Genomic DNA, 57,314 nt, shown 5'->3' on the forward strand with positions numbered 1-57,314 from the left:
ACTTGTACGCACGGATCATCCGGCCCACCCCCTTTTGCGGTCAGCCTCGGCGATCATACTGCGCTTGGTGTATGTCACCACGCTGGATCCCAAACCCCCATATACGCATGGGACGGCACGTCGCGGCGAGGCGTCTTCGATGACGCCACGCTGAAGCGGTGCGAAGAGATCATGCGGGAGGTGTGCGGCAAGTTCGAGGCGGAGCTACGGGAGTTCAACGGCGAAGCCGATCACCTACACCTGCTCGTGCACTACCCGCCGAAAGTCGCCCTGTCGAAGCCGATCAACAGCCTCAAGGGCGTCAGCTCCCGGTCCCTCCGGGCCGAGTACACCGGCCGGATCAACCGCATCGGGATGGGGCCGGTGTTCTGGTCCCGCTCCTACTTCGCGGGTTCCTGCGGTGGTGCACCGCTGACCGTCATCCGGCAGTACATCGAGAGCCAGAAGCGGCCCGTCTGACCCTCACCACCAAGGCGGAGCGCACTCCGGCGCTGCGCGCCTCCGGGCCGAGGATGCGTTTCCCTCCCCGGCTGAAGCCGAGGATACCCACGCAAGATCAACGGATGGGAAGACAGGGAACACCGGGCGCGTCATGGCCACCGGCGGGGGACGGCGGACCGCCGCACCGAGCCCGCCGCGGAGCCCGGACCGGACCCGGAGGTGGAGCGCAGGGCCCCGGACGCGCCGACCGAGTTGCCCCGGCGCTCGTGGTGGGCGGTGTTCAGGGGGACTCTGCGCGAGTTCGGGAACGACGAACTGACCGACCGGGCCGCGGCCCTGACCTACTACGGGGTGCTGTCCCTCTTCCCGGCCCTGCTGGTGCTGGTGTCCCTGCTGGACATCGCCGGGCGGTCGGCGACCGACAAGGTGCTGGCCAATCTCAAACAGTTCGCCCCGGGCGCGGCCCGGGACATCGTCACCCGGGCCGTGGCGCAGTTGCAGGGGCACAGCGGCGCAGGGTCCGTGATGGCGTTCGTGGGCCTGGCAGTGGCGCTGTGGTCGGCGTCGGGTTACATCGGCGCGTTCATCCGCACCGCGAACGCCGTCTACGACATCCCCGAGGGCCGGCCCCTGTGGAAGGTCCTGCCCCCGCGGCTGGCGATCACCGTCCTGCTCATGGTGCTGGCCCTGGCGAGCGCGCTGATCGTGGTCTTCACCGGTGGGCTGGCGCACCAGGTGGGCATGGCACTGGGGATCGGGCACACGGCGCTGATGGTGTGGTCGATCGCCAAGTGGCCCGTGCTCGTCGCCCTGGTGACGATCATGCTGGCGATCCTGTACTGGGCCACGCCGAACGCCAAGGTCCACGGCTTCAGGTGGATCACACCGGGCAGCGTGCTGGCGCTGGTGCTCTGGATGGGCGCGTCCGGTGGGTTCGCGGTCTACGTCGCCGCTTTCTCCTCGTACAACAAGACCTACGGCACCATGGCGGGCGTCATCGTCTTCCTGGTGTGGCTGTGGATCGGCAATCTGGCGATCCTGCTGGGCATGGAGTTCGACGCGGAGACCGCGCGGCAGCGGGCGATCGCCGGCGGTCTTCCCCCCGACCAGGAGCCGTACACAGAGCCACGTGACACCCGCGCGTGGGACGACGAGGACCGGCGCCGCGTGGACTGACGGACGGCTCGGCCCGCCGGGAAAGACCGGTCGCCCGACCGCCGTTTCGTATGTCCGCGAACGGATCTCGGAAGGGAGCGAACCCCCGGACCGGTTCGATCATCTTCCTTGGGGGACCATGGCGTTCCCGGTCGGTCGCAGGAGACAGGAGCCGAAAGGAAGGCCCGTGCCGGTCATCAGTCAGCGGGTGCACCTGGTGCTGCTCGCCGCCTGGACAATCGTCTGGTTCGCCGTGGTGGAGCGGCACGGCGGGTTCTCCTGGCACTATCTGCAGCAGGGCGGGAAACTGCTGTATCAGGGCGCCGGCCACGACGGCGGTCTCAACCTGTACGCGCACCACCCCGAACTCCAGATGGGCCCGCTCAGCTTCCTGGTGGCGGGTCTGTTCAACCCCTTCCCCGAGGACGTCGGACAGTTCCTGGCCGCGGCCCTGATGTCCTTGCTCGGCCTGGTGATCCTGGTACTCGCCGGACGCAGCGCCGCCTCGTACTTCCTGGGCACCGGGACCAACCACCAGCGGCTGCGGCAGCGCGTGCTGATCGCGGGCCTGGCCTTCATCCCCATGTGGATCGAGGTGTCGGTCCGCTTCGGGCACCTCGACGACGTCCTGGCGCTGTTCTTCACCGCCCTGGCCGTACGCTCGGTCACCCTCGGCAACGCGGCCGGGACCGGCGTCTTCATGGCTCTGGCGATGGACTCCAAACCGACGGCGCTGGCCTTCCTGCCGCTGCTGCTCGCGCTGCCGAGACACCAGTGGCTGCGGGCCGGTCTGTGGTGCGTGGGCCTGGTCGCGGTCGTCTGGCTGCCGTTCTTCATCGGCTCCCCGCACACAATGGCGGCGGCGCACTTCACCATCCCGAACCAGCCGGCGTCCGCGCTGCGCTGGCTCGGCGTCGGCGATCCCCAGACCCCACCCTGGGACCGCCCCGCGCAGGCCGTGGTGGGTCTGACGCTCGGCTGTATCGCCGTCTGGCGCGGTCGCTGGGCCGCGGTGGTCCTGCTCGGCGCCAACGCGCGGATCGTGCTGGACCCCAGCGTCTACACGTACTACACCGCGTCCGTCCTGCTGGGCACGCTGCTGTGGGACGTGATCGGCCAGCGGCGCCTCGTGCCCTGGTGGAGCTGGATCGCGCTGCTCACGCTGTACGGCAGTGTGTTCGTCGTGCCCGACGACTCGGCCCGCGGTCTGATCCGTCTGGGCTTCGTGGCCGTCTCCACCGCGTACGTCCTGTTCTGGCCGGTACGCGACCGCGGCGACCGGCGCTCCCGCGGCCGGGGCCGGCCGCGGCGGCCGACCACGCCCCCGGCGCAGCGGAGCCGGGACACGACCCGCGGCGAGCCGGAGGCGACATTCGGCTGACCGGCACGCAAAGCGCCTCGGCCGCCTCCCGGGCGGCCGAGGCGCTTTGGGGTCGGACGGTGTCAGCTGGACGGGCCACCGACGTCACCGGGCTGGATGCGCCCGCGCCAGGCACCGGACTCGCCGCCACGCTGCTCGATGAACTCCTTGAAGCGGCGCATGTCTCCCTTGACGCGCCGGTCGATCACTCCCAGCATGTCCGCGGTCTTCTCCGCGGCTCCGCCGGGTTCGACGTCCATCACGAGCTCCACGCGGGTGTGGGTGTCGTCCAGGCGCTGGAAGCGGACCGAACCCTTTTGCTGGGTGTCGCCGCTGGTGGTACGCCAGGTGATTCGCTCGTCGGGGAGCTGGTCGACGATCTCGGTGTCGAACTCCCGCCGCACTCCGCCGATCTTGGTGGTCCAGTGGTTGTGGCGTTCGTCGAGCTGCGTGACCTCCTCGACGCCTTCCATGAAGTTCGGGAACTCCTCGAACTGCGTCCACTGGTTGTAGGCCGTGCGAACCGGAACTTCGACTTCCACCGTTTCCTTGACCTTGCTCATCTGCGCCTCCTTCTCACTGATCGACCGCAGCGGGGTGTCGGCCCGCCGCATGGATCTCGGCACATTGCGGCGGGTACCCAGGGTCCGTCCGTTTACAGCTGCGGGATGACATCGGTGCGCGGGGCGAGGTGAGCGGCACGCGGTGGCCGCCCCACCGGCGGCGAGGCAGGGTGGAAGGCATGGGTCCCCGCCTGGGCCTCGCCCGCCTGCGGCAGCAGTGGCACTCGAGTCATGCGCTGCTGTTGCTCCCGATCGCGCTCATCGTGGTGATCACGGTGGCGGACATCCACTCCCCCACAGACATCCACCTGGGACCGGCACTGGTGATCGCCCCGGCGCTCACCCTGTCGTTCGCCGGCCCCCGGCTGACCGGCCTCGTCGGGGCGCTGGCGGTGGCGGCACAGTTCCTCATCGCCGTTCTGCACGGCGGGCTGACCACCACCAACCACATCGTGCAGCTGGTCACCCTGGCGGTGCTGTCCACGCTGACCGTGATGTACGGCGCGATCCGCGAGCGGCGACACGCGCAACTGGCCCAGGTCAGATCCGTGGCCGAGGCGGCACAGCACGTCCTGCTGTGGCCGCTGCCGGAGCAGATCGGCCCCCTGAGGGTCGCCTGCCTGTACCTGGCCGCCGAGGACGAGGCACAGATCGGCGGCGACCTGTACGCGGCGACCCGCACCGACGCCGCGGTGCGCGTCCTGATCGGCGATGTGCGCGGCAAGGGCCTGTCCGCGATCGGCGAGGCCGCCCTGTTGCTCGGCGCGTTCCGGGAGGCCGCCCACCGGCAGGCCTCCCTGCTGGAGCTGGCCGCCTCCCTGGAACAGAGCGTGACCCGGTACCTCGCCGACTTCGAACCCCCCGAGGAGGTCGGGGAACGGTTCGCCACCGCCCTACTGATGGAGATCTCCGACACGGACCCGATGACGCGGATGACCAGCTGCGGGCACCCACCGCCGCTGCTGCTCAGTGCCGGGCACGTCGTCACCGTGCCGAGCGTGCACCCCGCTCCCCCGATGGGCATCGGCGGGCGGCCGACGGACTACACGCTGGACGTGTTCTCCTTCGAACCCGGTGACACCCTCCTGCTGTACACCGACGGCGTGATCGAGGCGCGGGACGCCCACAACCGCTTCTATCCGCTGGCGGAACGCGTCGCCCAGTGGACGCAGACCGGCCCCGAGACCCTGCTGCACCACGTCCGGCGCGACCTCCTCGCCCATGCCGGCGGACGCCTCGACGACGACGCCGCTCTCATCGCCCTGCAGCGCGCCCCGGTCGCCCACCGGGGCAGCCGGCAGGGGCGGATCGTCCATGCCGACGGCTTCCGTCACCGCCCGGGACCGCGGACGGAGGGGTGAAGGGGCCGCGCGTGGGCAGGGCCCGCCCGGCAGTCGCCCTTCGCCACTTTGCGCGCACCGTTGCGTTTCTTGGGCTGGGCACGGTGCGGAAGTCCCCTTCTGTACACGTTCTCCCCCTCCGATATCGGTGCACGGTCCGCGGACTTCCCGTGCTCCGAACAGCTCGAGGAGAACCCTTGTTCAGACGTCCTGCCCGTCCCGTCACGGCGGTCGCCGCCGCACTCGCCGCCGTCGGCGCGCTCACCGCCGCGGCCACCGCATCCGCCTCGGCTCACGCCCCCGTCGCCCGCGCGGGCGCCGCGGCCCGGCATGTCCTGCTGCTGTCGGTCGACGGCCTGCACCAGTCCGACCTGGCTTGGTACGTCGCCCATCACCCCGACTCGCCCCTCGCACGGCTCACCACGGGCGGCGTGGAGTACACCCACGCGAGGACCACCGTCCCCTCCGACTCGTTCCCCGGCATGATCGGCCAGTTCACGGGCGGGAATCCGGGCACCACGGGCGTCTACTACGACGACACCTACAGCAACGCCCTCCTTCCGGCCGGGACCACCGGCTGCACGGGTGCCAAGCCCGGCGCCGAGGTGGACCTCACCGAGGACCTCGACCGGAACAAGGACTCCCTGGACGCCGGACAGGGGCTCGCGGGACTGCCCGGCGGCATCCTGAACATGACCGGTGACGCCCGCTCGCTGATCGACCCCTCGAAGCTGCCGGTCGACCCGAAGACGTGCAAGCCCCTCTACCCGCACAGCTACCTGAAGGTGAACACGGTCTTCGACGTGGCCCGCAGGGCGGGGCTGCGCACCGCCTGGTCCGACAAGCACGTGGCGTACGAGATTCTGGACGGGCCCGCCGGCACCGGTGTCCAGGACCTGTTCGCTCCCGAGATCAACAGCGCGGCGACCGGCTATCCGGCGGGCGACGACTGGACGAAGGACAACGCGGCGACCGAGCAGTACGACGACTACAAGGTGCGGGCCGTCCTCAACGAGATCGACGGCTACGACCACAGCCGCACGCACAAGGTGGGCACCCCGGCGGTCTTCGGCATGAACTTCCAGTCCGTGTCGACCGCCCAGAAGCTGCCCGGCTCCGACGGCCTGACGGGTGGTTACCTGGCGAAGGGGGTGCCCGGCCCGCTCCTGGTGAAGAACCTCGCGTTCGTCGACAACGAGGTCGGGGCGTTCCTCGCGGAACTGCACAAGCGGCACCTGGACGGCAGTACGGCGGTCATCCTGTCGGCCAAGCACGGGCAGTCGCCGACCGACCCGAAGGCGCTGACCCGGATCGACGACGGCCCGCTCCTCGACGGCCTGAACACCGCATGGAAGGCCGCGCATCCGGGCGCCGGCGACCTGGTCGCGCACGCCGTGGACGACGATGCGATGCTCCTGTGGCTCACCGACCGGTCCACGGCCGCGACCGACTTCGCCAAGGCGTACCTGCTCGCCCGGTCCGGCACCGGCAACGGGATCGACGGCACGGCCAAGCCCTTCACCGCGAGCGGGCTGAAGACGCTGTACGCCGGCAGGGCGGCCGCCCGCTACTTCCACGTCCGGCCGGGCGACGCGCGTGTGCCGGACCTGTTCGGCATCACGCAGTACGGCGTCGTGTACACCGGCGGCAAGGGCAAGATCGCCGAGCACGGGGGCGCCCACGCCGACGACCTGGACGTCCCGCTCGTCGTCTCAGGCGCCGGCGCCCCACGGGGTCTGCGGGTCGGCGGCTCGGTGGAGACCACGCAGATCGCGCCGACGATCCTGCGGCTGCTCGGGCTGGACCCCGAGGCCCTGGACGCGGTGCGGGTCGAACACACCCGCGTGCTGCCGACGCGCTGACCGGGACCGGGCGGGGTCGCGGTGCCCGCGGCCCCACCCGGGGGCGTTTTCCGTTTGTTCACCCAAGCGACACCAGAAGTGCGCCTCTATGGCACCCGTTGCCACGGAAAGGCCTGCATTGTCGGATATCGGACACCCGCATTCGAGCACAGAAAGTCGACCGACATGGGCCAGATTCTTGTAGCCGTGGCGACGAAGATCGGCGCCGCGCTGGCCGAGGCGCTCATCCTGCGCCTCGCATGGCAGCTGTGGGCCGCGTACACACGGCACCAGCACGCGGCCACCGCGCCGGCCGCCGCCTGACACACAACGACCGCCACGGCCCGCCGCCGACCCACGCCGGCGCCCGGCAGCGGTGTCGCCGCCGGGCGCCGTGGGCCGGGCCGTCTCAGACCGTCCTCCTCACCGAGGCACGACTCCCGCCGTTGTGCCCGGCCGCCGTCTCGGCGCCCCGTTCGCGCGCCCTGCCGCCGCCGCGCAGCAGCCAGGTGGCTCCGCCGACGGCCAGCGCCACCGGCCATTCCAGAGCCCCCGCGACCGCCATCGCGGTCAGCCCCCCGTAGAACACGAGGTCCTTGCCGGACGCTGCGCCGGGCATCCGCGACGTCGCCTCCCTGGCGGTGCTGGTCAGGTCGTCCCTCGTGATGTACGGAATCCTCAGCGAGGGGTGCACCGTACGTGTGTGCAGGTGCAGGCCACCACCCTCGTGCGTATGGGTTTCCGCCGGCTGCTTCCGGGTCTCTTCATGCGGTGTCGTCGCCGCTGTTCTGGCCATCCCCCTGCCCTCCTCTCACGGAGTCGGTGTGGTGTGCCACTTCAATTCTCGCGCGCTCCGCCCGGCGTGCGCTCTGCGATCCGGTGGAAATAGGAGGTTTGTCAGTAATCCGGTTGAAGTTGGCGGTTTGCGGCTACTCGCGTATTCGGAGCGGGTGTCGGGCCGCAGGGAGCGGGTGATGCGCTGTGCCACTGCCGGGACGGCGACTGCTGCGGTCCGTCGCGTCCTCCGCCACCGCCTCGCTGTGGGACGGCACACGCAAACGGGTGCGCCGCTTCGAGGGGCGTCTTCACATCGCCGTACGCGGCCTGAGCCACGGTGAGCTGCCCCACGCCTCGGCGGCGAAACTGGCCGAGGAGGTGGAGCGGCGGCTCACCGGGCTGCCGGGTGTGACGTGGGCCGTGGCGAACACCGTGCTGGGGCATTGCGTGGTCGGCACGGACGACTCCTTCGACCCCGAGGAGCTGGTGCCGGCCCTGATCGACGCGGTCGAGGAGGTGGAGGAGGCCCACGGACTCGAGCACCCGCTGCCCGACCATCCGGCCTCCGGCCGCACGACCCGGCGAGCGGCCCTGGCCGTGGCGGCGCAGCTGGCGGCCGCCCCCGTGGCCGCCGCGACAGGCCTGGCCCGCCGGGCGCCGCTCCCGTCGTCGGTCACGGCTCTCATCCCGCTCGTCGACGTCCACCCGAGGCTTCGGAGGGTGGTGGACCGGGCGATCGGCACCGACAACGCCAATCTGCTGCTGCCCCTGCTCGCGGCGGTGGGTCATGCGGGCTCCGGAGGTGTGGTCGGGGTCGTCGTGGACACCGTCCGGCACACCCTGCGGGTACTGGAGGCGAACGCGGAAGCCGCGTCCTGGGCCGCGGCCGAGCCGCGCCTGGTCGGCACCCCCGCGACCGGGTCCCATGGCCCCATGCCCGACCCACCGCCCCGCGAGACGCCGCTGCGGCCGGGGCCGGTCGAGCGCTACGCCGACCAGGCCGCCCTGGTGGCGGCGGCGTCGTTCGCCGGATCGCTGCTGGTCACCCGGCACCCGGCCAGGGCCGCCGGCGGTGCGCTCGCGGCGATCCCCAAGGCACCGCTGCTGGCCCGCGAAGGCTTCGCCTGTGCCCTCGGCCGGGGCCTGGCCCGCAAGGGCGTTCTCGTGGCGGACTCCGGCGCGCTGCGCCGACTGGACCGTATCGACACCGTGCTCCTCGACACCGGCGTTCTGGCCACCGGGTCCCATGTGCTGGCCGATCTGGTGCCCCTCGACGACGACGCGCCCGTGGGCGACCTCGCCGCGCGGGCCCACCGTCTCTTCGACGGCTCCGCGCCCGAGAAGCCGGCCCGTGACGGCGAATGGGCCCTGGGCCCGGTCGAGCAGCTGTCCCTGCAGGGGCGCACCGGAGCGCGCGAGCGGGAGCGGATGCACCGCGACGGGGCACGGCTCGTGCTGGGGCTGGCACACGGGCGGCGGCTGCTCGCCGTGATCAGTGCGGTGCCGCAGATGCACGACGTCGCCGGCGCCTTCGTCCCCGCGGCGCATGCCGCCAGGCTGCGGGTCGTGGTCGCCGGGGCGCACACCGCCGACCCGGCCGCACGCGAGGCCGACGCGGCGCGCGCGGCGGACGAACGACTGGTGGACTGCGTACGGGACCTCCAGCGTGACGGAGACGGGGTGCTGCTGATCTCCCGGGACCGGGTGGCCCTGAGCGCGGCCGATGTCGGGGTCGGTGTCGCCGGCCCGGAGGGGTCGCCGCCCTGGGGCGCGCATCTGTACGTGGAAGCCGATCCGGCAGCGGCCGTCGTCATCGTGCGGGCCTGCCGCGGTGCCCGCGACAGTGCGCGGCGCGGCGTCCGGATCGCCGAGGCGGCCGCCGCCGTCGGCGCGACCGCGGCGCTGGCCGGGCGGTCGGGGCGGCCCGCGGCGCGCGGCGTGACGGCGTTCAACGTGGGGGGCGCCCTCGCCACCTGCACCGGAGTCTGGTCGGCCGTACGACTGCTGCGGCGTCCTTTCCCGGTGACCGCCGCCTCCCGTGGCCCCTGGCACGCGATGGACCCGGGGACCGTGCTCGAGCGGACCAGGAGCGCCGAGGCCGGGCTGACGGACGAGGAGGCGCAGGCGCGGGGCACCGCACCCGGCGAGCGGGCCCCCACGTCGTCGCCCGTGCGGGCGTACCTCACCGAGATGGCCAACCCGCTCACACCCGTCCTCGGGGCCGGGGCGGCCATGTCGGCGTCGGTGGGCGCCGTCCTCGACGCCGTCGTCATCGTGGCGGTCACCGCCGTGTCCGGCCTCGTCGGCGGGTTCCAGCGCTACCGGACCGACCGGGCGGTGGCCCGGCTGCGCCGCGAGTCGGGCGTGATGGCCCGGGTACTGCGGGACGAGCGGGAGACCACCGTGCCCGCCCAGCAGCTTGTCGTGGGCGATGTCGTCGTGCTGAGCGCCGGCGAGGTCGTACCCGCGGACGCGCGCCTGTTGGAGGCGCACCACCTGGAGACCGACGAGTCGGCGCTCACCGGCGAGTCGTTGCCGGTGGCCAAGGCCGTCGCGCCCGTGCTGGCCTCGGACGTGGCGGAGCGCACGTCCATGGTGTACGAGGGCACCACCGTCGCGGCCGGCCGCTGCCGCGCGGTCGTCGTCGCGACCGGTACGGCGACGGAGGCGAGCCGGGCCGCGGTGATGGGCCGGGGTGCGGCCACGCCCGCCGTCGGGGTGGAGCGCAGGCTGGCACGGATCACCCGCAGCACACTGCCCGTGGCCCTCGGCTCGGCCGCCGCGGTGATGGTGGCCGGAACGCTGCGCGGGCGCTCGACGCGGGAGACGGTGGGCGCGGGTGTGGGGCTGGCCGTGGCCAGTGTCCCGGAGGGACTGCCGTTCCTGGTGTCGGCGGCCCAACTCGCCTCCGCCCGCAGGCTTTCCGCACGGGGCGCCCTGGTCAGGGATCCGCGTACGATCGAGGCGGCCGGCCGTACCGACGTCCTGTGCTTCGACAAGACCGGAACCCTCACTCACGGGCGGATCTCCCTCGTCGCCGTCTCGGCCGACGGCGAGAGCCGGCCCCTGGAATCGCTCGGCGACGAGCAACGCGCCGTCCTCGCCGCCGCGTTGCGGGCCACCCCTCACCCGCACGGCGGCGCCGGGTTCGAGCACGCCACCGACGGGGCCGTCACCGCCGGCGCGGACGAGGCGCGCGTGCGACGGACGACGGACGTGCCCGGCTGGCGGCGTGTCTCCGGCCTGCCGTTCGAGCCGAGCCGCGGCTTCCACGCCACGATGGGCCGGTTCGGGGAACGCCGCATCCTGTCGGTGAAGGGCGCGCCCGAGGAGGTCGTCGAGCGCTGCGCCACCCGTGGCGGCCGTCCGCTGGACCAGCGGGAGCGCGCGGACGTGCTCGCCGCCGGCGAGAAGCTGGCGGCCGAGGGCCATCGCATCCTCGCGGTCGCGGAGCTGCGGGACGCGGCCGGCGAGGAGCTCACGGACGAGACGGTGCGGGGGCTGGACTTCGTCGGGTTCCTCGCCTTCGCCGACCGCGTGCGCGGCACCGCCGCCGAGGCGGTGCGTCACCTGGCGGACGCCGGGGTGCACATCGTGATGATCACCGGCGACCACCCGGGCACGGCCGGCGCCATGGCCGCCGAACTGGGCGTCCTGGACGGCAGGCGGGTGGTGACCGGCACCGAACTCGACGACCTGGACGACCGGGCGCTCGACGCCCTGCTGCCCGATGTCGGGGTCGTCGCGCGCGGTACCCCCGTGCACAAGGTGCGTGTGGTGCAGGCGTTCCAGCGACTGGGACGCACCGTCGCGATGACCGGGGACGGCGCCAACGACGCGCCCGCGATCCGGCTCGCGGACGTCGGCATCGCGTTCGGGACGCGCGCCACGCCCGCGGCGCGCGCGGCGGCCGACCTCGTGGTCACGGACGACCGGCTGGAGACGGTGCTCGCCGCGCTGGTGGAGGGCCGCGCCATGTGGGCGTCCGTGCGGCAGGCGCTGGCGATCCTGGTCGGCGGCAACCTGGGCGAGATCGCCTTCACCCTCCTCGGCGCGGCCGCCACCGGGACGTCACCTTTGACAGCCCGTCAACTCCTGCTGGTGAACCTGTTCACGGACCTGGCTCCGGCCATGGCGGTCGCCCTGCGCCCGCCGCGCCCCGAGGCCGCCGAGCGGATGCTGCACGAGGGACCGGAGGTCTCCCTGGGCACGGCCCTGACCGAGGAGACCGTGTGCCGGGCCGTCGCCACCGCCCTCGGCGCCACCGCCGCCTGGCTCGTCGCCCGGTTCACCGGCCGTGCCGCGCGCGCCCGTACGGTCGCCCTCGTCGCGCTGGTGGGCACACAGCTCGGGCAGACGCTGCTGGCCGGCGGCCGGAGCGGGGCGATCGTCGGTTCCTCCCTCGGCTCGCTGGCGGCGCTGGCGGCCGTGGTGCAGACACCGGGGCTCAGCCAGTTCTTCGGCTGCACTCCGCTCGGCCCGCTCGCCTGGGGCATCGCGCTGTCCACCGCGGCGGCGGCGACGGTGAGTTCGCTGTTCCTGCCGCCGCTGATCGGCCGGATCCGGACCGCGCTCCCGCTGCCGCTGCCGGCCGTCGCCAGGGCGTAGACGGTAGCCGACAGGACACCTTCCGGTACGTCAAAGCACTTTCCTGAACGACAAGATGAAAATCACACCGACGTCTCGGACATTTCGCGGCCCAATCTTCACGCGAGGCACACAAGTTGGCTAGGTTGTCCGGCAGGCCGCACGACTCCCTCCGGCGAACGTCGCCGGGTCGCACGGCCTCCGCCGAGGGCACGGGCCACAGAGCACGCCTTCCGGAGCCTCCAGCCCGAACCCTCCCCCAGCGCCCCGAACGGCCTGGGGGCGCTGCACGGCCGACCCGGCAGGCGGAGCACGGAAGGAGTACGTCCCCATGGCGCAGCGCGACTCCGAGGGGCCGAGCCGCGAGGAGGTCCAGCGGCGGATCCAGAGCCTCTACGACCGGGCCGAGACCGCCACCGGGAACTTCAACGCGACCCGGGCGATGTCGACGGGGACCCGCAGGCGCACCGACCCCGTCCGCGGCAGGCAGCGCAGGCGCAGCGATCCGGCGCTCGACGACGTCGCCCGGGAGTGGTTCGACGCGGCGCGCGCGAAGCTGGGTCCGACCGTTCCGGCGGTGCTGCCGACGGACAGGATGCCGGACGGGGCGGCCGGGGACCGGCCCGTGATCCCGGCGAGGCGGCCGGGGAACGAACTGCCCGCCCTCGAGCGGGCGAACGCGGACCGGCCGGTCCGGGAACTGACCGCCGGACCGGCGTCCGGGTCGGACCGGACGGTCCGGGAGTTGACCGCCGGGCCGGTTGCGGAGCTGACGGCCGGTCCCAGCGCCATGGTGCCTGCCGCGCCGGCGTCGCGGCAGGAGACGCCGCGGCCCCTGCCGGGGGCTCCCGGCGAACCGGGACGGTCCACGCCGACCACCGCGAAGGAGCGGAGCCGGCGCAAGCTCGCCGCGGCCCGGGAGATGCTGGAACGGCATGCGGCGCAGCAGGGCCCGGCGGGCGGCACCTGGGGCACGCCGGAAGCGCTCGGTGCCAGCGGGCAGGCGTGGCAGCCGGGGCAGACGGCCGGTGCCGCCGCGGTCCTGCCGGACATGTCCCCGGCGGCGGACCTTGCCCTCACCGCCGCTCCTTCCGCCATGGGCCCCTCGCCCATCGCGCCGTCCCTTGACACGTCGACCGCGCTCGCCGTGCCGGCGCCGCCGGCCACCGCGCCCGGCCCGACCGCCCCGACCGCCTTCGCCATGTCAGCACCGCCGGCCACCGCGCCCCTCCCGGCCGCCTCGGTGCCGCTCACCGGTCCGGCCGCCCTCGCCGCCACGGCCTCTCTCACCGCCACGGCCCCCGCCGCAGTCCCGGCGCCCGTCGCCCCCGCGCTGGACTCCTCGACCGCCTTCGCCACGTCAGCGCTCCCCGTCACCGCGCCCGTCGCCCCCGCGCTTCCGGTCGCCGACGCCTTCGTCGGCGTGCCCGACACGGGGTACGGCACCAAGGCCGCGAAGGCGCTCGCCTTCGCCCGGGCGCAGATCGGCAAACCGTGTGTGTGGGGCGCCACCGGGCCCGACTCCTACGACGCCTCGGGCCTGACCCAGGCCGCCTGGAAGGCCGCCGGGGTGGTGCTCCCCCGCTCCGCACCCGATCAGGCGGCCATGGGCACGCCCGTCTCCCTCGCCGCGCTCCAGCCGGGGGACCTGGTCTTCTTCCATGACGGCGCCGGCCATGTCGGCATCTGCACCGGCAACGGCATGATGATCCACGCACCGGGCCCGGGAGCCTACATCCGCGAGGAGTCCCTCCACCACGCCGGACAGTCGGCGATCCACGGGGCGGTGCGGCCCGCCTGAGGTCGGGGCGTACTGACCCAGCGTGCCCGGAGTTGCCGTCGCCAGGTCTCGTAGTGGTCCAGCAGCGTCTCCTCGATCGGGCGGTGGGTGAGGCCCGGTTCGCGCACGCTCCTGCTGTTGTCCACGTGGACGCGGATGCCGAGGTGCCGACGTGCGGCGGGCCGCTCGGCGTAGGAGCGTTAAGGGTGTGCGAAGCGTGCGTGCCGTGCCGGGACGCCGGGAGGCGGACGGCCGGAGCTGGCTGCGTGGGGCGCCGCCCCCGCGGTGGGTGCGGGTGCTGCCGCCGGTGCTGTTGGTCTTCGTGTGTGTCGCCACGCTCGTCGCCCCCGTGCCCCTGGACATCGGCTTCATGCTGGGCGCCATTCCGCCGCTCGCCGTGCTGTCCTACGGGCCGTTGACGACCGCCGTGCTCGGCGTGCTGGTCATCGCCCTGCAGCACGTCCGGGTCTTCCATCTGGACCACCCCGGCAACACCGACCTGCTCACCATCAGCTTCGTGGCGCTGCTGAGCGTGTTCGTGTCGTTCGTGCGCAGCCGCCGTGACGCCCAACTCGACCTCGAACGCACCGTCGCGGAGGCCGCCCAACGCGCCGTCGCGCCCCCACTGCCGCCGCGGGTCGGACCGGTGCGGTGCACCGGGCTGTACCGGGCCGCGCAGCGCGGGACGCTCGTCGGCGGCGACTTCTACGACGTGCGCGCGGGGCGCGCCGGGACACGGGCGGTGATGGGCGATGTGCAGGGCCACGGACTGTCGGCCGTGGCGACGGTCGCGTCACTGCTCGGCGCGTTCCGGGAGGCCGTCCTCGACCAGCCCGACCTGCCGTCGGTCGCTGCGCGCCTCGACCGCAGGCTGCTGGTGGACTCGGGGGACGCCCGGCTCGGGGAGTTGTTCGCGACCGTGGTGCTGCTCGAGTTCGCCCCCGACGCCCGTACGGTACGGATCATCGTCTGCGGCAGCCCGGCGCCGGTTCTGCTCCAGGACGGCAAGGCCACGGAGGTGCAGGTCACACCGGGAACACCGCTCGGGCTCGGCCTGCCCCAGGGGGGCGGGTACGACGAGATCACCTGTTCGCTCCAGCGGGGGGACCGGCTGTTCCTGGCCTCGGACGGTATCTGGGAGGCCAGGGATTCCACCGGCGCGTTCTATCCGCTGATCGACCGGCTTCCCCGCCTCGTCGACGACGACCCCGTGGTCACGACCGAGCGCGTGTGGACCGATCTCGTGGAACACTGCGGCAGCGTCCGTGACGATGTGACGATGCTCCTGCTGACCCCGGAGCCGAGGACATAAGCCCGCCTTATGAGGTCATAGAGCAGACCCGCGTACCAAGTTAGGATTGCCTTAGTTTAGGGTTCCCGACGAGCCGTCCATCCCCGCTCGAAGGGAACCTGATCATGCCCCGCCCCCTGCGGGTAGCCATCGTCGGAGCCGGTCCCGCCGGCATCTACGCCGCCGACGCCCTGCTGAAGTCCGAGGTGGCCGCCGAACCCGGTGTGTCCATCGACCTCTTCGAGCGGATGCCCGCCCCGTTCGGCCTCATCCGGTACGGCGTCGCCCCCGACCACCCGCGCATCAAGGGCATCGTCACGGCCCTGCACCAGGTGCTCGACAAGCCGCAGATCCGACTGTTCGGCAACGTCGCGTACCCGTCCGACATCAGCCTGGACGACTTGCGCGCCTTCTACGACGCCGTGATCTTCTCCACCGGCGCGATGGCCGACCGGCCCCTCGACATACCCGGCATCGACCTTGACGGCTCCTACGGAGCGGCGGACTTCGTCTCCTGGTACGACGGGCACCCGGACGTGCCACGGACCTGGCCGCTGACGGCGCAGAAGGTCGCCGTGCTCGGCGTCGGCAACGTCGCACTGGACGTGGCCCGCGTCCTGGCCAAGACGGCGGACGAGCTGCTGCCCACGGAGATCCCACCGAACGTCTACGACGGGCTGAAGGCCAACCCGGCCCGGGAGATCCACGTCTTCGGCCGCCGCGGCCCGGCCCAGGCCAAGTTCAGCCCGATGGAGCTGCGGGAGCTGGACCACTCCCCCTCCATCGAGGTCGTCGTCGACCCCGAGGACATCGACTACGACGAGGGCTCGATCGCGACCCGGCGCGGCAACAAGCAGGCCGACATGGTCGCCAAGACGCTGGAGAACTGGGCCATCCGCGACGTCGGCGACCGGCCGCACAAGCTGTTCCTGCACTTCTTCGAGTCTCCGGCCGAGATCCTCGGCGAGGACGGCCGGGTGGTCGGCCTGCGCACCGAGCGCACCGCACTGGACGGCACGGGGAACGTCAAGGGCACGGGCACGTTCCGGGACTGGGACGTCACCGCCGTCTACCGCGCCGTGGGGTACCTGTCCGAGCCCCTGCCCAAGCTGCCGTGGGACGTCGAGTCGGGCACGGTGCCGGACGAGGGCGGGCGGGTCGTAGAGGACAGCGGGGCACACCTGCAGTCGACGTACGTGACCGGCTGGATCCGCCGCGGTCCCGTGGGCCTCATCGGCCACACCAAGGGCGACGCGAACGAGACGGTGGCGAATCTGCTGGACGACCACGCGAACGGGCGTCTCCACACACCGGCTTCGCCCGCCCCCGAGGCCGTGGACGCGTTCCTCGCCGAGCGGAACGTCCGTTTCACCACCTGGGAGGGCTGGCACCGCCTGGACTCCGCGGAGAAGGCGCTCGGTGAACCCCAGGGCCGGGAACGCGTGAAGATCGTCGAGCGGGAGGACATGCTCCGCGAGAGCGGCGCGTAGACGCACCGGCGGTGGAAGCGGCCCGGCATCCGGCCGGAGCAGCCCCGCGCGACAGCCGGGCGCGCTCGTACGAGGGTGGAGGGCATGATCGAAGCCCATTCCCTCACCAAGCGCTTCGGCGAGCGCACCGCCGTCGACGACCTGAGCTTCACCGTGCGGCCCGGCATCGTGACCGGGTTCCTCGGGCCGAACGGCGCCGGCAAGTCCACGACCATGCGGATGCTGCTGGGGCTGGACGCGCCCACCTCCGGCCGGGCCGTGGTCAACGGCAGGAACTACGCCGAGCACCGGGCACCCCTGCACGAGGTGGGGGCCATGCTGGAGGCGCGCTCGGTGCACACCGGGCGCAGCGCCTACCACCACTTGCTGGCGCTCGCCGCGACCCACGGGATCGCCCGGCGCCGGGTCGAGGAAGTCATCGACCTGGTCGGGCTGCGCGCGGTGGCACGGAAAAGGGTCGGCAGCTTCTCCCTGGGCATGGGGCAGCGGCTGGGCATCGCAGGGGCGCTGCTCGGCGACCCGGCGACGGTGCTCCTCGACGAGCCGGTCAACGGCCTCGATCCGGAGGGAATCCGGTGGATCCGCGATCTGCTCAAGCGGCTGGCCGCCGAGGGGCGTACGGTCCTCGTCTCCTCGCATCTGATGTCGGAGATGGCGCTCACGGCCGAGCATCTGATCGTGATCGGGCGGGGACGGCTGATCGCGGACACGTCGGCCACGGAGTTCGTCGCGCGGGCCGCCGGCGAGGTGGTGCGGGTCCGCACCGAGGAGGCGGAGCGGCTGCACGGCCTGCTGGCCGGCCCGGACGTCTCCGTCACGGCCGGGGAACCGGGCGTGCTGACGGTGACCGGGCTCGGCAGTGAGCGGATCGGGCGGATCGCGGCCGAGCACGCTATCGCGCTGTCCGAACTCACGCCGCAGCAGGCCTCGTTGGAGGAGGCGTTCATGCAACTGACCCGGGACGCCGCGGAGTACCGGACACCGGCGGCGCACCTGGTGGGCGCGGAAGGACGTGCGGCATGACGACGGCATCGGTGATTCCCGCGGCGGAGCGGGGGAAGGTCACCCAGCTGCGGGTGATCCGCTCGGAGTGGATCAAGTTGCGGTCGCTGCGCTCCACCCTGTTCACGCTCCTCGCGGCGGTCGTCGCGATGGTCGGACTCGGCTGTGTGTTCAGCTACTTCGCCGCTCACCGCTGGGACGAGCTGCCGCCGCAGGAGCGGCTCGCCTTCGATCCGACGCTGGTCAGTCTGCGCGGCTTCTTCCTGGCCCAGCTGGCTGTCGGCGTGCTGGGGGTCGTGGTGATGAGCGGGGAGTACGCGACGGGCATGATCCGCGCCTCGCTGGCCGCGGTGCCGCGCCGCCTTCCGGTGCTGTGGGCGAAGGCCCTGGTGTACGCGGTGGTGGCGTGGGTGCTGATGACGGGCGCCGCGCTGGCCGCGTTCCTGCTGGGTCAGGCCGCGCTCTCCGGACGTCACCTGGGAATCTCGCTGAGCGCCCCGGGAGTGCTGCGCGCGGTCCTCGGCACCGGGCTGTATCTGACGGTCGTGGGTCTGATCGGGGTGGCGCTCGGCGCGCTGATCCGCAACACGGCGGGCGGGATCGCCACCCTCTTCGCCGTCCTGCTGGTGCTTCCCGTGCTCGCCCAGGCGCTGCCGTCGTCCTGGCTCGAGGCGATCGACCCGTATCTGCCGAGCACGGCGGGCCAGGGCCTCCTCCACGTCCAGCAGCAGCCGCACACCCTGGCGCCGTGGGCCGGGTTCGCGGTGTTCTGCCTGTACGCGCTGGCGACGCTGGCCGGGGCGGCGGTCACGCTCCGGCGCCGCGACGCCTGATGCACCCGGGCGCCCCCACCGGCTCGTTCACGTGCGCGCAACGATCACCTGCGAGAATCGGACACAGCACCGGCGTACGGCAGACATGCCACGGACCCTGGAGGAAGCTCTGTGCCGCCGACCTCGCAACCGCTGCGGAAGCTGGGCTTCCTGACCATCGGCCTGTTCGACGAGGCGGATCCGGGCCGCGGTCACGAGTCGACGCTGGAGATCATCGAGCTGGGTGAGCGGCTGGGGTTCGACAGCGCGTGGGTGCGGCACCGGCATCTGCAGTACGGCATATCCTCGCCCGTCGCCGTGCTGGCGGCGGCCTCCCAGCGCACGAGCCGGATCGAGCTGGGCACCGCGGTCATCCCGCTCGGCTGGGAGAACCCGCTGCGCCTCGCCGAGGACCTGGCGACCGTCGACATCCTCTCCGGGGGCCGACTGAACCCCGGTGTGAGCGTCGGCCCGCCGATGCACTACGAGCAGGTGAAGCAGGCGCTCTACCCGGACACCGCCGACGGCGAGGACTTCAGCTACGAACGGGTGCAGCGGCTGCTGGACTTCGTGCGCGGCAAGCCCGCCAGCGACTTCAGCGGCGTCACGGGCTTCGAGGTGTTCTCCGACCGCGTGCAGCCCCACTCCCCCGGCCTGGGCAGGCGCCTGTGGTACGGCGGCGGGAGCCTGCGCTCGGCCCGGTGGGCGGGCGAGCACGGGATGAACCTGCTCACCTCCAGCGTCGTCAAGGCGGAGGAGTCCGAGGACTTCGCCGAGGTCCAGCTCTCCCACATCCACACCTTCCGCGCCCACCACCCGGACGGTGAGCGTGCCCGGGTCTCACAGGGGCTGGTGGTCATCCCCACCGACAGCGCCACGGCTGAGCAGCGCGCCAAGTACGAGGCGTACGCGGCGAAGCGGCTGCCGCGTACGGCGACGCCGCAGGGTCCGGCGCGGATGATGTTCGCGCCGGACCTCGTGGGACCGTCCGAGCAGATAGCGGAGCACTTGTACGCTCACGCCGCGTTCCGTGAGGTGGACGAAGTGGCGTTCGCGCTGCCGTTCACCTTCGAGCACGATGACTACGTGCAGATCCTCACCGACATCGCCACGCGCCTGGGGCCCGCGCTGGGCTGGCGGCCGGCCGGCTGACCACCCGGTGGCGACGGGGGCCGTCAGGCGGACATGAGTCCCCGGCCGAGCCAGTCCGAGGAGTCCTGCACACCGGGCAGAGCGAAGAAGTAGCCGCCCCCGGTCGGGGAGATGTAGTCCACGAGGGGCTCGTCGATCAGCCGGGTCTGGGTGGCCTCGAACTGGCGCTGGACGTCCTGCTGGTAGCAGCAGAACACGAGTCCCATGTCGAGGTTGCCGACGCTGTCGACGCCCCGGTCGTAGTTGTAACCGCGGCGAAGGATGCGGGAGTTGTCGGTTTTCCCGGTGCGGGGGTTGGCGAGCCGTATGTGGGCGTCGAGCGGGATCGCCGTGCCCTGCGGGTCCTTGGCGTAGTTGGGGACGTCGGTCTCCTGGGCGCCGTCCAGCGGGGCGCCGGTGTCCTTGCGGCGGCCGAACATCTTCTCCTGCTCGGTCAGCGAGACCCGGTCCCAGAACTCCACGAGCATCCGGATGATCCGGATGACCTGGTAGCTGCCGCCGGTCGCCCAGGCGGGCTCGCCCTGTCCCTCGTCGACCCAGACCAGACGGCTCATCTCCCGGGAGGAGGTGACGTCGGGGTTGGCTATGCCGTCCTTGAAGCCGAGCAGGTTGCGCTGGGCGCCGCTCGGGCGGGGGGTGTTCTGGAAGCCGTCGACGCGCCACTTGATCTGCATGGCGCCGCGGGTGTGCCGGGCGATGTCGCGCAGCGCGTGCAGCACGGTGTCCTGCCGGTTGGCGCAGATCTGCAGCGACAGGTCGCCGTGGCACTCGGCCGGCTGCAGGTTGTCGTTGGGGAACGTGCGCATGGGGGTGAGGCGGCGCGGTGTGGCCTTGACGAGGCCGTAGCGGTCGTCGAACAGGGAGGCGCCGACGCCTACGGTGACGGTGAGCGCGTCGGCGGGGACCTCGGGGCCGAGGATGCCGTTGTCGGAGGGCGGTGCGCCGACGCCGAGATCCTCCGGGGCGCCGCCGGAGGTGAGGAAGCGGGCCCGCTCGGTGATCGTCCGCAGCAGGTCGGTGAGGCCCTTGCGGTCCTCGGCTATGACGTTGAAGGAGACGAAGGTGGCGGCGGCCGGGGCGGGGGTGATGACGCCCGCCTGGTGGGCGCCGTGGAAGGGGACCTTCGTGGCGTTCGCGTCGTCCGCCGCGTGCGCCTCGCCGGTGCCGGCCTGGCTGAGGGCGAGGCCCCCGCCGGCCAGGACCGCGCCCGCGGCCCCTGCGCCCAGGGCCGTCTTCACGAAGGAGCGGCGACCGTGACCGGCGGGGCAGCCGCCCTGGGGGGCGGGCGTTTCGGCGGACGGCATGGAGCGGTTCCCTTCGACGTGTGCGTTCTCGGCTTCGGTACGGGCGTTCGCGGCGCGCTTTCGCCCCATCAGGCGGACTTCCGGATCTCGAGCAGGTCCGGAACGGGGGCGAGGTCCTCGAGGAGTTGTCCGGTGGCCCCGTTCAGCCGGTCACGGGCGGTCTCGTCGAGCCGGTCGACAGGGGTCCAGGAGTCGCCGTGGCGGACGGCGTCCAGCAGCTTCTGCACCCGGGCGATGTCCGCGTCCACGGTGGGCAGGAGGTGCGGGGCGCGGCTGGTCAGCAGCGGCCGCAGCACGGTGAGGAGTTCGCGGGTGCCGGCCAGGTCGGCGTCCGCGGTGGCCAGTTCGGTGCCGCTGCCCTGGTCGGCGTGGCCGGTGAGCTCGAACTGGAGCGTGTTCTCGAGGATCTCGTGGGCGCGCAGGGGCAGGTCGCCCGGGTCGAAGGTCTGGGTGGGGAACGCCTTCCGCAGTCCCGCGGCGTCGTCGGCGAGCTGCTGGGCGGGGGTCTTGAGCTGGTCCGGGGACCGGCCGTGCCACAGCCCGTACTCCAGGCGGTGGAAGCCGGTGAAGTCCTTGTCGTTCACCCCGCCGGACCGGCCGTCGGGGCGGCCGTTGATCTTCTGGTCGAAGTCCTCGAAGGTGCCGTAGGCGGCGCCGAGCGAGGAGTAGGTGCGGTGGGCGGTCAGCCAGTCGACGCGGGCCGCGTCGAGGTGGCCCGCGGCGATGTCGTCGCTGAGCTTGCGGGTCTGGGTGACCAGGGTGGCCAGGCCCTGTTCGACGTACGTCCGGTACGCGGCCAGGGGCGCGGCGAGGTCCTTCTCGGAGACGGGGGCGACGGCCTTGGCGCCGGCGCCGCCGCTCACGCGAACCGCCTTGGAGGTGACGGCCTTGCCGCCGGTGGGCACACAGCGCCAGGCGTAGCTGCCGCCCGCGACGGTGGCGACGAGGTCGCGCGTGGTGCCGGGGGCGAGTCCTTCGATCTCGCCGTAGACCGCGTTGGTGGCCGGGTCGACCAGGTACACCTCGGAGGTCTTGTCGCCGGTGTTGTGCATCTGGAAGGTCTGCCGGCCGGGCTCGGGCGCGGTGAAGCCCTTGCCGCACTCGGTCTCGGAGACGGCGACGGTCTGGGTGCCGGCGGGCTTGGAGCCGCTGACGGCGACGACCAGCGCGGCCACGACGGAGGGGACGGCGACGACGGCGACGGGGACGGCCCAGACGGGGCGGCGGCGGACCGGGGCGGCGCCCGCGGTCCGCGGTGCCTTCGCGGCAGGCCTCGGCTGGTCCTCCTGCGCCTTCACGTCCTCCTTCGTCTTCTGTTCGCCTGCGGGCTTCGCCCGCTCGGCCGCCGCGGGCTTCGCCCAGGTGGCCGGGGCCCCGGCCCCGCTAACGCCGCGTACGAACAGCGTCATCACCACGGCGAGGTATCCGGCGTAGGCGACGGCCTGCAGCCACGTCATCGTCGGCGTCAGGTTGAACACGCCCTGGATCAGGGTGCTGTACCAGGAGCCCGCGTCAACGCTGCCGCCGAGGTCGACGGCATAGGCGGTGCCGCCGGGCAGGACCCCGCCCTCCTGCAGATCGCGCAGGCCGTAGCCGAGCACCCCGGCGGCTATCACGATGAGGACGGCGCCGGTCGCGGTGAAGAACCTGGTCAGGTTGATCTTCAGGACGCGGCGGTACAGACCCCAGCACAGGCCGGCCGCGAGGACGAGGCCGATGCCGGCGCCCGCCATCGGACCCGCGGACTCCCCGGCCGCGCGCCCCGTGGTCCACAGGAACAGGGCCGTCTCCAGGCCCTCGCGCCCCACCGCGAGGAACGAGGTGAGGATCAGCATGCCCGCGCCCATCGCGAGCGCGCCGGTCACCTTCTCCTTGATCTCGCCGGAGAGACTGCGGGCCGAGCGGCGCATCCAGAAGACCATCGCGGTGACGAACGCGACGGCGATCACGCTGAGGGTGCCGCCGAACGCCTCCTGGGCGGTCGCGGACAGCGACGCGGCGGTGAACGTCAGCACCGCGCCGAAGCTCATTGCGAGCGCGATCGCGGCGAGGACGCCGGTCCACACCTGGGGCAGCCGGGACTTGGCACCCGCTCTTACGAGGGTCGCGACGAGGATGGAGACGATGAGTCCGCCTTCGAGCCCTTCCCTCAGTCCGATGAGAAAGCTCGGAAACGCGTCATCCCACATGCGGCCCTCCCCGGCATACCCCCCGCCGTCGGTCGTGCAGGTTAGCGAAGGCATGCCTTACCAGTGCCGAACCATCATGACGACCGCTGTGTCGCCAATTGCCCATGGAATGGCAATGGGACGGCAAAAGGACCGACGTGGCGAGGGCTGATGAGTCACTCGTGCGCAGCCCGTGTGATCTTTCGCACGAGACGGGGGCGGGGGATGCTTGCCCCGTGAGGTCCTGACCCACCACGGACGGAGCCCGTATGACGACGGACAGTGGTACCGAGGTCGAGGTGAGGCCCGTCGCCGGCCACATCGGCGCCGAGATCACCGGGGTCGACCTGGCCGGCGACCTGCCGGACGCAGCGGTCTCCGCGATCAGGTCGGCGGTACTGCGCTGGAAGGTGGTGTTCTTCCGGGACCAGAAACTGGACCACACGGCGCACGTCGCGCTCGCCCGGCGGTTCGGCGAGCCCGTCGTCCTGGGCAGGCGCGGCAGCGCCTCACCGCAGGACTTCCCGGAGGTGGAGACCACGGCCGACCGGCTGGAGCTGGGCGGGCGCTACGGCATGGACCACGACGAATGGCTGCGGCGCAGGCGCCACTCGCTGTTGCGGGGCTGGCACTGCGACCACGGCGCCCGCGTCGATCCGCCCGCCGCGACCATCCTGCGCGCCGAGAGCGTGCCCCCGTACGGCGGGGACACCCAGTGGTCCAATCTCGCCGCCGCCTACGCGGGTCTCTCGGAGCCCGTCCGGCGTTTCGTCGACGGCCTGCGCGCCGAGCACCGGCTCGGCGTCGGATACCAGCCGCGGCCCGGCGACGACGCCTACGTGCGTCATCTGCTGGACCACCAGGTGGCCACGGAGCATCCGCTCGTGCGGGTGCACCCGGAGACGGGCGAACGGGTGCTGTTCGTCAACGGCTACTACGTGGAGCAGGTCCTCGGCCTGTCACGGGCGGAGAGCGCGCACATCCTGCAGATGCTCCTGGAGCAGGCCACGCGCCCGGAGTACACCGTCCGTTTCCGCTGGGAGCCCGGCAGCGTGGCCTTCTGGGACAACCGGGCCACCGTCCATCTGGCCCCGAGCGATCTCGTCACCCCCGGGCATCCGCGGATCATGCACCGGGTGATGCTCGCCGGGGACGTCCCGGTCGGCCCGGACGGCCGCCCCTCGGCCCCGATCACCGGCACGGAACACGGCCGCTGGTGACGGACGGCACCCGGCGGGTGGCCGCCCGCGGACAGGGCGCGGCGGCCACTTGACGAGTCGCGCACACAGCGCTACGGCCCCCGGCGAGGGCCGCCCCGGATACGGCGCCACTCCACCCGGCGAGGGCCGCCCCGGATACGGCGCCACTCCACCCGACGGGGACCCACCCCGCGTACGGCGCGGCGGGTCCCCGTGCACCTTCGCTGTCCGCCGCTATGCGCGGTCCGCCCTCGCGTAGTCCTGTGCCATGGGACCCGCGAAGTCCAGGACCACGACGGGCTCATCGCCCTCGACCCACGCGTCGTGCCCGGCCGAGCACACGAAGACGTCGCCGGGCCCGAGCTCCTCCTCCGCCCCGTCGTCCATGCGGATGTGCATCCGTCCCCGGACGACATAGCCGTTGTGGCGGAACCGGCAGCTCTGCGTGCCGGCGATCGGGGCGACGGACTCCGACCAGCGCCAGCCGGGCTCGAAGGTCCCGACCGCGAAGTCGAGTCCGGTCAGATGGACGGCCTCCAGGTGGCCCCGGGGGAAATCACGCCGCTCGTCAGGCTTGTCGGCTGCCTTCACCTCGAGCATGACCGCTCCCTCCGCAGTGAACGGCTCCCACGACTTCATCGTCCACCCGTCCACCCGGCACCGCCAGAGCGAGGCCGGCGGGTTCGTCGCCGTTTCCGGCACGTCCGGCGGAAACCTGGGCTACATTCGAGCACCGCCGACGCCGCATCCGTCGGCGATCAAGCAGGAAGGCCTCGGGGGGCGGCGCATGCGCGACTTTGGGAACGCCCGTCCGGCCGCCCCGGACCCGGTGTCAGGGTCCGTGATGACGGGCGGACTCGCCGACAGCGTCTTCGACAGGGCGAGCCGGAACCCGGGACTTGCCCTGGTGGCACGCCGCAGCGACGAAGGATCCTGGATCCCCATGTCGGCGGCCGGGCTACGGGACGAAGTGGTCGATCTGGCGAGGGGACTCGTCGCCTCCGGCATCCGCCCCGGCAACCGCGTGGCCATCATGGCGCGCACCCGTTACGAGTGGACTCTGCTCAGCTGCGCGCTGTGGGCGATCGGCGCGGAGGTGGTGCCGATCTATCCGACGTCCTCGCACGAGCAGGTCGAGTGGATCCTGAGGGACGCCGGCTGCGTCGCCGTGGTCGTCGAGGACGAGCACGGCGTGATGACCGTGGGGTCGGTGTGCGGCTCACTGCCCCGGCTGCGCCACGTCTGGCAACTGGACGTGGGCGCGCTGGACGACCTCGTGGCGCGTGGCCGCCCGGTCCCGGCCACGACGGTCGACTCACTGCGCCGGATCGTGCTGCCGGACTCGACCGCGATCGTCGCCTACACCTCCGGCACCAGCGGACACCCCCGCGGTTGCGCGCTCAGCCACCGCAACCTGGCGAGCCCCTGCGACACGCTGCTGGCCGGCTGGGGGCACACCGCGGCACCGCCCGGTGAGCAGCCCTCCATCCTCGTCTTCCTGCCCTTCTCGCATGTGTACGGGCTGATGCTCCAGGAGCTGTGTCTGCGCGGTGGCATCCTCATGGGCCATGAACCCGAGCTGGCCGCGGAGGCCCTGGCCTCGTCGTTGCTGACGTTCCGGCCCACGTACCTGTACGCGGTGCCGTTCGTCTTCGAGAAGCTGTACAAGAAGTTCCTCCAGACCGCCCAGCAGGCGGGCCGGGGCGCCCTGTTCTCGCGGGCCGTTCGCACCGCGCAGGACTACGCGCGCGCGGCCGAGCGACAGCGGCTGGGTACCGGGCCCGGCCCCGGCTTCGACCTGAGGCTGCAGCACGCCCTCTACGACAAGGTCGTGTACCGCAAGCTGCGCGCCGCGCTGGGCGGGCGGGTGTGCGGGGCGGTGTCCGGCGGATCGCCGCTGAACCGCGAACTCGCCCTCTTCTTCGCGGGCATCGGCATCCTCGTCCACGACGGCTACGGGCTCACCGAGACGAGCGGAGGCATCACCGCGCAGCCGATCGGACGGGAGAAGTCCGGCACGGTGGGGCGTCCGCTTCCGGGTGTCGACGTACGGGTGGCCGAGGACGGGGAGATCCTGGTGCGCGGCCCGTCGGTGTTCCAGGGATATGTGGGCGACGACCACGGCACCCGCACGGCGCTGCGCGACGGCTGGCTGGCCACGGGCGACATCGGGCGGCTGGACTCCGAGGGCTATCTGTCCATCACGGGCCGCAAGAAGGAGATCATCGTCACGAGCGGCGGCAAGAGCGTGGCCCCGGCGGCGCTGGAGGAGCGGCTGCGGGTGCATCCGCTCATTCACCAGGCGGTCGTCGTGGGCGACAACCGGCCCTGCGTGGGCGCCCTGATCACCCTGGACCCGGAGTTCGTGGCGCACTGGCGCGGCGCCCTGTTCACGCGCGGGGACACCCCGGGCCGGGACGCCCGGGAGGAGAACGCGCTGCGGCAGGAGATCGCCCGGGCCGTGGCCGCCGCCAACAGCACGGTGTCGCGGTCCGAGTCGATTCGGGTCTTCCGGGTGCTGCCGGAGCCGTTCGACGTCGCGAACGGGCTGCTGACGCCGTCGATGAAGCTGCGCCGGGACGCCATCGCCCGCCGGTACGCGGTCGAGATCGACGCCATGTACCAGTCGGCGTCGCGCGTTCCACGGGAGCGGCGGCCGGAGGAACTGCCCACCTGGGACGACTCGGACGACGTGTTCCGGCGCGTGCGGTGACCGCTTCCCGGCCGCCGGTCCGCCGGGATGCGCGCGCACGACGGGGCGGCGCATGCTGACTGTGGTACGGACCCGACGGCCGGGGACGAGGGCAGAGCGATGCCAGGGAGCATCGACGACACGGGCAGCGCACTCGGGACGCCGACCACGGCGCTGACCTGCGCGGTGGTGGACGCGTTGCGGTCCGTGGGCGGTCTGGCGTGCGGCGTGTACCTGCGCTCCGGCACGCCGGGTGTGCTGCGCCTGGCCGTGCTCTCCGGGCTGCCCTCGAAACTCTTCCGACCGTGGTCGCGGCTGCACCAGGACCGGCCGTTCCCCGTCGCGGACGCCTACCGGCTGGGCGTGCCGGTGGCGCTCGCCGACGCCACGGAGACGATGCGGCGCTATCCGCAGCTGTCCGCGGGGCTGCCGTTCCGCTTCGGCTCGATGTACGTGCCCGTGCGGGCCGGTGCCACTACGTACGGCGTGCTGACGGTGCTGCGGCCCGTGGCGCCGTCCGCGACCGAGGCGCTGCCCGACCGGGGCCGGCTGACGGCCATAGCGGACCGGCTGGGTCGCGCCCTGGCCGCCCTGGAGGGGAGCGGACATCCGGTGGTGTGGGACGGGCCGTCGCTGTGTGTACGCCCCCCTGTGACCGGCCGGCCACAGGGCCGCATCGGGCACTTCGTATGGGACCCGGCCGACGGTACGGTCACCACGGACGACACCTTCCGGGGGCTGGCCGCGGGCTCCGCGGACGACGTCGTCCGCTCGCCGGAGGCGCTCGCCCGAGCCGTCTCCCCCGACGACGCGCACCTGGTGCTGTCCGCGCTGCGCGAGACGGCGGCCGGCGGCTCGCCGGTGCGGCCGTTGCGGGTGCGGGCGCAGGACGGCGGAGAGCGGCTGCTGGAGTTCTGGACGGAGGGGCCGGGGCACGGGAAGCACCGGGTGGGCGGTCTCGTCATCGACCCGGGACCCGGCCCGGCGGCGGAGGGCGCCACGGACCTGCTCCCGGAGGGGGTGTTCGCGTTCGATCGGCTGGGCCTGATCACCTACATCAACCCGCGGGCCGCCGGTCTGCTGGGGCGGCCGGCGGCGGAACTGGTCGGCCGGCCGCTGCTGGAGGCCGTTCCGTGGCTGGACAGGCCCGCCTACGAGGACCATCTGCGGGCGGCGCTGCTGTCGTCGGAACCGGTGCACTTCCAGGTCGAGCGCCCCTCGACCGGGCCGCACGGAGAGCGGGACGGCGACTGGCTCACGCTGTCCGTCTATCCCGGCCCCGACGTGGTGACCTGCCGGGTGGTGCCGCTCGGGCACACGGCGGAGGCGGCCTCGGTGGAGGAGACGGCGACGACGACCGCCGCGGGGACGCTCGGCGCGCAGGGCGCTCTGGCCCCGGTGTACCGCCCCATCGTGCTCGCGATCGCGCTGTCCGAGGCGCTGACCGCCCGTCAGGTGTCCGAGGTGGTGATGCGGGAGCTGCTGCCCGCGTTCGGGGGGCGCCATCTCGCGATCTACCTGCTGCACGAGCGGCGTCTGTATCTGGCCTGGGAGACCGGCTTCCCGCCGAGGTTCCTCGACCAGTTCGAGGGAGTCGGGCTCGATGCCAGGCTGCCGGGCGTGGAGACGCTCACCACCGGCCGCCCCCTGTTCTTCGAGTCCATGCAGCAGCTCGAGGCGACCTATCCGGGCATTCCGCTGGACGCCCAGGTGGGCTCGCGGGCCTACCTGCCACTGATCGCCTCCGGCCGGCCGGTCGGCTCGTGCATCCTCGGTTTCGAGCGGCCGCGGACCTTCAGCTCCGAGGAGCGCACGGTGCTGACCGCGCTCGCCGGGCTGATCGCGCAGGCCCTGGAGCGGGCCCGCCGCTACGACTCCGAGGCGGCCCTGGCCCGCGGTCTGCAGGAGGCCCTGCTGCCGCAACGGCTGTCCACCCACCCCCAGGTGGAGACCGCGGGCCGCTATCTGCCGGGCACGCAGGGCATGGACGTGGGCGGCGACTGGTACGACGTGGTGGAGGCCGGGGACGGTCTCGCCCTGGTCATCGGCGATGTGCAGGGGCACGGCGTGCAGGCGGCGGCCACCATGGGTCAACTGCGCAGCGCGGTACGGGCGTTCGCGCTGGGCGACCATTCTCCGGACCAGGTGATGAGCTGGACGAACCGGTTGCTCATCGGCCTCGATCCGGGGCAGTTCGCGAGTTGCTGCTACATCCGTCTCGACCCGGTCACGGGGGCGGCGCGGGCCGCGCGGGCCGGACATCCGCAGCCGCTGCTGGGCCATCCGGACGGGCGTACGGACGTGCTGGACCTGCCCGGTGGGGTGGTGCTCGGGGTGGACCCGCAGGCCCGGTATCCGGTGACGTGGCTGCGGCTGGAACCGGGTGCCGTGCTGGCGCTGTACACGGACGGGCTGGTCGAGCGGCCCGGGGCGGACATCGACGAGGGGGTCGGTGAACTGCGTGCGGCGCTGTCGCAGGAGTGGGAGGCGTCCCGTCGGTGGGCGGGGCTCACCCTGGCGGAGCTCGCGGACCGGCTCACGGACCGGGCGCGACGCACGGCGGACCGGCCGGATGACATCGCGCTGCTGCTGGCGGCGCGGCGGGGTGAGGGTGCGTCGTAGCCCCGGCGCGCGGGTGGTGGGGGCTCATCCCCGTCCAAGATCCGGGCCGCCTGTTGACTCCGGTGCCGTGCTGGTGCGGTGATGCTCCTTGGTACGTCGGCCGACCGTGAGGCGAGGACAGTTCATCGATGGCTCTGCAGATCAGCGCGACCAATCCGGAGCATCCCGCGCTCCTGCTCGAACTGCCCTGGCAGGTGCCCCTGGAGGAGTGGCCGGAGCATTACCTGGTGCCGCTGCCCCGCGGTATCTCCCGGCACGTGGTGCGCTACGCGCGCGCCGGTACGGAGGTGGTGGCCGTCAAGGAGCTCGCCCAGCGGCCCGCGGTGCGCGAGTTCGAGCTGCTGCGGGACCTCGACCGACTCGGTATCCCGGCGGTGGACCCGCTCGCCGTGGTCACCGGCCGTACCGGCAAGGACGGCGAGCCCCTGGAGCCGGTGCTGATCACCCGGCATCTGCGCGGCTCCATGCCGTACCGCTCGATGTTCGAGACGACCATGCGGCCCGCGACCATGCACCGGCTGATGGACGCCCTGGCCGTGCTGCTGGTCCGTCTGCATCTGGCGGGGTTCGCGTGGGGGGACTGCTCGCTGTCCAACACCCTGTTCCGGCGCGACGCGGGCGCCTACGCCGCGTACCTGGTGGACGCGGAGACCGGCGAGCTGCACCCCCGGCTGAGCCCGGGGCAGCGGGAGTACGACCTCGATCTGGCACGCGTCAACATCAGCGGCGAGCTGCTCGATCTGGAGGCTTCGGGGGCACTGCACCCGTCGGTCGATCCGGTCGCGTTCGGCACGGAGATCTGCGAGCGGTACTCGGGTCTGTGGGACGAGCTGACCCGCACCTCCGTCTACCCGGCGGGCAAACACCACTACATCGACCGCCGTGTCCGCCGCCTGAACGACCTCGGGTTCGACGTGGCGGAGATGCAGATCTCGCACTCCTCCAACGGTGACACCGTGACCTTCGTGCCGAAGGTCGTCGACGCCGGGCACCACCAGCGGCAGCTGCTCCGGCTGACCGGCCTCGACGCCGAGGAGAACCAGGCGCGGCGGTTGCTGAACGACCTGGAGAGCTGGATGGCCACCCAGGACGACTACGCTCCCGGCGACCCCCTCACCGCCCGGCCCGAGGTGCTCGCCCACCGGTGGGTGCGGGACGTGTTCCGGCCCACCGTGCGCGCGGTACCGCCGGAGCTGCGGGGGGCGATGGATCCGGCGGAGCTGTACCACGAGCTGCTGGAACACCGGTGGTATCTGTCGGAGCGGGCCCAGCACGACATCGGTCTGGACACCGCCGTGAAGGACTACGTGGACAACATCCTGCCCAGGGTCCGCGAGACGCTGGCCGATCCGCAGGAGGAAGACGGTCCCGTTCGCCCCTCCTGAGCGACCCGCCGACCGGCGTTGCGATGATGATCGGGAAGGCCCGGCCGGGGTCGTCGCCGGCCGGACGTCGACAGGCAGGAGAACCACACATGACCGCCACCCGTGGAACGTCCGTGGACATCCCCACCGAGGACGGCACGGCGGACGCGTACCTCGCCCACCCGGACGATCACAGCCCCCACCCCGCGGTCCTGCTCTACATGGACGCCTTCGGACTGCGCCCGTCCCTGAAGAGGATGGCCGACCGCCTCGCCGGGCACGGCTACACGGTCCTGGTCCCCAACGTCTTCTACCGCCACGGCCGGTCGCCCGTGATCGAGCTGCCGGACTTCATCGACCCGTCGGCGCGCCCGGAGATCTTCCAGCAGGTCATGCCGATGATGCGGGTGCTGACGCCCGAGCGTGTGGAGCGGGATGCCGACGCCTATCTGCGTCGGCTGGCCGACTGCCCGCAGGCCGCCGACGGCCCGGTCGGTGTCACCGGCTACTGCATGGGCGCCCGCCTGGCCCTGCGTACCGCCGGCACGCATCCGGACCGGGTCGCCGCCGTGGCCGGCTTCCACGGCGGGCAGCTGGCGACCGACAAGCCGGACAGCCCCCATCTGGTGGCCGACCGCATCACCGCGGAGGCGTACTTCGGACACGCCGACCAGGACCACTCCCTGCCGCCCGAGCAGATCGAGCGGCTGGAGAAGGCGCTCACCGACGCGGGTGTGCGTCACCGCTGCGAGGTCTACCCGGGCGCCCCGCACGGCTACACCCAGGAGGACACGTCCAGCTACCACGCCGAGGCGGCGGAACGGCACTGGCGGGAGCTGCTGGCCCTCTTCGACCGCGCCCTGTGAGTCGGAGCCCGGGTCAGGCGGGCGGTACGACCGCCACCGGGCAGGGCGCGTGGTGCAGCAGCGCGTGCGCCACCGATCCGATGCCGGGCCCCACGGCCCGGGTGGCACGGCGTCCGGCGACCACGAGCTGGGCGTCGCCGGCCGCGGAGAGCAGCACCTGGGCGGCACTGCCCATCTCCACGTGCTCGGTCACCGGCACATCGGGATGACGGTCCCGCCAGGGGCGCAGCGCCTCGTCGAGCGCCTTCCTCTCGAACTGTGCCAGCCCACCGGCCTCGTCGAGCAGCTTGAGCGAGCCGGGGCTGTAGGCGAACACGGGCGGCAGGCTCCAGGCCCGTACGACGCGGACGGCCGCGCCCCGGGCGGCGGCCGTCTCGAACGCGAAGGCGAGCGCAGGCGCGCTGTCGTCCGGCCCTCCGTGCTGTCCCACGACGATGTCGTGGCCCGCCGCCTCGGTGGCGGGCCGGTCGTCCGCGCGGACCAGCACCACGGGCCGGGTGGACTCGGCGATCACCTGCTGGCCGACGGAGCCGATCAGGAACCCGACGACCGCGCCGTGCCCGCGGGAGCCCAGCACCAGCAGTTCGGCCGTGGCCGCCTCGGCGACCAGCGACTCGACGGGCGCTCCCTGGAGCGCCTCGGCGGTCACGGTCAGCGCCGGGTGCCGTTCGGTGAGCGTGCCCCGGGCCGCGTCCACGACCTGGCGGGCCCACCGGGCCTGGGCGTCCTCGTCGGCCGCCAGGGCGACGTCCAGGGCCTGCCACTGCCAGGCGTGCACGATCCTCAACGGCAGGCCCCGGCGCACGGCTTCCCGGCCCGCCCAGGCCGCCGCGGCGGCACTCTCCGGCGATCCGTCCACTCCCACGGTGATCGGGCGGGTCATGCTGCTGCCTTCCTGTCGCTGCTCCGTGAAGGTGATCATGCCACCGGTCAGGTGCGCACCGGGTTCAGGAGCGAAACCGGACGATCGAACATACGATGGCCGAGACGTGGATGAGCTCGGGGCGGGAGACCTTATGGCACAGGCTGCGGGGGCAGCTGCACGGACCGTCATCCTGACCGTGGACGACGACCCCGGAGTGTCGCGTGCCGTGGCGCGCGACCTGCGCCGCCGCTACGGCGAGTCGTACCGCATCGTGCGCGCCGAGTCCGGTGAGAGCGGGCTCGAGGCGCTGCGGGAGCTGAAGCTGCGCGGCGACCTGGTGGCGGTGATCCTGGCCGACTACCGGATGCCGCAGATGAACGGCATCGAGTTCCTGGAACAGGCCCTGGACGTCTACCCGGGCGCGCGGCGGGTGCTCCTGACGGCGTACGCGGACACCAACGCGGCCATCGACGCGATCAACGTGATCGACCTCGACCACTATCTCCTCAAGCCGTGGGACCCGCCCGAGGAGAAGCTCTACCCGGTCCTGGACGATCTGCTGGAGGCGTGGCGGACCTCCGACTACCGGCCCGTTCCCACCACCAAGGTGGTCGGCCACCGCTGGTCGGCGCGCTCGTCGGACGTACGGGAGTTCCTGGCCCGCAACCAGGTGCCCTACCGCTGGTACTCGGTCGAGACCCCGGAGGGGCAGCGACTGCTGGCGGCGGCCGGGCAGGACGGGGGGCGACTGCCGCTCGTCGTCACCCCGGACGGCACGCCGCTGGTCGAGCCGGAGGACGCGGAACTGGCCGCGCACGTGGGCCTGGCGACGACGCCGACCTCGGAGTTCTACGACCTGGTCGTGATCGGCGGCGGGCCCGCCGGGCTCGGGGCGGCGGTGTACGGGGCGTCGGAGGGGCTGCGGACGCTGCTCGTGGAGCGGTCCGCGACCGGCGGCCAGGCCGGGCAGAGTTCCCGGATCGAGAACTACCTCGGCTTCCCCGACGGTGTGTCGGGCGCGCAGCTGACGGACCGGGCGCGTCGGCAGGCGAAGAAGTTCGGCGCGGAGATCCTCACCGCGCGGGAGGTGTCCGCTCTCGAGGTCAACGGTGCCGCGCGGATCGTTCGGTTCTCGGACGGGACCGCGATCGGCGCGCACAGCGTGATCCTGGCGACCGGCGTGTCGTACCGGCAGCTCCAGGCGCCGGGGCTCGTCGAGCTGACCGGGTGCGGGGTGTTCTACGGTTCGGCGCTGACGGAGGCGCCGGCCTGTTCCGGGTACGACGTGTACATCGTGGGTGGCGCCAACTCGGCGGGCCAGGCGGCGATGTACCTGTCCCGGGGCTGCAAGTCGGTCAACCTCCTGGTACGCGGCGAGTCGCTGTCGGCGTCGATGTCGCACTACCTGATCCAGCAGATCAACGACGCTCCGAACATTCACGTCCGCACCCGCACCGTGGTGGACGCGGCGCACGGCTCGGACCATCTGGAGAAGCTGACGCTGCGGGACGTGGCGACCGGGCAGACCGAACTCGTCGACGCCCAGTGGCTGTTCGTGTTCATCGGAGCGGCGCCGTTGACCGACTGGCTGGAGGGGACGGTGCTGCGGGACGAGCGGGGATTCATCCCGACCGGCCCCGACATGACGAGCGACGGGCAGCCGCCGAAGGGCTGGGAGCTGGACCGGCCCCCGTACCACCTGGAGACCAACGTCCCGGGTGTGTTCGTGGCGGGCGACGCGCGCGCCGAGTCCGCCAAGCGGGTGGCCTCCGCGGTGGGCGAGGGAGCCATGGCCGTGATGCTCGTCCACCGGTATCTGGAGCAGTCATGAACTCGACGCGCGGGGAGTGGTGATGGGCGGCCGGCCGATGGCGTGCGACCGGGCGGAGCTGAAGACGCTCTTCCTGTTCGAGAAGCTGGACGACGAGCAGCTGGCGCGGCTGTGCCGGGAAGGGCGGGTGGAGGAGTTCGACCCCGGCCCGGTCTACACCGAGGGCGAGCCCGCCACCTGCTTCTTCGTCCTCCTCAAAGGGACGGTCGTGCTGTCGCGGCGGGTCGGCGCCGACGACGTGGAGGTCAACCGGACTTCGCAGCGCGGTGTGTACGCGGGTGCCTTCCAGGCGTATCTGGGCGACCGGGCCGCGGCGTCGTACGGCGGCTCGATGCGGGTCACCGAACCCTCGCGGTTCTTCATCCTGCCCGCGGAGACGTTCGCCTCGATCATGCGGGACTGGTTCCCGATGGCGGTACACCTGCTGGAGGGGTTGTTCTTCGGCTCCAAGAACACCCAGCAGGTCATCAACCAGCGGGAGCGGCTGCTGGCACTCGGATCGCTGTCCGCCGGACTCACCCATGAGCTGAACAACCCGGCCGCGGCGGCCGTGCGCGCCACCTCGGCGCTGCGCGAGCGGGTCGCCGGGATGCGGCACAAGCTGGGCGTGATCGCCGCCGGACGCTACGAGCCGGACGCCCTGCTGACACTGGTCGAGATCCAGGAGCGGACCGCCGAACAGGTCGCCAAGGCCGCGCCGGTCAGCCCGCTGGAGGCGTCCGACCGCGAGGACGCGATCACCGACTGGCTCGACGACCACGGTATCGACGGCGGCTGGCAGCTCGCGCCGACGTTCGTGCAGGCCGGGCTCGACACGGACTGGCTGGACCAGGTCGCGGCGGCCGTCGACGAGCGGACGCTGGAGGGTGCGGTCCGCTGGCTCAACTACACGGTCGAGACCGAACTGCTGATGAACGAGATCGAGGACTCCACGACCCGGGTCTCCACGCTCGTCAACGCGGCTCGGCAGTACTCGCAGCTCGACCGGGCGCCGTACCGAACGGCCGATGTGCACGAACTCCTCGACAGCACCCTGATGATGCTGTCCGGGAAGATCGGCAAGCGGATCACCCTCGTCAAGGACTACGACCGGTCCCTGCCGAACATCCCCGCCTATCCGGGCGAGTTGAACCAGGTGTGGACCAACCTCATCGACAACGCGGTGTCGGCCATGAACGACGCGGGCGGGGAGGGCACGTTGACCGTTCGGACGGCCCTCGACCACGACCGGTTGCTCGTGGAGTTCCGCGACACGGGTCCGGGTGTGCCGGAGGAGATCCGCGACCGTATCTTCGACCCGTTCTTCACCACGAAGCCGGTGGGCCAGGGAACCGGGCTCGGCCTGGACATCTCCTGGCGCATCGTGGTCAACAAGCACCACGGCAGTCTGAGCGTGCGGTCCGAGCCGGGCGACACGCGCTTCCAGGTACGGCTGCCGCTCACTGCCGTGGATTCCGAGACAGCACCGGAGGCGTCGTCATGAGCGCAGTGCAGGGGATCGACCCGAACGTCCCGCCGAGCGGCACCGGGTGCGTGGAGTGCGACGCGGCGGGCGGATGGTGGTTCCATCTGCGACGGTGCGCGCAGTGCGGGCACATCGGGTGTTGCGACGACTCGCCCTCGAAGCACGCGACCGCGCACTTCCACGCCACCGGGCATCCCGTGATCCGCAGTTTCGAGCCGGGCGAGGACTGGTTCTGGAACTACGAGACCTCCGAGCTGTACGAGGCCGGGCCCGAGTTGGCCCCTCCGGCCTGTCACCCCGAGGACCAGCCCGCGCCCGGGCCACGGGGGCGGGTCCCGGCCAACTGGATGGAGACGCTCGGCTAGCCGGGCCGTCCCGCTCGGGGCGCCCGGTGCCGGTTCAGTGGCCCCGCGTGCAGCGGTGTGGTGTGCCAGTGGGCCGTGAACGTGCCCGTGCCGGGCGTGCCCGTGATCGTCAGGCGGTGCGGCGTCTCCAGGAACAGGACGTCGGCGCTCAGGGTGTCCGGGGTCGTCCAGCCGCCGCTCGTCGCCGTGGGAAGCGGGTCCTCCCCGACCGCCCAGGCGGAGCCCGGAAGACGGAGCACGAGACGGTCCTCGCCCTCGACCAGGGTCATCCTCCAGGTGCCGTCCTCGTGGGTGACCTCGACCGCCGTCAACGTCGGCTGTTCCGAGCAGTGGCCGCCCTGTGGTGTGAGGTGGACACCCGACCGGAGTCCGGGTTCGGCGTCCGCCGCGACCGGGGGCAGCGCGAGGCGTTCGAGGCGGTGCTGGAGTGCCTTGTCCTCGTCGTCGCGGCCGATCAGCGGGGCCGGCCCGAGCGCGGGCAGCAGGTGGCGCCACATCGCGTCCAGCAGCTGCTGCATCTGCTCGGTCGCCGCGGTCGTCGCGACCACCGCGTCGTGCTCGGGCAGGACGACGCAGAACTGGCCGTACGCCCCGTCGCCCCGGTACCCGTGCCGTGACCCCCAGAACTGGTAGCCGTATCCCTGCTGCCAGTCCGGCACGGGGCCCCCGGCCATGAAGCCGTCGGTGGCGATGTGCGGGTGTGTCGCCTGCGCCACCCAGGACGACGGCAGCACGCGCCTGCCCTCCCAGACGCCGTCCTGAAGGTAGAGCTGGCCGAGGCGGGCGACCGCGTCCGTGGCGGCGTGCAGCCCGGTGAATCCGAGGTCGCGGCCTCGAGGATGCTGAACCCAGGCGGCCTCCCCGATGCCGAGCGGGTCGAAGAGCCTCGGGCGCAGGTACTGGGTCAGTGGCTGTCCGCACTGCCGCTGCACGATCGCGGCGAGCGTGTACGTCGCGGGCTGGTTGTAGGCGAAGACCGTGCCGGGGTCCCGGTCCGGCGGGATCAACAGGAAGCCGCGCACGGGCTCCGCACGGTCGTGTGCCAACGCCTCGGTCCAGGTCTCGGCGAGGTGTCCGCTCGCCATGGACGCGACGTGCCGGACCAGCATGGCGCGGCTGCGCGGGTCGGTGATGTCCGCCTCGAACTCGGGGAAGTACGAGATCACCGGCGCATCGAGGTCGAGAAGGCCCTCGGCGACGGCCAGCCCGGCGGCGGTCGAGGTGAAGCTCTTGCTGAGCGAGTACAGCAGGTGGGGGCGGTCGGCGGTGTACGGCGCCCACCAGCCGGAGGCCACCAGACGGCCGTGGCGCAGGATCATCAGGCTGTGCGGTTCGATGTCCGGCGCCGTCTCCACCGCGTCGAGGAACGCCTGGATGCCACGGGCGTCGACCCCTTGCTCCGCGGGTGTGCTGACGGGCAACGGGCGGGCACTCATCGGGCGGCCTCCTGTACGGTCTCGGCGGTGATCGGACAACTGCCGGTCTGGACCGCTGACCGCGCTTCCCGACCGGACGGCTGATCGCTGTATCCGCCATCCTTCCGTGTCCGCCCGGCGGGTGTCCACGGTGCCGTCGCACGGCCCTCATGGCCAGTTTTCGTCCCGTCCAACCGGGAACCCGGGCTTTATGGTGCGAATCGGATACACGATGATGACCGAACAGGCGGGCCCGCGCGAGCTCGTCGACCATGTGGTGCGGGCCGAGGAGGCCGGGTTCGACTTCTCCGTGACCTCCGACCACTACTTCCCCTGGCTGCGGGAGCAGGGGCACGCCCCTTACGCGTGGAGCGTGCTGGGCGCCGCCGCCCAGGCCACCTCACGCATTCCGCTGATGACGTATGTGACCTGTCCGACCGTCCGCTACCACCCGGCGGTGGTGGCCCAGAAGGCGGCGACGATGCAGCTGCTGTCCCAGGGCCGCTTCCGGCTGGGACTCGGCGCCGGCGAGAACCTCAACGAGCACGTGGTGGGCCGGGGTTGGCCCTCGGTCGAGGTGCGGCACGAGATGCTGGAAGAGGCGGTCGGCATCATCCGCGACCTGTTCGGCGGAGGCCATGTCAGCCGGCGGGGCAAGCACTTCAGCGTGGACTCTGCGCGGCTGTGGGACCTGCCGGACGAGCCGCCGCAGATCGGCGTCGCCGTCTCCGGCGAGCGGTCCTGCGCGCTCGCGGGCCGGCTCGCCGACCTGGTCATCGCCACGGAGCCGAAGCAGGAGCTGCTGACCGCGTTCGACCGGCACGGCGGCGAGGGCAAGCCGCGGGTCGGGCAGTTGCCGGTCTGCTACGACCGGGACCGGGACGCGGCGATCCAGCGGGCGCACGAACAGTTCCGCTGGTTCGGGTGCGGCTGGAAGGTCAACTCCGAGCTGCCGCATCCGGATTCCTTCGCGTCGGCCACCCAGTTCGTCACGCCCGACGACGTGGCCGCCTCCATTCCGTGCGGCGACGACCCGGCGGACTTCGTGGAGGCCGTACGGCCCTATGCCGAGGCCGGGTTCACGGAGATCGCGCTGGTGCAGATCGGTGGCGAGTCACAGCCCGAGTACATCGAGTGGTCGAGCAAGGAGCTTCTGCCGGCCCTGCGGGAAGCCCTGGGCTGAGGCCGCGACAACGGGGTGGGCAGGCGTAACCGCGCCTGCCCTGTGAGGGGTTGACGGTACGCCGCCATAATGACGGCATGATCGACTCCTCCCCCACCCCCGTTCCCCCGCCCGAGCCGCGCGTTCCCGTCGTCATCGTCGGCGCCGGTCCGGCCGGGCTGACGCTCGCCAACGTCCTGCGGGACGCCTCCGTCGACTGTGTCGTCCTGGAGGCGGAGAGCAGGGAGTTCATCGAACAGCGGCCGCGGGCGGGGTTCCTCGAGGAGTGGGCCGTGCGGGCCCTCGAGCGGCACGGACTGGCCGGGCGGCTGCTGGAGACGGCGCAGACGCACAGCGAGTGCGAGTTCCGGGTCCACGGGGAGCGGCTCCGGTTCCCGTACACGGAGATCTCCGGCCACCACCACTTCGTCTACCCGCAGCCACTGCTCGTCACCGACCTCGTACGCGCGTACGCGGACGTCAAAAGGGGCGACATACGGTTCGGTGTGCGGGACGTGGAGGTGCACGGCATCGACACCGACGAGCCGTCCGTGTCGTACACGGATCCGGACTCCGGTGAGCACCGGCGCATCGCATGTGAGGTGATCGCCGGCTGCGACGGCGCCCGTGGTGTGACCCGGGCCGCTCTGTCGTCGGAGCGCGCGCACCTCGCGCGGCTCGACCACGGGGTCGGCTGGCTGGCGCTGCTCGCCGAGGCGCCGCCGTCGTCGGACTGCGTGGTCTTCGGGGTCCATCCGCGCGGCTTCGCCGCCCACATGGCGCGCAGCCCGCAGGTCACCCGCTACTACCTCGAGGTGCCGCCCGGTGACGACCCGGAGAACTGGCCGCACGACCGTGTCTGGTCCGAGCTGCGCGAACGGCTGTCCGTCGCCGGGGCGCCGCCACTGACCGAAGGGCGGCTGATCGAGAAGCGCGTCCTGGACATGCACAACTATGTGGTCCAGCCGATGGCGTACGGGCGGCTGTTCCTCGCGGGCGACGCGGCGCACCTGGTCGCTCCGATCGCCGCGAAGGGCATGAACCTCGCCCTGCACGACGCGCTGCTGCTCGCGGACGCGCTCATCGCCTGCCACCGCACGGGCGACACCGACGGCCTGCGCGGCTACTCGGCGGCCTGCCTGCGGCGTGTGTGGCAGTACCAGGAGTTCTCGGAGTGGTTCGCGGAGCTGCTGCACGGGCCGTCGTCGGGTGATCCGTTCCGCGCGGGCAACGCCACCGCCCGGCTGCGACGGCTGTTCCACTCCCCTGCGGCGGCGGCCGCGTTCGCCGAGTCCTACACCGGTGCGACCACAGAGGTAACCGACGGTAAACTACCGACGAGTAGCCAAAGCGGCACGTTTTCGCACGTGTGAGCGGTGCGCGGCGGGTCGGAGAAATCCGGCTCGTAGAAAATCGCCTTTCTTTGAACACCCACCGTCACGTCCACCGTACATCCGGGAAAGGGAGAGTCCGGTGCGCTGCGAGGGATGACGATGGACCACGGGCAGGTCTCCACAGGGGAGTTGGTCGCCGGACGGTACAGGACGCTCGAAGTCGTCCACCGGGAGCAGGGGCGCACCGTCTGGCTCGGCGAGGACGCGGACTTCGCACGACCGGTCACCCTCACCGAGTCACGGCTGGCACCACTGCGGCCCGAGGTCAGCTCGCGCCGCACGATCGCCCGGATCCTGCGCGAGTCGGAGGCCATGGAGTTGCTGTGCCCCGGCCGGATCGCCACCGTCCTCGACGTGGTCGACGACAACGGTGTCCTGTGGACCGTGACGGATCGGATCGACGGCACGCCCCTCGGGGAGATCCTCGATCGCGGGCCCCTGAACCACGTGCGTGCCGCCCGCATCGGCCTCGGGATCCTCGACGTCCTGGAGGCCGCCCACCGGCGGGGCGTGACCCACGGGGACCTGAGCCCCGGGCAGGTGTTCGTGCAGGAGGGGGGCCAGATCGTGGTGACCGGGTTCGGACTGATCGGAACGTCCGTCACCCAGCGGGTCACCGCGCCGTCGTACGCCTCCCCCGAACAGGCCCGCGGCTCGAGCGCCGGGCCGGCGGCGGACCAGTGGGCGCTCGGAGCGCTGCTGTACGCGATGGTGGAGGGCCGTCCGCCGTTCCGGGACCGGGGCCCGGCCGAGGCGACACTGCGCGCCGTGGACCGGCTGCCGCTGCGCCCCCCGCTGAGCGCCGGGCCGCTGGCCCCGGCCATCACGGGGCTGCTGCGCCGCGACGCCCTGGAGCGGGTCCCGGAGTCCGCGGTGCGTGCCTCCCTGGTGCGCATCGTGAGCGACGACCTCGACGAGCCCACACAGGAGACGCTGATGCCGCGCCTGAGGGGAGCGTGGCTGGTCGCCCACCGGGCGGGGCGGGCCTGGGGCGGACCGGCCGTGCGCCGGTCGGTGCTCGTGGGGGCGGGGCTCGTACTCGTGGCCTCCTCGGTCGCGGTCCTCGTCGCGACGCTCGGCTCGGAGGGACGCGGCGCGTCGGCGACAGGGACGGAGCCGTCGCGCTCCGTCGCACCCTCGCGGCCGGCCGCGCCGTCCGGGCACGACACCGACGGCACGACTCTCCCTCCCACGACGAGTGCGGCACCGGCACCGTCCGCACCCCCGTCGTCACCCGCCACCAGCAACCCCGCAACGACCTTCCGCCGCTACGACGCGCCGGAGGGCTTCTCCATCGACCTGCCCCAGGGATGGAAGCCCATTGACACCCTCAAGGCCGCCGAGGGCACCTACCGGGTGACGTTCGGCGCGAGCGGGGACCCTCGCACGCTGGCGGTCACCTACAGCGTGCGGCTCGGTACCGATCCGGTCGCCGTGTGGCGGAAGCTGGAGCCGTCCCTGAGGAGCACGTACGCCGAGTACACACGGGTGGGCGACATCCGCGCCGTGACCTACCAGGGCCACCAAGGCGCCGACATGGTGTGGCTGTCCACGGTGAACGGGGTCCGGATGCGCACCTTCGGGCGGGGCTTCCTCCTCGGCGACGGCCGCGGCTGCTCCCTGCGCTGGACGACCCCGGCGGCGGACGCGCAGAGCACCGCCGACGAGCAGGCACTGAACGTGTTCCTGAGAACGTTCCGGCCGCCGGCGGAGTGAGTGGACAGGCCTTGGTGAACCCCTCGATGCGGCAGATGCGGGACACGGTCACGGACCGCGCCCCGCATCTGCCGCCGGGGTCGCGCGGGGGCACGGGGCGGCGCGGCTGATCCGTACGGACCCGCTCCGCCGCGTCGGCTCCAGGGCTACCAGCGGCTTTCCGAAGGCCGCCGGTCGGGCGCACGCCGGGCCAGCCAGTGGGCGATCGACTCCGCTATCGGCTGGCCGGTTTCCAGTTCGATGAAGCCGAACTGGCCGCCCTGGTTGCACTCCAGGAACCACCACACGCCCTCCCCGTCCTCGGCGAAGTCGAAGGCGGCGTACGCGAGGCCGGCCAGCGCCAGGTACTGATGGACCGACTTCACGATGCGGTCGGGCACCGCGGTCGGCTCCCAGGAGTAGTCGGTGTCGCCGTACCGGCCGTCCACCTGCCCGGGCGCCGCTCTCTTGCGGGCGCCGAACAGCCGTGCGCCGACGCAGGTCAGCCGGATGTCGGCGCGCTTGGGGATGTAGCGTTGCAGCAGGGCCGGTCCTGCCGCGACCGCGGAGAAGTCGGCGTCCGGGCCGATCAACGTCGTCGGCAGGGCCAGTTCCGGGTCGTCCGGCGGCGGCCCCGACGCCGACTTCACCACCACGTCCCGGTACTCCTCGACGAACTGCTGGGCCACACGCGGCGCCGTGGTGACGACGGTCGGTGGCACGGCGAAGCCGCTGAGGTGGGCGATCCGCAGCTGCCACGGCTTGTAGCGGGCCTGCTCCGCGTTGCGGGGATGGTTCATCCACCGTGTGGACGCCGAGTAGAGCATGCCGTACAGGGCCTGGCGGGTCTCCGCGGTCAGCCAGGTCGAGGGCTCCGCGGCGTGGGCGGCCGGTTCGCCGGGCCGGCGTACCCACACCGAGCGCAGGCCCCGGATGCTCAGGACGTGCCCGCCCACCGAGAGGTGGCCGTCGAAGTCGCCGTGGGCGTAGTCGGCCGACAGCACCGCCCTGCCTGGGAGGTCGGCGGGGTCCAGGCGCATCACGGGCACCGCCCGCTCGTGCAGCTCGGCCACCACCATGTCGGCCGTCACGTCCTGCTCCGACGTGAGGATGAGAACCGTCATCCGGTCCGTGCCGTCAGTCGTCGAAGTGCGTCTGGGAACCCGCCGTCGACGTCGTCGTGCCGGCCGCCAGCAGCAGGGCACGGTTACTGACGGCGGGGCGACCGTCCGGGAGCACGTTCAACTGCCGCGAGGCGTCGAAGCGGTACGGCGTCACCGAGGCCTGAGCCCCCCTGGGCACGGCATAGTTGAGGGTGAACGGTCGCACGTGAAACCTCCACGGTCTTGGGTTGCCACTTCCCAAATCTTTACGTCTTTCCCCCGTAAGGAATTCATCACTTTCCGACACATGAGGGTGAAGGTCGTCACATACCCGAGACGCAACCCCGTGACGTCAAGGGGCGTCCCGGCACGCCGGATGCGCGCTGTCAGTGCCCTCGGCAACAATGCGGGGTAAAGATCATCTCGCCTTCCGCGCGGGAGGATCATCGCACCGCCCCGGAAAGGCTGACCGACCATGACGCGCCCTCGGCTCAGTTCCCGTGCTGCCGAAGTGCTGCGCCTGATCATGGACCAGCGCCTGGCGGTCTTCCTGACGGTGCATGGGAACGGGCGCCGCCGGTACGGCTATTGGCAGACCGACGGCCGTCCCGTGGCCCTGCCGACCGAGGAGTGCGACGCGTTGTGCGCGGCGGGGCGGATCGTGCTCGGCGCGCCGGTCGTCGACCGGTCGAAGACCGTCTACCGGGTCCGGGCCGCCGCGCGCGGCACATCCCGCGCGACCCGTTCCGCCCTGACGGCGTGAGGGCATGAGGGCATCCAGGACATGAGGGCGGAACAGGCCGACGCGGCGGGCGGCTACCAGCGGTCCTCGACCTGCTCCTTGATCCGCCGGTCGTACAGGTCCCGGATCGCGTCGAGCGTCTCGCGCGGCAGCGGGGGCAGCTTGGCGACCGCCGAGTTGGCGCGGGCCTGGTCTGCGGAGCGGGCGCCGGGGATGACCGTGGTAACGCCGGGCTGCTGGAGGATCCAGGCGAGCGCAAGCTGGGCCGGCGTGCAGCCCTCCGGCGCGAGCGCGGCGAACTCGGCCGCCGCCTCCACACCGGTGGCGAAGTCGACACCGGAGAAGGTCTCGCCCTGGTCGAAGGCCTCACCGTGCCGGTTGAAGGAGCGGTGGTCGTTCGCGGCGAAGACGGTGTCCTTGGTGTACTTGCCGGACAGCAGGCCGGAGGCGAGGGGCACCCGGGCGATGATGCCCACGCCGGCCTCCCGCGCGGCCGGGAGGACCTCACGCAGCGGCTTCATGCGGAACGGGTTGAGGATGATCTGCACGCTCGCCACGTTCGGGCGGGCGATCGCGGTCAGAGCCTCCTCGCACGTCTCGACGCTCACTCCGTAGGCGGCGACACGGCCTTCCTCGACCAGGGTGTCCAGGGCGTCGTACACCTCGTCGGAGGAGTAGACCGGCGTCGGCGGACAGTGCAGCTGCACCAGGTCGATGCGATCGACGCCGAGGTTGCGGCGGGAGCGGTCGTTCCAGACCCGGAAGTTGTCGAGGACGTAGTTCTCCGGGATCTGGTCGACGCGGCGGCCCATCTTGGTCGCCACCAGCACGTGCATGTCCGGCCTGCCGTGCAGGAAGGAGGCGATGGCCTGTTCGCTGCGCCCGTCGCCGTAGACATCGGCGGTGTCGAAGAAGGTCACCCCGGACTCGGCCGCCGCCTCCAGCACCTCGTGGGCGTCCTTGTCGTCGACGTCGCCCCAGTCGGCGCCCAGCTGCCAGGTGCCGAGGCCGATCACCGATGCGTGCTGCCCGGACCTGCGGAATTCTCGCTCTTCCATGCGGTCAGTGTGTCATCCGCACCCGGCCGCAGCCGGAACGCCCCTCCCAGACCGGATACATCCTCTTCACTCATACGGGTGAATTGATGTGACGGGAGAGAGACACGTGTCAACTGGCGCCTACTGTCGGCGACATGACCGAACCACCAGCCGGTCCCCCTCCTGCCATAGGCGGGGTGGAATCCTCCTGGACGCGCCGGGGTTTCCTGCTCACCGCCGCTTCGCTGGCCACCGCCACCGCGTCCCTGACGCAAGGCACCGCCGCCGCGGACGAGCTGCCCGGGTTCCCGCCGGACGTCGGCCTGTACCGCACGGCGTACCGCAACTGGGTCGGGGAGATCACCGCCGACGGACTGTGGGCCTGTGCGCCGACCGACGCGCAAGAGGTCGTGGACGTGGTCAACTGGGCCCGACGGCAGGGCTGGACGGTCCGCGCCCGCGGCTGCTCCCACGGCTGGTCGCCCCTGACGATCCCCGACGGCACGGGGGCCGGGTCGCCCGTACTGCTCGTGGACACCGCCACCCATCTCACGGGGCTGTCGCTGGAGTCCACCGATCCGGCCGCCGTCCGGGCCGGCACCGGCGTCACTCTCGAGGCCCTGCTCGGCTTCCTGGAGGACCACGGCCTGGGGCTGACCGCGGCACCGGCGCCCGGCGACCTGACCCTCGGCGGTGCCCTGGCCATCGACGCCCACGGCACCGCGGTCCCGGCCCACGGCGAGAGCCGGCTGCCCGGGCACACCTTCGGTTCGCTGAGCAATCTCGTGCTGTCTCTGACCGCGGTGGTGTGGGACCAGGACAGTGACGCCTACGTCCTGCGGACGTACCGGCGCGACGAGGCCGAAGGCGCCGCGTTGCTCACCCATCTCGGCCGCGCCCTGGTCACCGAGGTGGTGCTGCGCGTGGGCGTCAACACCAACCTCCGCTGCGTCAGCCGCACCGACGTCCCGGCCGCCGAGCTCTTCGCGGCGCCCGGCAGCGACGGCCGGACGTTCGCGCGGTTCCTGGACGAGACGGGCCGGGCGGAGGCGATCTGGTTCGCCTTCACGGAGTTCCCCTGGCTGAAGGTGTGGAGCGTCGCCCCGCGGCGCCCGCTCACCTCGCGGCCGGTGACGTCGCCGTACAACTATCCGTTCTCCGACCACGTGCCCACGCTCGTGGCGGACCTCGCGGGACGGATGGTGTCCGACGCCGCCTGGTACTTCGCGCCGGAGCTGGGCAACGCGCAGCTGGACGCCGCCGTGCTCGGCCTGACCGCCACGCTCTCCGCGGACCTGTGGGGGCCGTCCAAGAACACGCTGCTGTACATCAGACCCACGACGCTGCGGGTCACCGCGAACGGCTACGCGGTCCTCACCTCACGCGACGGGGTGCAGCGCGTCGTCCACGAGTTCACCTCCTTCTACCGGGAACGGCTCACCGCGTACGCCGCACGCGGGCGCTTCCCGGTCAACGGCCAGGTCGAGATCCGCGTGACGGGCCTCGACGATCCCGCCGACGTCGGGCTCACCGGCGCCCGAGCCCCGTCGCTGTCGGCGTTGCGACCGCGCGTCGATCACCCGGAGTGGGACACCGCGGTCTGGCTCGACGTGCTCACCCTGCCGGGCACGCCCTACGCCGAGGAGTTCTGCCGGGAGTTGGAGCGGTTCCTGCTCGACACCTACGACGGTGGGGTGGGCCTCGTGCGCGTGGAGTGGTCCAAGGGGTGGGCGTACACGGACCAGGCGGCGTGGTCGGACCCGGACGTGCTGCACAACGCCGTGCCCGGCTCGTTCGGCGACGGGCCGTCCTGGCCCCAGACGTCGGCGGTGCTCTCCCGGCTCGACCCGCACCGCGTGTTCGGCAACGCCTTTCTGGACCGGCTGTTCGCGTAGGCGGTCAGCCGGCGGTCTCGGCCGTGGAGCGCCGCAGTCTCCGTATCACCAGTGCGAGTTGCAGGCGCAGTCGGCCGTGCGGGGCGTGCACGTCCCAGCCGAGGACGTGATCCAGCTGGGCCAGGCGTTCCTGCAGCGTGGAGTGGTGCACCGTCAGCTCCGCGGCGGCGGACCGCAGGCTGGGCGCGGACGCCACGGCGTGCAGGGTCACGGCGGCCCACGGGGCCTCGGCGACGGCACGCTCCAGCGCGACCAGGTCCGGGATCGGCGGGGTGTCCGGGCCGACCGCCCCGGCGAGCAGGGCCAGTCCGCCCAGGTCGTCCGCGTGGACGGTGCGCGGGCCGGGGTCGTGCGTGGTGCCCTCGGCGGTGAAGCGGAGCGCGGTGCGGGCCGCAGCCCATGACTCGGGCAGCCGTACGGGCTGCACGGCGGGACCTATGCCGGCCTGCGGCTCCTCCCCCGCCGGCCCTCGCACGGTGTCGGCGGGCTCGACGCGGGCGCCGCCGCCGTGCAGCGCGACGGCCCGTACCCGCTGTTCGGCGTGGAGTCCCAGCCGGGCCGCCGCGCTCAGTCGTACCGCGGGTGACGCGGAGGCGTCCAGCAGCGTCTCCAGGAGCGCCGGGTCGTCGGCGGGTGCCCGGCCCCGGGTGCGGTCCAGGACCAGGCGGACGGCTGCCACGGCCCGCTCCAGGATCATGGCGTGGACGCCGTCGGTCGGGCCGGGGTGCTCCAGCCACAGGCCGGCTTGCTCGGGGTCGTCCGCAGGGACATCCGTGCCCGTCGCCAGGGGCGCCCACGGCCAGGCGGGGTCGGGCGGGTCCGCCGTGTCGTGGCGGCGCCCGTCGGGTCGGACACGGACGCGGACGCCGCGCCGTTCGTCGACCAGCCGGGCCGGGCTGCCGGACAGGACCGCGGCGCCGCGCACCAGGGCCTCCAGGCCCGCCCGCTCCTCCGTCAGGCGGTCGAAGTACGCGATGACGCGCAGCGCGGCTCCCGCGTCGGGGTCGAGCGCCGCGAGCCGTCCGGCCAACTCTTTCACGGGCACCATCCTGCGGGCGCGCACGGCGTCTGCCAAGCTCCGGGGCCGGATCCGCCGCCTCCCCCGGCGCGGCGGACCGCTCGCCCCGCCGGGGAGAGGCGTAGAAGGTTCCGTGTGGGTCGGCGACGCCGCGCCGATCCGCGCCGATCCACAAGGCACCCCTAGCCCGGTCAGGCGCTCAGCAGCCGCCGCAGCCAGCGCAACCGGGCCGCTCGGGCCTCCTGGGAGAGCAGGGCCTGCGGGGCGAAGCCGTCGAAGCCGTGGAACCCGCCGGGCCACACGTGGAGTTCGGCGCGTCCGCCCGCCTGCCAGATGCGGGTGGCGTAGGCGACGTCCTCGTCGCGGAAGGTCTCCGCGGAGCCGACGTCGATGAAGGCGGCCGGCAGGCCGGACAGGTCGGTGGCGCGGGCCGGGGCGGCGTACGGGGAGACGTCCGGCCCGCCGCGCGCGTCGCCGAGGAGCGCGCCCCAGCCGGTGGCGTTCGCAGTGCGGTCCCATACGCCCCGCCCGGCCATCTGGTGGGCGGACACAGAGTCGTTGCGGTCGTCCAGCATCGGGCACATCAGCATCTGGCCCAGCAGGGCAGGGCCGCCGCGGTCCCGTGCGAGCAGTGCCAGCGCCGCGGTGAGGCCGCCGCCCGCGCTGCCGCCGGCGACGATGATGCGCTCGGGGTCGACGCCGAGCTCCTTGGCGTTCTCGGCGGTCCACTTCAGGCCCGCGTAGCAGTCCTCGATCGGGGCCGGGTGCGGGTGCTCGGGGGCCAGCCGGTACTCGACGGAGACCACGACCAGCCCCAGCTCCTCGGCCCAGTCGAGCGCCTCGTCCACGCCGAACCGGTTGGTCCCGAGGATCATCCCGCCCCCGTGCGCGTGGTAGATCGCCGGGAGGGGGCCGGTCGCACCCGTGGGGCGGCAGATGAGCAGGGAGACGTCGGGCGCGCCGGCCGGTCCCGGCACCGCCCGCTCCTCCACCTCGAAGGCGCCGCCGCGGCGCAGCTCGTCGTCGGAGGGCGGTGGGATGACCATGCCGGCGCGCACCTCGGGGATGGCCTCGGGCGGGAAGCCCGGGGACAACTGCTCGCCGATCAGTTCCAGCGCGGCCGCCAGTTCCGGATCGAAGGGTGGTGGCGGAAAGACGGGTTCGGCGTCTGCGGGTGCCGGGGAGGTCGTCGGCTCGGCGGTCATGGCTGCTCCTCGCGTCGTGGCCACGCCCGTGTGGCCAGTGCCGTTCATGGTGCCCACCGCCCCGCCGCCGCGGCACGCGCCGTTCGGCGGGAATCCCCCGCCGAACGGCGGGGCGGCACCTGGAACGAGCCGTCGGTGCCGAGCGCGGAGGCGGCGCCGCTGACGGGGGCGGCCGGGATGGGCCGCCGCGGACCGGGGGGCGGCCGCGGACGAGGCCGCGGCTGAAGGGCGGCCGTTGATGGCGGGCGCGCCGCGAGCGGGGGCGGTTGCGGACGGGAGCGGGCGCGGACGGTTCTCTTCCGTCCGCGCCCGCCCTACTGGTGCCCCGCGGCGGCGCCGGCGTGGCGCCAGGCTGTGGCGCTCAGGGCCGCGTCCGGCTCTCCAGCCGCAGTTCGACGTCGATCTCCTGGTCCCCGGCGACGACGCCGAGCTGGTGGACGGCGTACAGCTCGTCCAGGGCGCGGCGCAGTCGCTCCACCGCCCTGGGCTCGCCCTGCAGCTCGGCCTTGACCGGGCCGGACAGCGGCGGTGGCGGCGACGGGCGTTCGGCCGTCCCGCGCGTGGCCGACGTGTCGAACGTTCCGGTCCACATCGTGGGCCGGGAGGTGTGCGCCTCGTGGGGCGCCTCCTCGGCGGCGCGGTCCGAGCCGAAGTGCCGGCACAGTTCGGCGAACAGGTTCCCGGCATCCTTCGCCGAGCAGTCGCTGACCACTACTTCGACCTGTGGTACGTGCGTTTCGGACGCGTTCACGGCCGCTCCTCTCCTCGCGATGGCAGACCGATGGGCCGACCGGACGGCCGACGCGGGTACCCCGCCCCAAGGGGCCCATGCACGACGGTACGGCGCGCGTCCCCGGCTCGCCTGTCGGGGAGCAGTCCGCGATATGGGCGGTAAGCCCCCTGGTCAGCGCTGTCCGTGAGCTATGTTGAAGGCCTCGGGACACAACGGAGGAGGTCCGGTGCCATCGCCGCAGCAGGCACGCGCGCAGGCGTCTGCGATCACTGCGGGCAAGACGGCCCCGGAAGCGGGTGCCAGCCCGACGTCCCAGCTCAGAGAGTTGTTCGACGGCCCCCGGCTGTCCCCGGGGCACCGCCGGATCGCCCAGTACCTGATCGAGCACATCACCGAGGCCGCGTTCCTGTCGATCACGGATCTGGCCGAGCGGGTGGGTGTGAGCCAGCCTTCGGTGACCCGCTTCGCCGCGGCCGTCGGCTTCAGCGGCTACCCCGCGCTGCGGGAGAAGTTGCAGTCCATCGCCCTGGGCACCCTGGGCAGCCCGGGCACTCCGGCGGAGCAGCGGGCCAACGAGTTGCAGGCGGCTGTGGACGCCGAGATCGAGAACCTGGAGAACCTGCGCCGGGACTTCGCCGACCCGGACCAGGTGATCCGGGTCGGGCGGGCGCTGTCGGAGTCGACGCCCCTGACCGTGATGGGTCTGAGGATCTCCGCCTCGCTCGCCGAGTACTTCGCCTACGGAGCCCGTCGTATCCACCCCGACGTACGGCTGGTGACGCGTGGCGGGACCGTCGCCTACGACGCGATGTTGCAGTCGCGGGAGGCCGGCGGCACCTGGGTGCTGGCCTTCGGGATGCCCCGGCACGCCCAGGAGAGCCTGACCGCGGTGCGGGTGGCGCGCAGCGCGGGGCTCAGGGTGGCCCTGATCACGGATCTGGGACTGGGTCCGCTCGCGGACGAGGCCGACGTCGTGTTCGCCACCGGCACCGGCTCCCGCCTGGTGTTCGACTCCTACGCCGCCCCCGGTCTGATGGCCGCGGCGCTGCTGCAGGCGATGACCGACGCCGATCCGGAGCGGACGCAGGCCCGCCTTGATGAGTACGAGCAGATCGCCGACCAGCACCAGTTCTTCCTCAAGGACTGACCGGCCCGGGCGCCGGACCAAGGAACCTGCCAAACAGGATCTCTCGCACCAAATACAACATGAATTTTTTCATGTCCTTGCGTATCCGCCGGTATATATAAATACTTCTCGCGGATCGCGGACCGGTACAGCCGGGACGCGCCGTACGGACAACCGGAGTCGTCCGCTCCTACCCACGGGCTCCGGGTGTCCGGCCGGGCCCCGCTGCGCGGGCATCCCTGGTGGCGGCTCCGGCCCTCCCCTAGACCGGAGCCGCCCCCGAAGTCGCCGCAGCACCCTGAGCCGACGTGACCCGGAAGCGAACATCATGGCCTTGACGACGTACTCGCCGATCAGCTCGGACTGGCCGTGCCAGGTCAAAACCCCCGGCAGCTACGACTGGGAGCGGTCGGCGGCCAAGTGGCTGCGGGAACTCGTGCCCGCGCGCTACGCCAGCTACCCAGCCCTGATCCGTCATCCCGTCCTGCTCGCGCGGCACGCCCAGATCCAGGTGCAGAACGAGGTGCGGGTGGCCCGCACCGCTCTGCAGACGGCCCGCGCGGAGCTGCCGGCTCTCGGTCTGCCGGAGTCGGTCATCGAGCACACGATCAGGATGTACGCCGCCGAGGTCATGCAGTTGCAGCACATCGCGCGCAGCGTACGCGCCGTCAGCCAGGCGCTGATGGACAACAACGCGGCACGCCCCGGGCACTGACGCACCGGCACCCCCCTTCTGCCCCGCCGTCCGGGGCGTTCGGCCCGGCACGCGCACAGTCCACCGCGAAGCGGGCATCCGTAGGAGAGGACGACTCCTACGGATGCCCGGAGCTGCGCATGGACTCCACGACCTGGGCCGCGCTCGCCGTTGCCGCCGTCATCGCGGCGGCCCTGCTCGGCGTGGCCCTCGCCCTGCTGCGACGGCTGGTCCGCACGCGCCGCGACCTGCGCCGTGCCGGGCTGCCCACCGGCCCGCGCTGGCTGTTCTGGGGCGCGGTCCTGTACCTGGTGCTCCCCACCGACCTGTTGCCGGATCCCGTCTACCTGGACGACATCGGCGTCCTGCTGCTGGCACTGAGGTCGATGCGGGCCGCGCTACCGGCACGCGACCCCTGGCGCGAGGGCGGCACGTTGCCCGACTGACGGGGCGACGGAGTGGCCCGCCCGCGCCGTGGTGGCGGTAGCCAAGCGGCCCACGCGATGGGCGAATTGACCCCCGGAGGCACTCTGCGTTGGGCGTCTCCTTGGAACGGGGCGCCTCATGCATACAGAGCGACAATATGGACTGCCCGGTCAAGAATTGGTACGGTGACCGTATGGCACGCCCTCGAAGCTTCGACGAGAACAAAGTCCTGAATTCCGCCCGTGAGGAGTTCTGGAACCGCGGCTACGCGGCGACGAGGCTGGAGGACCTGGTTTCCGCGACGGGTCTCGGCAAGGGAAGCCTCTACGGCGCGTTCGGCGACAAGCGCCAACTCTTCCTGAATCTGCTGAACGACTACTGCCGCCAGCAGCTCAGCGACGTGCAACGGACCCTCACGGGACCGGGCACAGCCATGGAGCGCCTGACGCGACTCTTCGAGGATGTGGTGCACGGCTACACCAAAGATGCCGGGCGCCGCGGCTGCTTCATGGTCAACAGCACATCCGAACTCCACGGACAGGACCCCGACGTGGCCGCCCTGGCCCGGGCGACCTATCAGCGCATGGAAGACCTCTTGGTCGCCTGTGTGAAGGAGGCGCAGCGGGAGGGGCAGGTGGACGCGAGCACCGACCCGCAGGAGCTCGGCCGCCTGCTGCTCGCAGCCCTGCAGGGCATCGAGTTTCTCGCGAAGACCGACATGGACGGCTCAGCCCTTCGACAGATCGGTCACGCCGCACTACGCCAACTCCCCAGAGCCTGATGCACACGAGTCGGGGCCGATTCAGGGGGCATCCTCAGCGCGTGCCCAGTTTTTGACTGCGCGGTCCATATCTGTTCTACTTGACTCAGCGCAGAATTTGCCCCGGATGCACCAATAGCCCTTTTTAACCTCCCGTATGCCGCAAGGGGGCAGATCCGGAGGTGCGTGCACCCCTGTCCCCGGCCTAGGAACGACACCCCCAGGTCTCCCGCTTTTCGGAAGGTTCTTGATCATGGCAACGCGTGAGGTTGTGGAGAAGTTCTTCGGGCTGCTGGCCGCCGGGGACCCGGATGCGGTCGCCGAGGCGTTCGCGGATGACATCGATTGGTATGTTCCCGGCTCGCCGTCACTGCCGTGGACGGGGCGTCGTTCCAAGGCCGGCGAGGTGGCCGACTACCTCCGGACCCTCGGGGCCAACATCGTCCCGGAGAAGAACGTCGACGAAGTGCAGGCCCTCTTGGTCGACGGCGATCACGCGGTCATGCTGGGACGCTTCACTCGTGTCGCCAAGAGCACGGGCCGAACCTATGAGATGCCCATCGCCATGCACCTCCAGGTGGCAGACGACAAGATCGTGAAGATGTACCTCTACGAGGACACCCTCAAGGTGTCCGAGGCCTACGCCGGCTGACGAACCGGGCGCTTGCCGGTCACAGGTCCAGGACCAGGTCCACCGGAGGCCGAGAGCAGTGGCGCAGGTGCCCGCCGGCGGCCCCGTGAGGTTCCTGCTCGACCGCCCTGTCCGTCACCGTCGACGTTGAGGCGCCGGACCATACCGGGTCCGGTGACGGATTCCTTCCACACGCCGGTGTGAACAGTGAGCCCCTGCCATGCGACGTCCTTGGGCATTCCGACGTTCACGGAGATCGTCGGCCCACGGCCAGGGCGGCGAAGACGACCACGGTGAACACGATCAGGTGGCCGCACACCAGCAGCGCGGTGCCCAGACGCCTCCCGTACAGACCTGCGTCCTCACCGGCCAGTACACCCCAGCCCAGCAGCGGCGGCGCGACCAGGATGGTGGCGAACAGCCGGCGGCCCAGCGCGCCCGTGGTCCCCGCGTTCATCAGCAGTCCCGCAGGGCCTTCGTCCGGCCGGGCCAGGAAGGCGGCGATGCCGAGCAGCACCAGGGCCAGCGCGGTGTGCAGGGCCATGCCGGTGTAACCGCCGAACCGCTCCAGCTGAGGCACGGCGTAGGCGAAGCCGTAGAGCCGCAGCATGCCCAGGGTGAGGACGGCCAGTGCCGGGATCTGACTCGTCCAGGCGGGCAGTCGGAAGGTGCTCGCGCACAGTGACGCCACGCTCCCGAGCGTCAGTGCCGCGGCCGTGTTCGGTGCCATCCGTCCGGGCGCCCCGGTCGCCACCCGCGCGGTGTCATCCCTGAAGAGGAGCTGATCGACGCCTGCGTTCACCCTGGTCAGGTACTCGAGAAGGGTGAGCCCGCCGATCACGGCGGCAAGGACCGCGGCCGCACGGGCCGCGTCGGTCTTCAGCGGTGTCACGGGTCGGCGAGCCACCATGAACACGGAGAGACCCAGCGCCAGCAGAGCCACGGCAGTGTTCGGCTTCATGGACGCGGCGACGCCGGGCAGCACGCTCTTCAGCACGCCGATGCCGAGGACCCAGCCGGACAGGCCCACCACGCCGAACGCGGCAGTCATCAGGGCCGCTCCCTGAGCCACGGCGCGGACAACGGCCACGGCGGGCTCGTGGAACGGCAGTCCCCCGGCCTGCTCTCTGCGCGTCACCAAATCATCACCTTGTGGACACATAGCCTAATCGGCTCGATTGGCCCAAGTATCACAAAAGAGGCGAGTTTGGTTCGGTGCATCGCAGGGGACCTCGTGGACGGGCGTCCATGGCTCGTCAGCGCAGGACAGCGGTCACTGCCGTGCGGTCACTCGCCCTCAGCTGGACTCGCGCACCACCAGCCGGCAGGGCACCGTGTGCAGGCCCGGCACCGGTTCCGCGTCGATGGCCTCCAGCAGGCGCAGGGCGGCGATCCTGCCGATCTCGGCGAGGTTCATGTCGATGGTGGTCAGGGGCGGGCGGCTGGCCAGGGCCATGGTGTCCCAGTTGTCATAGCCCACGACCGCGATGTCGCCGGGCACGCTCACCCCGCGTTCGCGCAGCGTGTCGGTGACGCCCCGGGCGATCTGATCGTTGCCGCAGAAGAAGGCGTCCGTGTCCGGTGCCGTGCGCAGGACGGCGTCGGCGGCGCGGCGGCCCCACGCCTCGCTCCACTCGCCGAAGTGGGCCCGCCCGGTGGCCAGTCGCAGCGAGGAGCGCTCCAGGTGCTCGATGGTGTGCCGGGCCCGGTCGCGGGCCGCCGCGTGGTGCTCCGGGCCGGTGACGTGCGCGATCCGGGTACGCCCGGTGGCCAGCAAGTGGTCGACGGCGAGATGTGCCCCGCCCTGGTCGTCGGAGACCACCGAGGTGTCGGCCGGGTCGGTCGAGGGCGAGAGCGCGTAGACGATGGGGACCGACTCGATGCCGGTCAGCGGGGGGCGGGGGTCCGTGCGGCGTCCGGTGACGATGATGCCGTCGACCCGGCGGTCCATCAGGTTGCGCAGATGGTGCTGCTCCCGGATGGCGTCGCCGCGTGTGTCGCACAGCAGCACGGAGATCTTCCCGGCCCCGAGGGCGTCCTCCGCGCCGAGCAGCACCGGGGTACTGAACCGGCCGATGCCGTCCGTCGTCATCAGCCCGACCGTCCAGCTGCGGCCGGTGTGCAGGCTCTGGGCGTGCTGGTTGGGCCGGAACCCCAGTGCTTCCACCGCGTCCAGCACCCGCTGCCGGGTCTCGGGACGCATCCTGCCGCCGCCGTTCAGCGCCTTCGACGCCGTGCCGACGCTGACACCCGCCAGGGCGGCGACATCGGCGAGCTTGGCCCGGCCGGCGGAGGGGATGCCTGCAGCAGGGGACACGGGCAAACCTTTTCCTCGGGGGTATTGGTGCGCCCCATCCTGGCAGCAGCGCGTGTCTGCGCGCCAGCCCGTGAGCAAGCGGAAAAAATTCGCGTCATTCCTCTTGACCGCCGCCTGCTTCCGTCCACTACTTTCACCGCAGAAAAACGGTTGCTCAAACATGCACCGATTCGCTTCTTCGTCTCCTTGCCTCCTTGTCTCCTTGTCTGCTCGCAGCCGAAGCGACCGCGTCGGCTGCTCCCGTCCCGCGACGCACCCCGGAGAACCATGCCCCGCACACGCACAACCCCGCCCTCCGCGGGCCCCGTCCGCCCAGGTACGGGTGCCCACACCGCGCTGCGCCCCGCCGCCGTCCGCATCCGCGAGGGCTTCTGGCACGCCCGGCGTGAGGTCAACGCACGCACCTCCATCCCGCAGGGCCCCCACCTGCTGGAGTCGGCGGGAAACCTGCACAACCTGCGGGTGGTGGCGGGCACTGCCAAGGGCGAGTTCCAGGGCACGTACCCGTTCCAGGACTCCGACGTCTACAAGTGGCTGGAGGCCGCCTCCTGGCAGCTCGCCCAGCGGACGGAGCCCAAGGAGCACGGTGAACTCGCCCACGCGGTGGACCGGATCGTCGCGCTGGTCGCGGACGCCCAGCAGCCCGACGGCTACCTCAACACCTGGTTCCAGCTCCGCGAGGGCGGCAAGCGCTACGAGGACCTGCGCTGGGGCCACGAGCTGTACTGCGCCGGCCATCTGATCCAGGCCGCGGTGGCCCACCACCGGGCGACCGGAGGGACGGAACTGCTCGATGTGGCCCGCCGTTTCGCCGACCACATCCACTCGGTCTTCGGTCCGCCCGGCAGCGGCAGGCCCATCGACGGCATCGACGGTCACCCCGAGGTGGAGACCGCCCTGGTGGAGCTGTACCGGGAGACCGGCGAGCACCGCTACCTGGACCTCGCCGCCTACTTCGTCGACCGCCACGGCCACGGTCTGCTCGGCAACGAGGCGTACTGCCAGGACCGCGTACCGCTGCGCGAGGCCACCGACGTCGAGGGGCACGCCGTACGCCAGCTCTACCTGCTGGCCGCCGCGGCCGACCTGGCGACCGAGACCGGAGAGGCCGAACTACGCGCCGCCGCCGAGCGGTTGTGGCAGGCGATGACCGCCGCCAAGACCCATCTGACCGGTGGCCTCGGCGCCCACCACGACGAGGAGGACTTCGGCGACCCGTACGAGTTGCCCAACGAGCGGGCCTACTGCGAGACCTGCGCCGCAATCGCCTCCGTGCAGTGGAGCTGGCGCATGGCCCTGCTCACCGGTGAGGCCCGCTACTCGGACCTGATCGAGCGCACCCTGTACAACGGTTTCCTCGCCGGGGTCTCCCTGGACGGCGAGCGCTGGCTGTACGTCAACCCGCTGCAGGTGCGCGACGGTCACACCGACACCGGCGGCGACCAGTCGGCCCGCCGCACCCGCTGGTTCCGCTGTGCCTGCTGCCCCCCGAACGTCATGCGGTTGCTGGCCTCCCTGGAGCACTACCTCGCCTCGACCGACGCGGGTGGTCTGCAGATCCACCAGTACGTCACCGGGCGCTACGAGGGCGACATCGACGGCGCCCCGGTCGCCGTGAGCGCCGTGACG

Annotated in this window: 45 protein-coding genes and 1 pseudogene (1 of these 46 running past the window's edge); 31 read left to right on the forward strand and 15 right to left on the reverse strand. The window is 72.2% G+C overall.

The window, feature by feature from the left end; all coding sequences use genetic code 11:
• The first annotated feature begins 71 nt into the window (after window positions 1-71).
• From tnpA to ACZ7L1_RS28600, 3 genes and pseudogenes are all read left to right on the forward strand, one after another.
• Window positions 72-459: pseudogene (gene tnpA / locus ACZ7L1_RS28590) on the forward strand (IS200/IS605 family transposase).
• A 96-nt stretch (window positions 460-555) separates the two neighbouring features.
• Window positions 556-1,617: a YihY/virulence factor BrkB family protein gene (locus tag ACZ7L1_RS28595; protein ID WP_471441125.1), complete on the forward strand. Its 1,062-nt coding sequence runs from the start codon at window positions 556-558 to the stop codon at window positions 1,615-1,617.
• A 166-nt stretch (window positions 1,618-1,783) separates the two neighbouring features.
• The gene (locus ACZ7L1_RS28600) at window positions 1,784-2,977 is read left to right on the forward strand and encodes a hypothetical protein (RefSeq protein WP_471440964.1); all 1,194 of its coding nucleotides are present in this window, start codon (window positions 1,784-1,786) and stop codon (window positions 2,975-2,977) included.
• A gap of 62 nt (window positions 2,978-3,039) precedes the next feature.
• On the opposite strand, the gene ACZ7L1_RS28605 is transcribed toward ACZ7L1_RS28600, so the two are convergent.
• The gene (locus ACZ7L1_RS28605; protein WP_471440966.1) at window positions 3,040-3,519 is read right to left on the reverse strand and encodes an SRPBCC family protein; all 480 of its coding nucleotides are present in this window, start codon (window positions 3,517-3,519) and stop codon (window positions 3,040-3,042) included.
• 179 nt (window positions 3,520-3,698) lie between these two features.
• Between ACZ7L1_RS28605 and ACZ7L1_RS28610 the strand changes: the two genes are divergently transcribed.
• Together ACZ7L1_RS28610 and ACZ7L1_RS28615 are read left to right on the forward strand one after the other, a co-directional pair.
• Window positions 3,699-4,880, forward strand: coding sequence for a PP2C family protein-serine/threonine phosphatase (locus ACZ7L1_RS28610; protein ID WP_471440968.1), 1,182 nt, complete (start codon window positions 3,699-3,701; stop codon window positions 4,878-4,880).
• Between the two features lie 176 nt (window positions 4,881-5,056).
• Window positions 5,057-6,721 carry an alkaline phosphatase family protein gene (locus ACZ7L1_RS28615; protein ID WP_471440970.1) on the forward strand — a complete coding sequence of 555 codons (1,665 nt, stop codon included), beginning with the start codon at window positions 5,057-5,059 and terminating at the stop codon, window positions 6,719-6,721.
• Between the two features lie 388 nt (window positions 6,722-7,109).
• Here the strand turns inward: ACZ7L1_RS28615 and ACZ7L1_RS28620 are convergent, their stop codons facing one another.
• Window positions 7,110-7,496, reverse strand: a complete 387-nt coding sequence (locus ACZ7L1_RS28620; RefSeq protein WP_471440972.1) for a hypothetical protein — start codon at window positions 7,494-7,496, stop codon at window positions 7,110-7,112.
• 185 nt (window positions 7,497-7,681) lie between these two features.
• Between ACZ7L1_RS28620 and ACZ7L1_RS28625 the strand changes: the two genes are divergently transcribed.
• The 7 genes from ACZ7L1_RS28625 (at window position 7,682) to ACZ7L1_RS28655 (ending at window position 19,591) form a co-directional block, all read left to right on the forward strand.
• Complete coding sequence (locus ACZ7L1_RS28625; RefSeq protein WP_471440974.1) at window positions 7,682-12,085, forward strand: cation-translocating P-type ATPase; 4,404 nt, start codon at window positions 7,682-7,684, stop codon at window positions 12,083-12,085.
• A gap of 310 nt (window positions 12,086-12,395) precedes the next feature.
• A complete protein-coding gene (locus ACZ7L1_RS28630; RefSeq protein ID WP_471440976.1) occupies window positions 12,396-13,865 on the forward strand; it encodes an NlpC/P60 family protein in 1,470 nt (489 codons plus the stop codon).
• A 187-nt stretch (window positions 13,866-14,052) separates the two neighbouring features.
• Window positions 14,053-15,156, forward strand: a complete 1,104-nt coding sequence (locus ACZ7L1_RS28635) for a PP2C family protein-serine/threonine phosphatase (protein WP_471440978.1) — start codon at window positions 14,053-14,055, stop codon at window positions 15,154-15,156.
• Between the two features lie 104 nt (window positions 15,157-15,260).
• Complete coding sequence (locus ACZ7L1_RS28640; protein ID WP_471440980.1) at window positions 15,261-16,625, forward strand: FAD-dependent oxidoreductase; 1,365 nt, start codon at window positions 15,261-15,263, stop codon at window positions 16,623-16,625.
• Between the two features lie 84 nt (window positions 16,626-16,709).
• Window positions 16,710-17,648: an ABC transporter ATP-binding protein gene (locus ACZ7L1_RS28645; protein WP_471440982.1), complete on the forward strand. Its 939-nt coding sequence runs from the start codon at window positions 16,710-16,712 to the stop codon at window positions 17,646-17,648.
• Window positions 17,645-18,460 (forward strand): ABC transporter permease, encoded by an 816-nt coding sequence (locus tag ACZ7L1_RS28650; protein WP_471440984.1) that lies wholly within the window; start codon window positions 17,645-17,647, stop codon window positions 18,458-18,460. The genes ACZ7L1_RS28645 and ACZ7L1_RS28650 overlap by 4 nt, the downstream gene beginning before the upstream one ends.
• A gap of 111 nt (window positions 18,461-18,571) precedes the next feature.
• Window positions 18,572-19,591 carry an LLM class flavin-dependent oxidoreductase gene (locus tag ACZ7L1_RS28655; RefSeq protein ID WP_471440986.1) on the forward strand — a complete coding sequence of 340 codons (1,020 nt, stop codon included), beginning with the start codon at window positions 18,572-18,574 and terminating at the stop codon, window positions 19,589-19,591.
• Between the two features lie 23 nt (window positions 19,592-19,614).
• On the opposite strand, the gene efeB is transcribed toward ACZ7L1_RS28655, so the two are convergent.
• Together efeB and efeU are read right to left on the reverse strand one after the other, a co-directional pair.
• Window positions 19,615-20,895: an iron uptake transporter deferrochelatase/peroxidase subunit gene (gene efeB, locus ACZ7L1_RS28660; protein WP_471440988.1), complete on the reverse strand. Its 1,281-nt coding sequence runs from the start codon at window positions 20,893-20,895 to the stop codon at window positions 19,615-19,617.
• 68 nt (window positions 20,896-20,963) lie between these two features.
• Entirely contained in the window at window positions 20,964-23,084 is a 2,121-nt protein-coding gene (efeU, locus tag ACZ7L1_RS28665) for an iron uptake transporter permease EfeU (RefSeq protein WP_471440990.1), read from the reverse strand.
• 248 nt (window positions 23,085-23,332) lie between these two features.
• Between efeU and ACZ7L1_RS28670 the strand changes: the two genes are divergently transcribed.
• Window positions 23,333-24,283 (forward strand): TauD/TfdA dioxygenase family protein, encoded by a 951-nt coding sequence (locus tag ACZ7L1_RS28670; RefSeq protein WP_471440992.1) that lies wholly within the window; start codon window positions 23,333-23,335, stop codon window positions 24,281-24,283.
• 213 nt (window positions 24,284-24,496) lie between these two features.
• Here ACZ7L1_RS28670 and ACZ7L1_RS28675 read toward each other — a convergent pair whose 3' ends face one another.
• Entirely contained in the window at window positions 24,497-24,862 is a 366-nt protein-coding gene (locus ACZ7L1_RS28675) for a cupin domain-containing protein (protein ID WP_471440994.1), read from the reverse strand.
• A 187-nt stretch (window positions 24,863-25,049) separates the two neighbouring features.
• Between ACZ7L1_RS28675 and ACZ7L1_RS28680 the strand changes: the two genes are divergently transcribed.
• From ACZ7L1_RS28680 to ACZ7L1_RS28695, 4 genes are all read left to right on the forward strand, one after another.
• On the forward strand, window positions 25,050-26,975 hold the full coding sequence (locus ACZ7L1_RS28680; RefSeq protein WP_471441127.1) for an AMP-dependent synthetase/ligase: 1,926 nt from the start codon (window positions 25,050-25,052) through the stop codon (window positions 26,973-26,975).
• Window positions 26,976-27,074: 99 nt separating this feature from the next.
• Window positions 27,075-29,576, forward strand: a complete 2,502-nt coding sequence (locus ACZ7L1_RS28685) for a SpoIIE family protein phosphatase (RefSeq protein ID WP_471440996.1) — start codon at window positions 27,075-27,077, stop codon at window positions 29,574-29,576.
• A gap of 128 nt (window positions 29,577-29,704) precedes the next feature.
• Window positions 29,705-30,961, forward strand: coding sequence for a DUF4032 domain-containing protein (locus ACZ7L1_RS28690; protein WP_471440998.1), 1,257 nt, complete (start codon window positions 29,705-29,707; stop codon window positions 30,959-30,961).
• Window positions 30,962-31,050: 89 nt separating this feature from the next.
• Window positions 31,051-31,806: a dienelactone hydrolase family protein gene (locus ACZ7L1_RS28695; protein ID WP_471441000.1), complete on the forward strand. Its 756-nt coding sequence runs from the start codon at window positions 31,051-31,053 to the stop codon at window positions 31,804-31,806.
• Window positions 31,807-31,819: 13 nt separating this feature from the next.
• Here the strand turns inward: ACZ7L1_RS28695 and ACZ7L1_RS28700 are convergent, their stop codons facing one another.
• Window positions 31,820-32,689, reverse strand: coding sequence for a universal stress protein (locus tag ACZ7L1_RS28700; RefSeq protein WP_471441002.1), 870 nt, complete (start codon window positions 32,687-32,689; stop codon window positions 31,820-31,822).
• Window positions 32,690-32,822: 133 nt separating this feature from the next.
• Between ACZ7L1_RS28700 and ACZ7L1_RS28705 the strand changes: the two genes are divergently transcribed.
• From ACZ7L1_RS28705 to ACZ7L1_RS28715, 3 genes are read left to right on the forward strand one after another with little or no spacing between them, the layout of a single operon-like run.
• Complete coding sequence (locus ACZ7L1_RS28705; protein WP_471441004.1) at window positions 32,823-34,502, forward strand: NAD(P)/FAD-dependent oxidoreductase; 1,680 nt, start codon at window positions 32,823-32,825, stop codon at window positions 34,500-34,502.
• A 22-nt stretch (window positions 34,503-34,524) separates the two neighbouring features.
• Window positions 34,525-35,985 (forward strand): ATP-binding protein, encoded by a 1,461-nt coding sequence (locus ACZ7L1_RS28710; protein WP_471441006.1) that lies wholly within the window; start codon window positions 34,525-34,527, stop codon window positions 35,983-35,985.
• Window positions 35,982-36,332: a UBP-type zinc finger domain-containing protein gene (locus tag ACZ7L1_RS28715; RefSeq protein WP_471441008.1), complete on the forward strand. Its 351-nt coding sequence runs from the start codon at window positions 35,982-35,984 to the stop codon at window positions 36,330-36,332. The genes ACZ7L1_RS28710 and ACZ7L1_RS28715 overlap by 4 nt, the downstream gene beginning before the upstream one ends.
• On the opposite strand, the gene ACZ7L1_RS28720 is transcribed toward ACZ7L1_RS28715, so the two are convergent.
• A complete protein-coding gene (locus tag ACZ7L1_RS28720) occupies window positions 36,329-37,768 on the reverse strand; it encodes a serine hydrolase domain-containing protein (RefSeq protein ID WP_471441010.1) in 1,440 nt (479 codons plus the stop codon). The two genes, ACZ7L1_RS28715 and ACZ7L1_RS28720, sit on opposite strands and share 4 nt — an antisense overlap.
• A gap of 190 nt (window positions 37,769-37,958) precedes the next feature.
• Here ACZ7L1_RS28720 and ACZ7L1_RS28725 point away from each other — a divergent pair, with 190 nt between their 5' ends.
• The 3 genes from ACZ7L1_RS28725 (at window position 37,959) to ACZ7L1_RS28735 (ending at window position 42,019) form a co-directional block, all read left to right on the forward strand.
• Window positions 37,959-38,930, forward strand: a complete 972-nt coding sequence (locus tag ACZ7L1_RS28725) for an LLM class F420-dependent oxidoreductase (RefSeq protein ID WP_471441012.1) — start codon at window positions 37,959-37,961, stop codon at window positions 38,928-38,930.
• Window positions 38,931-39,007: 77 nt separating this feature from the next.
• Window positions 39,008-40,282, forward strand: a complete 1,275-nt coding sequence (locus ACZ7L1_RS28730) for a 4-hydroxybenzoate 3-monooxygenase (protein WP_471441014.1) — start codon at window positions 39,008-39,010, stop codon at window positions 40,280-40,282.
• Between the two features lie 114 nt (window positions 40,283-40,396).
• Window positions 40,397-42,019 carry a serine/threonine protein kinase gene (locus tag ACZ7L1_RS28735; protein WP_471441016.1) on the forward strand — a complete coding sequence of 541 codons (1,623 nt, stop codon included), beginning with the start codon at window positions 40,397-40,399 and terminating at the stop codon, window positions 42,017-42,019.
• Between the two features lie 146 nt (window positions 42,020-42,165).
• Here the strand turns inward: ACZ7L1_RS28735 and tgmB are convergent, their stop codons facing one another.
• A complete protein-coding gene (tgmB, locus tag ACZ7L1_RS28740) occupies window positions 42,166-43,122 on the reverse strand; it encodes an ATP-grasp ribosomal peptide maturase (RefSeq protein WP_471441018.1) in 957 nt (318 codons plus the stop codon).
• A 13-nt stretch (window positions 43,123-43,135) separates the two neighbouring features.
• Complete coding sequence (gene tgmA, locus ACZ7L1_RS28745; protein WP_471441020.1) at window positions 43,136-43,327, reverse strand: putative ATP-grasp-modified RiPP; 192 nt, start codon at window positions 43,325-43,327, stop codon at window positions 43,136-43,138.
• 249 nt (window positions 43,328-43,576) lie between these two features.
• On the opposite strand from tgmA, the gene ACZ7L1_RS28750 reads away from it, so the two are divergent.
• Window positions 43,577-43,864 (forward strand): hypothetical protein, encoded by a 288-nt coding sequence (locus tag ACZ7L1_RS28750; RefSeq protein ID WP_471441022.1) that lies wholly within the window; start codon window positions 43,577-43,579, stop codon window positions 43,862-43,864.
• 53 nt (window positions 43,865-43,917) lie between these two features.
• On the opposite strand, the gene ACZ7L1_RS28755 is transcribed toward ACZ7L1_RS28750, so the two are convergent.
• Window positions 43,918-44,901, reverse strand: coding sequence for an aldo/keto reductase (locus ACZ7L1_RS28755; RefSeq protein WP_471441024.1), 984 nt, complete (start codon window positions 44,899-44,901; stop codon window positions 43,918-43,920).
• A gap of 134 nt (window positions 44,902-45,035) precedes the next feature.
• On the opposite strand from ACZ7L1_RS28755, the gene ACZ7L1_RS28760 reads away from it, so the two are divergent.
• A complete protein-coding gene (locus ACZ7L1_RS28760) occupies window positions 45,036-46,775 on the forward strand; it encodes a cholesterol oxidase substrate-binding domain-containing protein (protein WP_471441026.1) in 1,740 nt (579 codons plus the stop codon).
• 4 nt (window positions 46,776-46,779) lie between these two features.
• On the opposite strand, the gene ACZ7L1_RS28765 is transcribed toward ACZ7L1_RS28760, so the two are convergent.
• From ACZ7L1_RS28765 to ACZ7L1_RS28775, 3 genes are all read right to left on the reverse strand, one after another.
• Entirely contained in the window at window positions 46,780-47,814 is a 1,035-nt protein-coding gene (locus ACZ7L1_RS28765; RefSeq protein ID WP_471441028.1) for a helix-turn-helix domain-containing protein, read from the reverse strand.
• A gap of 170 nt (window positions 47,815-47,984) precedes the next feature.
• Entirely contained in the window at window positions 47,985-48,998 is a 1,014-nt protein-coding gene (locus ACZ7L1_RS28770) for an alpha/beta hydrolase (RefSeq protein ID WP_471441030.1), read from the reverse strand.
• Between the two features lie 361 nt (window positions 48,999-49,359).
• Window positions 49,360-49,749 carry a hypothetical protein gene (locus tag ACZ7L1_RS28775; protein WP_471441032.1) on the reverse strand — a complete coding sequence of 130 codons (390 nt, stop codon included), beginning with the start codon at window positions 49,747-49,749 and terminating at the stop codon, window positions 49,360-49,362.
• Between the two features lie 208 nt (window positions 49,750-49,957).
• Here ACZ7L1_RS28775 and ACZ7L1_RS28780 point away from each other — a divergent pair, with 208 nt between their 5' ends.
• The 5 genes from ACZ7L1_RS28780 (at window position 49,958) to ACZ7L1_RS28800 (ending at window position 53,389) form a co-directional block, all read left to right on the forward strand.
• Complete coding sequence (locus ACZ7L1_RS28780) at window positions 49,958-50,878, forward strand: MurR/RpiR family transcriptional regulator (RefSeq protein ID WP_471441034.1); 921 nt, start codon at window positions 49,958-49,960, stop codon at window positions 50,876-50,878.
• Between the two features lie 307 nt (window positions 50,879-51,185).
• Window positions 51,186-51,572 (forward strand): hypothetical protein, encoded by a 387-nt coding sequence (locus ACZ7L1_RS28785; RefSeq protein ID WP_471441036.1) that lies wholly within the window; start codon window positions 51,186-51,188, stop codon window positions 51,570-51,572.
• Window positions 51,573-51,691: 119 nt separating this feature from the next.
• Window positions 51,692-51,997, forward strand: a complete 306-nt coding sequence (locus tag ACZ7L1_RS28790; protein WP_471441038.1) for a YkvA family protein — start codon at window positions 51,692-51,694, stop codon at window positions 51,995-51,997.
• Window positions 51,998-52,170: 173 nt separating this feature from the next.
• Complete coding sequence (locus ACZ7L1_RS28795) at window positions 52,171-52,758, forward strand: TetR/AcrR family transcriptional regulator (protein WP_471441040.1); 588 nt, start codon at window positions 52,171-52,173, stop codon at window positions 52,756-52,758.
• A 232-nt stretch (window positions 52,759-52,990) separates the two neighbouring features.
• Window positions 52,991-53,389, forward strand: a complete 399-nt coding sequence (locus tag ACZ7L1_RS28800; protein WP_471441042.1) for a nuclear transport factor 2 family protein — start codon at window positions 52,991-52,993, stop codon at window positions 53,387-53,389.
• A 226-nt stretch (window positions 53,390-53,615) separates the two neighbouring features.
• Here the strand turns inward: ACZ7L1_RS28800 and ACZ7L1_RS28805 are convergent, their stop codons facing one another.
• Together ACZ7L1_RS28805 and ACZ7L1_RS28810 are read right to left on the reverse strand one after the other, a co-directional pair.
• Entirely contained in the window at window positions 53,616-54,506 is an 891-nt protein-coding gene (locus ACZ7L1_RS28805; RefSeq protein ID WP_471441044.1) for a hypothetical protein, read from the reverse strand.
• Between the two features lie 159 nt (window positions 54,507-54,665).
• Window positions 54,666-55,685 carry a LacI family DNA-binding transcriptional regulator gene (locus tag ACZ7L1_RS28810; RefSeq protein WP_471441046.1) on the reverse strand — a complete coding sequence of 340 codons (1,020 nt, stop codon included), beginning with the start codon at window positions 55,683-55,685 and terminating at the stop codon, window positions 54,666-54,668.
• Between the two features lie 267 nt (window positions 55,686-55,952).
• Here ACZ7L1_RS28810 and ACZ7L1_RS28815 point away from each other — a divergent pair, with 267 nt between their 5' ends.
• Window positions 55,953-57,314 carry the 5' portion of a glycoside hydrolase family 127 protein gene (locus ACZ7L1_RS28815; RefSeq protein WP_471441048.1) on the forward strand. Its footprint extends 588 nt past the window's final position, so 1,362 of the gene's 1,950 nt are visible here — the first part of the coding sequence; the start codon lies at window positions 55,953-55,955; its stop codon lies off the right edge, out of view.

Source organism: Streptomyces sp. NPDC107546 (assembly GCF_055639175.1).

What these genes read in the sequence shown, in the direction of transcription:
- ACZ7L1_RS28680 (WP_471441127.1), top strand. Translation starts at nt 25,050, where the DNA reads ATGCGCGACTTTGGGAACGCCCGTCCGGCCGCCCCGGACCCGGTGTCA.
- ACZ7L1_RS28670 (WP_471440992.1), top strand. Translation starts at nt 23,333, where the DNA reads ATGACGACGGACAGTGGTACCGAGGTCGAGGTGAGGCCCGTCGCCGGC.
- ACZ7L1_RS28715 (WP_471441008.1), top strand. Translation starts at nt 35,982, where the DNA reads ATGAGCGCAGTGCAGGGGATCGACCCGAACGTCCCGCCGAGCGGCACC.
- tgmB (WP_471441018.1), bottom strand. Translation starts at nt 43,122, where the DNA reads ATGACGGTTCTCATCCTCACGTCGGAGCAGGACGTGACGGCCGACATG.
- ACZ7L1_RS28770 (WP_471441030.1), bottom strand. Translation starts at nt 48,998, where the DNA reads ATGACCGCCGAGCCGACGACCTCCCCGGCACCCGCAGACGCCGAACCC.
- ACZ7L1_RS28620 (WP_471440972.1), bottom strand. Translation starts at nt 7,496, where the DNA reads ATGGCCAGAACAGCGGCGACGACACCGCATGAAGAGACCCGGAAGCAG.
- ACZ7L1_RS28705 (WP_471441004.1), top strand. Translation starts at nt 32,823, where the DNA reads ATGGCACAGGCTGCGGGGGCAGCTGCACGGACCGTCATCCTGACCGTG.
- efeB (WP_471440988.1), bottom strand. Translation starts at nt 20,895, where the DNA reads ATGCCGTCCGCCGAAACGCCCGCCCCCCAGGGCGGCTGCCCCGCCGGT.
- ACZ7L1_RS28750 (WP_471441022.1), top strand. Translation starts at nt 43,577, where the DNA reads ATGACGCGCCCTCGGCTCAGTTCCCGTGCTGCCGAAGTGCTGCGCCTG.
- ACZ7L1_RS28690 (WP_471440998.1), top strand. Translation starts at nt 29,705, where the DNA reads ATGGCTCTGCAGATCAGCGCGACCAATCCGGAGCATCCCGCGCTCCTG.
- ACZ7L1_RS28795 (WP_471441040.1), top strand. Translation starts at nt 52,171, where the DNA reads ATGGCACGCCCTCGAAGCTTCGACGAGAACAAAGTCCTGAATTCCGCC.
- ACZ7L1_RS28605 (WP_471440966.1), bottom strand. Translation starts at nt 3,519, where the DNA reads ATGAGCAAGGTCAAGGAAACGGTGGAAGTCGAAGTTCCGGTTCGCACG.
- ACZ7L1_RS28725 (WP_471441012.1), top strand. Translation starts at nt 37,959, where the DNA reads ATGGTGCGAATCGGATACACGATGATGACCGAACAGGCGGGCCCGCGC.
- ACZ7L1_RS28700 (WP_471441002.1), bottom strand. Translation starts at nt 32,689, where the DNA reads ATGACCCGCCCGATCACCGTGGGAGTGGACGGATCGCCGGAGAGTGCC.
- ACZ7L1_RS28685 (WP_471440996.1), top strand. Translation starts at nt 27,075, where the DNA reads ATGCCAGGGAGCATCGACGACACGGGCAGCGCACTCGGGACGCCGACC.
- ACZ7L1_RS28650 (WP_471440984.1), top strand. Translation starts at nt 17,645, where the DNA reads ATGACGACGGCATCGGTGATTCCCGCGGCGGAGCGGGGGAAGGTCACC.
- efeU (WP_471440990.1), bottom strand. Translation starts at nt 23,084, where the DNA reads ATGTGGGATGACGCGTTTCCGAGCTTTCTCATCGGACTGAGGGAAGGG.
- ACZ7L1_RS28610 (WP_471440968.1), top strand. Translation starts at nt 3,699, where the DNA reads ATGGGTCCCCGCCTGGGCCTCGCCCGCCTGCGGCAGCAGTGGCACTCG.
- ACZ7L1_RS28720 (WP_471441010.1), bottom strand. Translation starts at nt 37,768, where the DNA reads ATGAGTGCCCGCCCGTTGCCCGTCAGCACACCCGCGGAGCAAGGGGTC.
- ACZ7L1_RS28695 (WP_471441000.1), top strand. Translation starts at nt 31,051, where the DNA reads ATGACCGCCACCCGTGGAACGTCCGTGGACATCCCCACCGAGGACGGC.
- ACZ7L1_RS28645 (WP_471440982.1), top strand. Translation starts at nt 16,710, where the DNA reads ATGATCGAAGCCCATTCCCTCACCAAGCGCTTCGGCGAGCGCACCGCC.
- ACZ7L1_RS28735 (WP_471441016.1), top strand. Translation starts at nt 40,397, where the DNA reads ATGACGATGGACCACGGGCAGGTCTCCACAGGGGAGTTGGTCGCCGGA.
- ACZ7L1_RS28675 (WP_471440994.1), bottom strand. Translation starts at nt 24,862, where the DNA reads ATGCTCGAGGTGAAGGCAGCCGACAAGCCTGACGAGCGGCGTGATTTC.
- ACZ7L1_RS28640 (WP_471440980.1), top strand. Translation starts at nt 15,261, where the DNA reads ATGCCCCGCCCCCTGCGGGTAGCCATCGTCGGAGCCGGTCCCGCCGGC.
- ACZ7L1_RS28785 (WP_471441036.1), top strand. Translation starts at nt 51,186, where the DNA reads ATGGCCTTGACGACGTACTCGCCGATCAGCTCGGACTGGCCGTGCCAG.
- ACZ7L1_RS28710 (WP_471441006.1), top strand. Translation starts at nt 34,525, where the DNA reads ATGGGCGGCCGGCCGATGGCGTGCGACCGGGCGGAGCTGAAGACGCTC.
- ACZ7L1_RS28755 (WP_471441024.1), bottom strand. Translation starts at nt 44,901, where the DNA reads ATGGAAGAGCGAGAATTCCGCAGGTCCGGGCAGCACGCATCGGTGATC.
- ACZ7L1_RS28730 (WP_471441014.1), top strand. Translation starts at nt 39,008, where the DNA reads ATGATCGACTCCTCCCCCACCCCCGTTCCCCCGCCCGAGCCGCGCGTT.
- ACZ7L1_RS28790 (WP_471441038.1), top strand. Translation starts at nt 51,692, where the DNA reads ATGGACTCCACGACCTGGGCCGCGCTCGCCGTTGCCGCCGTCATCGCG.
- ACZ7L1_RS28800 (WP_471441042.1), top strand. Translation starts at nt 52,991, where the DNA reads ATGGCAACGCGTGAGGTTGTGGAGAAGTTCTTCGGGCTGCTGGCCGCC.
- ACZ7L1_RS28760 (WP_471441026.1), top strand. Translation starts at nt 45,036, where the DNA reads ATGACCGAACCACCAGCCGGTCCCCCTCCTGCCATAGGCGGGGTGGAA.
- ACZ7L1_RS28630 (WP_471440976.1), top strand. Translation starts at nt 12,396, where the DNA reads ATGGCGCAGCGCGACTCCGAGGGGCCGAGCCGCGAGGAGGTCCAGCGG.